Annotated in this window: 40 protein-coding genes, 1 pseudogene and 11 CRISPR repeat arrays (1 of these 52 running past the window's edge); of the genes and pseudogenes, 12 read left to right on the top strand and 29 right to left on the bottom strand. The window is 70.8% G+C overall.

Going from position 1 to position 57,671, the window contains the following annotated elements; genetic code table 11:
* A protein-coding gene (locus AC07D6_RS30795; RefSeq protein ID WP_479049849.1) for a CRISPR-associated endonuclease Cas3'' crosses the window boundary here: on the bottom strand, nucleotides 1-1,186 show its start. It extends 1,694 nt beyond the left edge of the window; only the first 1,186 of its 2,880 coding nucleotides appear in the window; its start codon is at nucleotides 1,184-1,186; its stop codon lies beyond the left edge, outside the window.
* Nucleotides 1,187-1,470: 284 nt separating this feature from the next.
* Nucleotides 1,471-1,804: a CRISPR direct-repeat array (repeat unit 29 nt).
* A 228-nt stretch (nucleotides 1,805-2,032) separates the two neighbouring features.
* Nucleotides 2,033-2,489: direct repeats of the CRISPR family, unit length 29 nt.
* 227 nt (nucleotides 2,490-2,716) lie between these two features.
* A CRISPR array of direct repeats spans nucleotides 2,717-3,234; the repeat unit is 29 nt; unit sequence GTCCTCTCCGCGCAGGCGGAGGTGAACCG.
* Between the two features lie 715 nt (nucleotides 3,235-3,949).
* Nucleotides 3,950-4,425: a CRISPR direct-repeat array (repeat unit 29 nt).
* A gap of 75 nt (nucleotides 4,426-4,500) precedes the next feature.
* Nucleotides 4,501-5,262: direct repeats of the CRISPR family, unit length 29 nt; unit sequence GTCCTCTCCGCGCAGGCGGAGGTGAACCG.
* Nucleotides 5,263-5,598: 336 nt separating this feature from the next.
* On the bottom strand, nucleotides 5,599-5,745 hold the full coding sequence (locus AC07D6_RS30790; RefSeq protein WP_479049847.1) for a hypothetical protein: 147 nt from the start codon (nucleotides 5,743-5,745) through the stop codon (nucleotides 5,599-5,601).
* A 162-nt stretch (nucleotides 5,746-5,907) separates the two neighbouring features.
* Here AC07D6_RS30790 and AC07D6_RS30785 point away from each other — a divergent pair, with 162 nt between their 5' ends.
* On the top strand, nucleotides 5,908-6,321 hold the full coding sequence (locus AC07D6_RS30785; protein ID WP_479049845.1) for a hypothetical protein: 414 nt from the start codon (nucleotides 5,908-5,910) through the stop codon (nucleotides 6,319-6,321).
* 112 nt (nucleotides 6,322-6,433) lie between these two features.
* Here AC07D6_RS30785 and AC07D6_RS30780 read toward each other — a convergent pair whose 3' ends face one another.
* Entirely contained in the window at nucleotides 6,434-6,685 is a 252-nt protein-coding gene (locus tag AC07D6_RS30780) for a hypothetical protein (protein WP_479049843.1), read from the bottom strand.
* A gap of 4 nt (nucleotides 6,686-6,689) precedes the next feature.
* Nucleotides 6,690-7,010, bottom strand: coding sequence for a hypothetical protein (locus tag AC07D6_RS30775; RefSeq protein WP_479049841.1), 321 nt, complete (start codon nucleotides 7,008-7,010; stop codon nucleotides 6,690-6,692).
* A 94-nt stretch (nucleotides 7,011-7,104) separates the two neighbouring features.
* On the opposite strand from AC07D6_RS30775, the gene AC07D6_RS30770 reads away from it, so the two are divergent.
* Nucleotides 7,105-8,082: a hypothetical protein gene (locus tag AC07D6_RS30770; RefSeq protein ID WP_479049839.1), complete on the top strand. Its 978-nt coding sequence runs from the start codon at nucleotides 7,105-7,107 to the stop codon at nucleotides 8,080-8,082.
* Between the two features lie 383 nt (nucleotides 8,083-8,465).
* A CRISPR array of direct repeats spans nucleotides 8,466-9,715; the repeat unit is 29 nt; unit sequence GTCCTCTCCGCGCAGGCGGAGGTGAACCG.
* Between the two features lie 226 nt (nucleotides 9,716-9,941).
* Nucleotides 9,942-10,347: a CRISPR direct-repeat array (repeat unit 29 nt; unit sequence GTCCTCTCCGCGCAGGCGGAGGTGAACCG).
* Between the two features lie 6 nt (nucleotides 10,348-10,353).
* Here AC07D6_RS30770 and AC07D6_RS30765 read toward each other — a convergent pair.
* From AC07D6_RS30765 to AC07D6_RS30730, 8 genes are all read right to left on the bottom strand, one after another.
* Entirely contained in the window at nucleotides 10,354-10,599 is a 246-nt protein-coding gene (locus AC07D6_RS30765; RefSeq protein ID WP_479049837.1) for a hypothetical protein, read from the bottom strand.
* A gap of 117 nt (nucleotides 10,600-10,716) precedes the next feature.
* Nucleotides 10,717-11,016, bottom strand: coding sequence for a hypothetical protein (locus AC07D6_RS30760; RefSeq protein ID WP_479049835.1), 300 nt, complete (start codon nucleotides 11,014-11,016; stop codon nucleotides 10,717-10,719).
* 812 nt (nucleotides 11,017-11,828) lie between these two features.
* On the bottom strand, nucleotides 11,829-12,563 hold the full coding sequence (locus tag AC07D6_RS30755) for an alpha/beta fold hydrolase (protein WP_479049833.1): 735 nt from the start codon (nucleotides 12,561-12,563) through the stop codon (nucleotides 11,829-11,831).
* A gap of 976 nt (nucleotides 12,564-13,539) precedes the next feature.
* Entirely contained in the window at nucleotides 13,540-14,250 is a 711-nt protein-coding gene (locus AC07D6_RS30750) for a type I-E CRISPR-associated protein Cas6/Cse3/CasE (RefSeq protein WP_479049831.1), read from the bottom strand.
* Nucleotides 14,247-15,098, bottom strand: a complete 852-nt coding sequence (gene cas5e, locus AC07D6_RS30745; protein ID WP_479049829.1) for a type I-E CRISPR-associated protein Cas5/CasD — start codon at nucleotides 15,096-15,098, stop codon at nucleotides 14,247-14,249. Before cas5e ends, AC07D6_RS30750 begins: the two co-directional genes overlap by 4 nt.
* Nucleotides 15,095-16,432, bottom strand: a complete 1,338-nt coding sequence (locus AC07D6_RS30740; protein ID WP_479049827.1) for a type I-E CRISPR-associated protein Cas7/Cse4/CasC — start codon at nucleotides 16,430-16,432, stop codon at nucleotides 15,095-15,097. Before AC07D6_RS30740 ends, cas5e begins: the two co-directional genes overlap by 4 nt.
* Nucleotides 16,429-16,956: a type I-E CRISPR-associated protein Cse2/CasB gene (gene casB, locus AC07D6_RS30735; RefSeq protein WP_479049825.1), complete on the bottom strand. Its 528-nt coding sequence runs from the start codon at nucleotides 16,954-16,956 to the stop codon at nucleotides 16,429-16,431. Before casB ends, AC07D6_RS30740 begins: the two co-directional genes overlap by 4 nt.
* The gene (locus AC07D6_RS30730) at nucleotides 16,953-18,437 is read right to left on the bottom strand and encodes a type I-E CRISPR-associated protein Cse1/CasA (protein ID WP_479049823.1); all 1,485 of its coding nucleotides are present in this window, start codon (nucleotides 18,435-18,437) and stop codon (nucleotides 16,953-16,955) included. Before AC07D6_RS30730 ends, casB begins: the two co-directional genes overlap by 4 nt.
* Before the next feature lie 165 nt (nucleotides 18,438-18,602).
* On the opposite strand from AC07D6_RS30730, the gene cas3 reads away from it, so the two are divergent.
* A complete protein-coding gene (cas3, locus tag AC07D6_RS30725) occupies nucleotides 18,603-21,611 on the top strand; it encodes a CRISPR-associated helicase Cas3' (RefSeq protein WP_479049821.1) in 3,009 nt (1,002 codons plus the stop codon).
* A gap of 1,159 nt (nucleotides 21,612-22,770) precedes the next feature.
* Here cas3 and AC07D6_RS30720 read toward each other — a convergent pair.
* The 6 genes and pseudogenes from AC07D6_RS30720 to AC07D6_RS30695 all read right to left on the bottom strand — a co-directional run bounded on the left by AC07D6_RS30720 (nucleotide 22,771) and on the right by AC07D6_RS30695 (nucleotide 26,641).
* Complete coding sequence (locus AC07D6_RS30720; protein WP_479049819.1) at nucleotides 22,771-23,211, bottom strand: NUDIX domain-containing protein; 441 nt, start codon at nucleotides 23,209-23,211, stop codon at nucleotides 22,771-22,773.
* A gap of 28 nt (nucleotides 23,212-23,239) precedes the next feature.
* Entirely contained in the window at nucleotides 23,240-23,791 is a 552-nt protein-coding gene (locus tag AC07D6_RS30715; protein WP_479049817.1) for an asparagine synthase-related protein, read from the bottom strand.
* The gene (locus AC07D6_RS30710; protein WP_479049871.1) at nucleotides 23,757-24,434 is read right to left on the bottom strand and encodes a recombinase family protein; all 678 of its coding nucleotides are present in this window, start codon (nucleotides 24,432-24,434) and stop codon (nucleotides 23,757-23,759) included. Before AC07D6_RS30710 ends, AC07D6_RS30715 begins: the two co-directional genes overlap by 35 nt.
* Entirely contained in the window at nucleotides 24,431-24,829 is a 399-nt protein-coding gene (locus tag AC07D6_RS30705) for a recombinase family protein (protein WP_479049869.1), read from the bottom strand. Before AC07D6_RS30705 ends, AC07D6_RS30710 begins: the two co-directional genes overlap by 4 nt.
* 92 nt (nucleotides 24,830-24,921) lie before the next feature.
* Nucleotides 24,922-25,185: pseudogene (locus AC07D6_RS30700) on the bottom strand (3'-5' exonuclease); the annotation flags it as partial.
* A gap of 340 nt (nucleotides 25,186-25,525) precedes the next feature.
* Entirely contained in the window at nucleotides 25,526-26,641 is a 1,116-nt protein-coding gene (locus tag AC07D6_RS30695; protein WP_479049867.1) for a tetratricopeptide repeat protein, read from the bottom strand.
* A gap of 313 nt (nucleotides 26,642-26,954) precedes the next feature.
* On the opposite strand from AC07D6_RS30695, the gene AC07D6_RS30690 reads away from it, so the two are divergent.
* From AC07D6_RS30690 to AC07D6_RS30660, 7 genes are all read left to right on the top strand, one after another.
* Entirely contained in the window at nucleotides 26,955-27,080 is a 126-nt protein-coding gene (locus AC07D6_RS30690) for a hypothetical protein (protein ID WP_344345829.1), read from the top strand.
* 147 nt (nucleotides 27,081-27,227) lie between these two features.
* On the top strand, nucleotides 27,228-29,066 hold the full coding sequence (locus AC07D6_RS30685) for an albusnodin/ikarugamycin family macrolactam cyclase (RefSeq protein WP_479049815.1): 1,839 nt from the start codon (nucleotides 27,228-27,230) through the stop codon (nucleotides 29,064-29,066).
* Nucleotides 29,050-29,355 carry a PqqD family protein gene (locus AC07D6_RS30680; RefSeq protein ID WP_479049812.1) on the top strand — a complete coding sequence of 102 codons (306 nt, stop codon included), beginning with the start codon at nucleotides 29,050-29,052 and terminating at the stop codon, nucleotides 29,353-29,355. Before AC07D6_RS30685 ends, AC07D6_RS30680 begins: the two co-directional genes overlap by 17 nt.
* A gap of 5 nt (nucleotides 29,356-29,360) precedes the next feature.
* Nucleotides 29,361-29,774 carry a lasso peptide biosynthesis B2 protein gene (locus AC07D6_RS30675; protein WP_479049865.1) on the top strand — a complete coding sequence of 138 codons (414 nt, stop codon included), beginning with the start codon at nucleotides 29,361-29,363 and terminating at the stop codon, nucleotides 29,772-29,774.
* Nucleotides 29,775-29,864: 90 nt separating this feature from the next.
* Nucleotides 29,865-30,875 carry a protein-L-isoaspartate O-methyltransferase family protein gene (locus AC07D6_RS30670; RefSeq protein ID WP_479049810.1) on the top strand — a complete coding sequence of 337 codons (1,011 nt, stop codon included), beginning with the start codon at nucleotides 29,865-29,867 and terminating at the stop codon, nucleotides 30,873-30,875.
* An 804-nt stretch (nucleotides 30,876-31,679) separates the two neighbouring features.
* Nucleotides 31,680-32,257: a CRISPR direct-repeat array (repeat unit 29 nt).
* Nucleotides 32,258-34,916: 2,659 nt separating this feature from the next.
* Nucleotides 34,917-35,165 carry a hypothetical protein gene (locus AC07D6_RS30665; RefSeq protein WP_479049808.1) on the top strand — a complete coding sequence of 83 codons (249 nt, stop codon included), beginning with the start codon at nucleotides 34,917-34,919 and terminating at the stop codon, nucleotides 35,163-35,165.
* Nucleotides 35,162-35,539, top strand: coding sequence for a fic family toxin-antitoxin system, toxin component (locus tag AC07D6_RS30660; protein WP_479049806.1), 378 nt, complete (start codon nucleotides 35,162-35,164; stop codon nucleotides 35,537-35,539). Before AC07D6_RS30665 ends, AC07D6_RS30660 begins: the two co-directional genes overlap by 4 nt.
* 1,236 nt (nucleotides 35,540-36,775) lie before the next feature.
* Nucleotides 36,776-37,352: direct repeats of the CRISPR family, unit length 29 nt; unit sequence GTGCTCCCCGCGCCCGCGGGGATGGCCCC.
* A 265-nt stretch (nucleotides 37,353-37,617) separates the two neighbouring features.
* Nucleotides 37,618-38,440: direct repeats of the CRISPR family, unit length 29 nt.
* A gap of 1,691 nt (nucleotides 38,441-40,131) precedes the next feature.
* Nucleotides 40,132-40,588: a CRISPR direct-repeat array (repeat unit 29 nt).
* A 2,467-nt stretch (nucleotides 40,589-43,055) separates the two neighbouring features.
* Here AC07D6_RS30660 and AC07D6_RS30655 read toward each other — a convergent pair.
* The 8 genes from AC07D6_RS30655 to AC07D6_RS30620 all read right to left on the bottom strand — a co-directional run bounded on the left by AC07D6_RS30655 (nucleotide 43,056) and on the right by AC07D6_RS30620 (nucleotide 51,978).
* Nucleotides 43,056-43,211, bottom strand: coding sequence for a hypothetical protein (locus tag AC07D6_RS30655; protein WP_479049804.1), 156 nt, complete (start codon nucleotides 43,209-43,211; stop codon nucleotides 43,056-43,058).
* Between the two features lie 187 nt (nucleotides 43,212-43,398).
* Entirely contained in the window at nucleotides 43,399-44,322 is a 924-nt protein-coding gene (locus tag AC07D6_RS30650) for a hypothetical protein (protein WP_479049802.1), read from the bottom strand.
* A gap of 152 nt (nucleotides 44,323-44,474) precedes the next feature.
* Entirely contained in the window at nucleotides 44,475-46,250 is a 1,776-nt protein-coding gene (locus AC07D6_RS30645) for a hypothetical protein (RefSeq protein ID WP_479049800.1), read from the bottom strand.
* Between the two features lie 112 nt (nucleotides 46,251-46,362).
* Nucleotides 46,363-47,232: a DciA family protein gene (locus tag AC07D6_RS30640; protein WP_479049798.1), complete on the bottom strand. Its 870-nt coding sequence runs from the start codon at nucleotides 47,230-47,232 to the stop codon at nucleotides 46,363-46,365.
* A gap of 297 nt (nucleotides 47,233-47,529) precedes the next feature.
* Nucleotides 47,530-47,934 (bottom strand): hypothetical protein, encoded by a 405-nt coding sequence (locus AC07D6_RS30635; protein WP_479049796.1) that lies wholly within the window; start codon nucleotides 47,932-47,934, stop codon nucleotides 47,530-47,532.
* Nucleotides 47,935-47,967: 33 nt separating this feature from the next.
* Complete coding sequence (locus tag AC07D6_RS30630; RefSeq protein ID WP_479049794.1) at nucleotides 47,968-48,648, bottom strand: hypothetical protein; 681 nt, start codon at nucleotides 48,646-48,648, stop codon at nucleotides 47,968-47,970.
* A gap of 73 nt (nucleotides 48,649-48,721) precedes the next feature.
* The gene (locus tag AC07D6_RS30625) at nucleotides 48,722-49,378 is read right to left on the bottom strand and encodes a DciA family protein (RefSeq protein WP_479049792.1); all 657 of its coding nucleotides are present in this window, start codon (nucleotides 49,376-49,378) and stop codon (nucleotides 48,722-48,724) included.
* A complete protein-coding gene (locus AC07D6_RS30620) occupies nucleotides 49,375-51,978 on the bottom strand; it encodes a hypothetical protein (protein ID WP_479049790.1) in 2,604 nt (867 codons plus the stop codon). The genes AC07D6_RS30625 and AC07D6_RS30620 overlap by 4 nt, the downstream gene beginning before the upstream one ends.
* A gap of 62 nt (nucleotides 51,979-52,040) precedes the next feature.
* Here AC07D6_RS30620 and AC07D6_RS30615 point away from each other — a divergent pair, with 62 nt between their 5' ends.
* The gene (locus AC07D6_RS30615; protein WP_479049788.1) at nucleotides 52,041-52,583 is read left to right on the top strand and encodes a hypothetical protein; all 543 of its coding nucleotides are present in this window, start codon (nucleotides 52,041-52,043) and stop codon (nucleotides 52,581-52,583) included.
* A gap of 1,345 nt (nucleotides 52,584-53,928) precedes the next feature.
* Here the strand turns inward: AC07D6_RS30615 and AC07D6_RS30610 are convergent.
* The 3 genes from AC07D6_RS30610 to AC07D6_RS30600 form a co-directional block, all read right to left on the bottom strand.
* The gene (locus tag AC07D6_RS30610) at nucleotides 53,929-54,483 is read right to left on the bottom strand and encodes an N-acetyltransferase family protein (protein ID WP_479049786.1); all 555 of its coding nucleotides are present in this window, start codon (nucleotides 54,481-54,483) and stop codon (nucleotides 53,929-53,931) included.
* The gene (locus tag AC07D6_RS30605; protein ID WP_479049784.1) at nucleotides 54,480-55,250 is read right to left on the bottom strand and encodes a GntR family transcriptional regulator; all 771 of its coding nucleotides are present in this window, start codon (nucleotides 55,248-55,250) and stop codon (nucleotides 54,480-54,482) included. The genes AC07D6_RS30610 and AC07D6_RS30605 overlap by 4 nt, the downstream gene beginning before the upstream one ends.
* Nucleotides 55,251-55,413: 163 nt before the next feature.
* Nucleotides 55,414-56,166, bottom strand: a complete 753-nt coding sequence (locus tag AC07D6_RS30600) for a GntR family transcriptional regulator (protein ID WP_479049782.1) — start codon at nucleotides 56,164-56,166, stop codon at nucleotides 55,414-55,416.
* Nucleotides 56,167-56,697: 531 nt separating this feature from the next.
* Between AC07D6_RS30600 and AC07D6_RS30595 the strand changes: the two genes are divergently transcribed.
* A complete protein-coding gene (locus tag AC07D6_RS30595) occupies nucleotides 56,698-57,558 on the top strand; it encodes a hypothetical protein (RefSeq protein WP_479049780.1) in 861 nt (286 codons plus the stop codon).
* Nucleotides 57,559-57,671: the final 113 nt, after the last annotated feature.

Here is a 57,671-nt window from a genome sequence, read left to right as displayed (position 1 = left end):
GCGGGGCCCCGGCAGGCCGCAGCCACGCCATCGAATGCAGCAGCGTCAACGCCCGCTCCCCGTCCAGCGACCGCTCAGCAAACCCCCGCACCCGCGGAAACATCGCATCCGCCGTCGCCATCGTCGGCAACGCCACGAACACCCCCCGGCACCCCGCAGCCCGCCCCAACACCGACGCCGCAAACAACGCCGCCTCCGTCTTCCCATCCCCCGTCGGCGCCGTCACCAGCAGCAAACCCGAACCACCCTGCTCCACCAACCCCGGAAGCCGCTCCACCAGATCCTGCTGCAACGGATTCGGAGAGAAGGGAAACATCTCCTCGAACCGCTCCGACGCGAACGCCGCACGCCCCACACCCGCCGCCGACACCACGCCCGCAGCCACCTTCCGCACCCGCCGCCAGTGCCCATCCACCTCCTCCGGCACAGCCCGCCACCCCAACGGCGGCATCAACGACTCCACCACCCCCCTCTGACTCACCAGCCAGTCCGACACCACCACCAGCCCCGTAACCACCACCGCCAACTCCGCCGGCAACCCCCGCTCCGGCACCGCCACCGCACCCGTCACCCGCCGCACCTCACGCAGGTGCACACGGCGCTGCTCAGCCCACCCCGCACCCCCCAGACCCGGCTGATACGCCTCCGCCCGCACCACCTCCCGCTCCTTCAGCACCTCCCCGAAACACCCGTGATGACCCCCCAGCAACTGCGCCACCTGATGCCCCACCGCACCCCGCAGCAGCTGACGCCCATCCGGCAACCGCCGCCCCTCCGGATACCCCAACTCCGCCAACAACGACGTCAACGCCCAGTGCGTCGCCGCCTCGTGACGAAGCCCCCGCTCCCCCACCACACCGGACCGCACCCGGTAGACAGGCTCGTCACGTACGACCGCGAACGCCTCGGGAACCTGCACCTGGAACACCGGCGTGATCTTCCCCAGGTCATGCAGCCCAGCCCAGAACGACACCACCGCCCGAGCATCCGACACCGACAGCCCGAGAGCATCCGCGATCCGGGCCCGCATCCCCTCACCCAGCAATCGGTCCCACAGCACCTGACACACCGCAGCCGTATCCAGCAGATGACACAGCACCGGATAGCGTCGCGACAGGCCGCGCTCCTTGCCCCATAAACGGCTGTCCGGACAGACGTCACTCATCACGATCTGCTCACGCTTCATCACGCGCACATACCTAGCACCCACCACTGACAACGAGGCCGGACACGGCACCCGGGAGCGGAACACCGCAGCTCAAAAGCCCAGTGAGCGGAGGATGAGCAGGTCGTGGCGGACTCCTCGGCCGTCTTGGATGTGCTCCTTCCGCACGAACACAGGTGGCTCGCCAGCAGCATGGATACGCTGATACCTGCACGATCTGGTGTACCTCAACGTTGGAGGAACCGACCTTGCTCATGCCGGGCAAAGAGGTGGCAAAGAACCCGTAGAGCTGCAGGTCGCGAAGGGTCCTCTCCGCGCGAGCGGAGGTGAACCGGACCGCTTGTAGTCCTGTGACCGGATCGCCGTGTCCTCTCCGCGCGAGCGGAGGTGAACCGTACGAGGTCACCACACCGCACGGCGTGACGACGTCCTCTCCGCGCGAGCGGAGGTGAACCGCGATGAGGAGTGACTGATGCCTCGGATCAAGCGTCCTCTCCGCGCGAGCGGAGGTGAACCGTTTTTCGCGTCCTCAAAGCTCTGGCCGACCGCGTCCTCTCCGCGCGAGCGGAGGTGAACCGAACGCGGCGCCGGGGAACGGCTCGTACTGCGAGTCCTCTCCGCGCGAGCGGAGGTGAACCGCCGAGGGCAGTGAGCCCGAGGGCCATGTCGGTGTCTTCTCCGTGCGAGCGGAGGGGGCGGTCGGCGACGTGCCGGGCCTTGAGGTGTTCCCTTTCCCGTCGTTCCCGTTTGCATCGGGCGGCTACGCTGCTGGCTGGTTGAGGTACAGACCGCGCGCCTGGAGGAGCTGATGGTGTCTCCGCTTAGTAAAGAAGTGGCAAAGCGGCGATAGAACCGCAGGTCGCGAAGGGTCTTCTCCGCGCGAGCAGAGGTGAGCCGCTGCTGTCCCGCTGCCTGGTCGGCGAGGACCTGTCTTCTCCGCGCGAGCAGAGGTGAGCCGTTCTTCCCTCACCCCACCCGGCGCGACACCGAGTCTTCTCCGCGCGAGCGGAGGTGAGCCGCCCGAGCCGATCCCGGGCGACCGGGACCCGGGGTCTTCTCCGCGCGAGCGGAGGTGAGCCGGCCCGGGAGGCGTTCAAGCGGCTGCTGAAGCAGTCTTCTCCGCGCGAGCGGAGGTGAGCCGTTCGCCACCGCCTTGAGCGGGAAGTCCTCCCGGTCTTCTCCGCGCGAGCGGAGGTGAACCGCCTCGGCGCTCGGGCTGGCTGCGGTGGCGGGCGTCCTCTCCGCGCAGGCGGAGGTGAGCCGCAGCTCTACCCGGCTCCGGAGTGGCGCGGCCGGTCCTCTCCGCGCGAGCGGAGGTGAACCGCACGGCCGGTCCGCGGACGGTGCGGGCGCGGGGTCTTCTCCGTGCGAGCGGAGGGGGCGGTCGGCGACGTGCCGGGCCTTGAGGTGTTCCCTTTCCCGTCGTTCCCGTCTGCTCGGGCGGCTACGCTGCTGGCTGGTTGAGGTACAGACCGCGCGCCTGGAGAAGCTGATGCTGTCTCCGCTTAGTAAAGAAGTGGCAAAGCGGCGATAGAACCGCAGGTCGCGAAGGGTCCTCTCCGCGCAGGCGGAGGTGAACCGCTTTTCCCGCGATCGTCACCGGCCCCTCGTCGGTCCTCTCCGCGCAGGCGGAGGTGAACCGGGCTGGATGACGCGGACATCGAGCGCCAGCGGGTCCTCTCCGCGCAGGCGGAGGTGAACCGGACGCCGTCAAGCACGTGACCCGCGTCCAAGGGTCCTCTCCGCGCAGGCGGAGGTGAACCGATCCGCTCGGGCGCCGTCTATCTCAGGCAGGCGTCCTCTCCGCGCAGGCGGAGGTGAACCGGCGGCAGGTCCGGACTACGCGGGCGCCATCATGTCCTCTCCGCGCAGGCGGAGGTGAACCGCCGGAGCACTCCGTGACCGCGGCGGTCCTGTGGTCCTCTCCGCGCAGGCGGAGGTGAACCGGATCGCCGTGTCCAGTGCGGCCGGGAGCTCCTGTCCTCTCCGCGCAGGCGGAGGTGAACCGTGCGACTCCAGCGCGACGGACTTCCAGTACTCGTCCTCTCCGCGCAGGCGGAGGTGAGTCCCGCCCGGGCACAGCGCGCGGCGGGAGGGTGCCGTGGTCTCCGCGCGAGCGGAGGTGAGTCGATGTTCCACCCCACACTTCCCCCAGGACTCGTGTGGTCTCCGCGCGAGCGGAGGTGAACCGCGGCGGCCGGGATCGATGCCGCCCCGCCGGCCGTCCTCTCCGCGCGAGCGGAGGTGAACCGCGGCGGCCGGGATCGATGCCGCCCCGCCGGCCGTCCTCTCCGCGCGAGCGGAGGTAAACCGTCGTCCCCAGCGCGCGGGATGTCGAGCACCAGGTCCTCTCCGCGCAGGCGGAGGTGAGCCGCGCAGGAAGGCGCGGACCATGTCCTTGACGCTGTCTTCTCCGCGCGAGCAGAGGTGAGCCGGTGACCGCGGAGGGCATCCGCGTCGGGCTGATGTCTTCTCCGCGCGAGCGGAGGTGAGCCGTCGTCTACGAGCTGCCGGTCGACGACGTCAGGGTTCTCTCCGCGCAGGCGGAGGTGAGCCGATCACCGACCTCGTGGCCCAGATGGACGTCGGGTCCTCTCCGCGCAGGCGGAGGCGGGTGGTTGGCGGCGGGCCGGACGTCGAGGTGTTCCCTTATCCGTCGTCCCGTTTGCTCGGGTGGTTACGCTGCTGGTTGGTTGAGGTACGTCTCACGGGTTTGGAGGAGCCGCCGTTGTCTGCACTTGGTAAAAAGGCGGCAAAGCGGTGGTAGAACTGCAGGTCATGAAGGGTGCTCTCCGTGCGAGCGGAGGTGAGCCGGCCAACGACGTCCTGGCCTCCCGCGCGGCCGCGTGCTCTCCGTGCGAGCGGAGGTGAGCCGGACCGCGCCATGGTCGGGGACGGCGTCATGGGGTGCTCTCCGTGCGAGCGGAGGTGAGCCGACGGCCGCCGAGGACGACGCCGCGAAGGCCGCGTGCTCTCCGTGCGAGCGGAGGTGAGCCGAAGCGCCTGACCGGCTCCCAGGTGCTGGACGCGTGCTCTCCGTGCGAGCGGAGGTGAGCCGATGGACCTCCTCGGACGGTCGCAGAACTACCGGTGCTCTCCGTGCGAGCGGAGGTGAGCCGTCCCGGCGGGGCGGTCACCGTGGCGTTGCCCTGTGCTCTCCGTGCGAGCGGAGGTGAGCCGGCCGCGGACTCCGCGACCGTAGTCGACCAGCGACGGCAGGGACGCGAGCAGGTGCTCTCCGCGCGAGCGGAGGTGACCCGGGCGCGATGCCTGGCCTGGTCGCTGCGGTCGAGCCCTTTCCGCGCAGGCGGAGGCTGATACTGCTGAGGCCGCCGCGCCCTCTCCGCGCGAGCGGAGGTGAACCGACGGCGGCCATGGGTATCTGCGGCTGGCACCTGTCCTCTCCGCGCGAGCGGAGGTGAACCCCCAGTGCATGCAGGAACGCCTCGCTGAAGTGCGTCCTCTCCGCGCGAGCGGAGGTGAACCGTAGTCGGCGGGCAGGACCCACAGCCCCCTGCCGTCCTCTCCGCGCAGGCGGAGGTGAACCGAGCTTCCCGTAGGCCGGGTGCTCCAGGTCCGCGTCCTCTCCGCGCAGGCGGAGGTGAACCGCGCAGCGACGTGCAGCTGCTGGTGCAGGCCATGTCCTCTCCGCGCAGGCGGAGGTGAACCGCCGCCCGACTCTTCGATGATCCGCGGATTGAAGTCCTCTCCGCGCAGGCGGAGGTGAACCGCCGGTCGGCCACGGATCCGGCCGGCGGCCGTGGTCCTCTCCGCGCAGGCGGAGGTGAACCGACCAAGCCCAACGACGTGCTGGAGGAGCTGCCGTCCTCTCCGCGCAGGCGGAGGTGAACCGCTCTGCGCTCTGCCGGGTGGGCACCTCGGGATGTCCTCTCCGCGCAGGCGGAGGTGAACCGACCCGTTCCGGTCCAGGACGACGACGTACTCCGTCCTCTCCGCGCAGGCGGAGGTGAACCGACCGCGCTGCAGGCCGACATCGCCGACGTCCTGTCCTCTCCGCGCAGGCGGAGGTGAACCGTTCCCGGTCGTCGTGGTCGAGGTCCGTGGGGTGTCCTCTCGGCGCAGGCGGAGGTGTGAAGGTGTCTTGCAGCACCCACCGCATTGCGGCACCGATCCGGCCGTCGCATTGCCCCGCTCGAGGGGTGGGCGTGACGGCGAGAGCCCCGACGCTCAGGTCGGGGCTCTCGCGGTGGGCTCGGGGGATCGTTTCTTCGGGAGCGGGCCGGGGCTGGTCTGGCAGATCCGGCCCCGGCCCGCGCCGGAAGGCCCCGGACACGTGGGGCGTCCGGGGCCCGGGGATGCGGTTTCCGTGTCCAGATGCCTAACGCACGGGTTACGGCCTGCGGATCACGGACCGCGGGCCACGGTCCAGCCTGCCGGTGGGCCCGCGGGGGCAGGGTGGCGCCTAGGGCGGGTCAGGACACCACGACCTTCTCGTCGGGCTCGACGTCGTCAAGGTAGCCGCCCATGGCCGCCATCGACGTGCTCGGCGGTCGGTTCAACTCCCTCCCCTGTGCGGCAGCGGCGTAGGCAATCTCGGAAGGAGCGCGGTCGAGGTCCATGCGGGGCTCCAGGACGGGTGAGGGGCTGCCGTGGCCGGTCTGTCATCGCCGAGTCTGCCAGCGGGCACCGACAGGCGGGGCATGAGCAGACAGGTTGGGAAGGTGCCTCGGAAACCCTCTGAACCTGAGCGCCGGTCCCTGCCGGTGCGGCACCGTATGGGCATGACGAACAAGAACCCGTTCATGCTGACCACCGCTGGCCAGTGGGTCGAGCTCGAGGCAGATCCTCTCGCCCCGTTCGAGCACCTCGACAGCTGGGAGGAGAGCGTCAAGGAGGCCGGGTACTACGAGTGGAACACGATGTCGCGGAAGGACCGAACCCCTCTGTGGCTGGAGATCTACCGCAACGGGGGTGGAAAGGCGGGCTCACCTCCGCTGTTCTTGGTGTCGATCACCACCCTCGACAGCTTCGAGACGGTCTACGCGGAGAGCGCCCCGGCGATGATGGATCTGCAGGCCCGATGGGCGCCAGCGATCCAGACCGCTGCGGTGACCGCTCTTCTGGGTGACCTCGAGGAGGGCAAGCTGGACACCGGCTTCGCGACCTTGCTGCGTAGGGCGCTGCTTCAAGGGTGACGTGGCGATGCCCCCGGCCCAAGCGGGTCCGGGGGCACAGGGGCGGCGGTGCTGACAAGCGATCACCGGACGGTGCCCGCCGCCAGACGGCACCGTACCCGACCAGGCGGGGTCACATGGGGCCGGCGTAGGCGATGGCGAGGACCGTGAGGACGCGGGTGTCCCGGCCGATGAGGATGACTGCGGTGACGTGCCCGCGGGCGACGGTGCGGACGGTGCCGTCATCCTGCCCGTACGGCTCCGAGCAGCCCAGCGGGTCGCCTTGGGCGTCGACGAGGCACAAGGCGAGGTCGCGGCGCGCGGTGTCGGGGAGCTGCTTGTAGGTGTCGAAGACGTCCGGTGGGAAGTTCAGGCGGTAGGTCACGGGGTTACGCCGCTCCCCGGTCGTGCTTGCGGGGGGAGCCGGCGTCGCGGCTGCGGGGGCTGGCGTCGCGGAGGATGTCAGCGGTGCGGTCCTCGGCCGTGAGGTCTTCGGGGAGGCGTCCGGCGAACTTCATGCTGATGCGGGAGGACTCAATGCGGTGGTCGGCGGCGCGCAGCTGCTCGGCGGCCGCCGTCCAGCGGTCGAGGACGGCGGGGAGTTCGGCGAGGGGGGTGAGGTTGACGTCCTGGAGGAGCTGCTGCCGCAGTGCGGAGTGCGGCAGGGCGTGGTGGAGCCGGTCCACCGTCCAGGTCTCGCGTTCGCTCATCTAGCACCTCCTGGGGGTCATCACGGCATACAGTACGCCTGCCCAGGGCCTGGCCGGACGGACCGCGGCAGATCAGACGAAGGTGGGGGCGGGGATGAAGAAGATACCGTCGGGCGGTCGGCCGAGGACCGCGGAAGTACTCCTCGCGGAAGCGGCGCCGAGGGAGCGCACGGTGGACGACCACATGTACGAGACACAGGACGCCGCAGGGCTACACCCCTTCCGGCTGCAGCTGTTCACCGCGCCAGGACGGCGGCCGGTGGCGGTGGCCACGCAGACGTACGACGAGGGCGGCAGCCTGATGAACCGGGTCGAGAAGTACGTCGCGGACGTGTGGCAGACCCACTGCCCTGACGAGGAGCGCCCGCCGATCTGGGCGCAGCGCTTCACCAATGCCGCACAGGACGACGGGGTCGGTGGTGAAGCGGACGGCCTCGAGGCCACCGGTTTCACCCTGGTCACCTTCCACGAGGACTCCTCATCCACGGTCCGCGTCTCCAGCTGGTTATCGATCAGCGACGCCGACCTGGCGCGCCTCGTCGGCCGACCCGTCGACCGCAGCCGTGGCGCCAGCTACGTACCGACGGCACTCCCGGCGCCCGTGGAAAAGCTCGAGTACCGGTTCATCGCCGTCGACGACCTCCCCGAGCCGCACCCGTTTCGGGAGGCGTGCATGCGCCTGCCGCAGAGCACCCACGACCGCGCTGCGCCAGCACGGCGGCACGCCTCGGGCAAGGAATGCTGCTGGTACCACCGGCAGGACTGGAAGACGGCCAGCGAACAGGCGATTCGGATGGTCAAGCGTGCGCGCGCGAACGGGATGACCGACACCGACGTCGCCGCGCACTGGGCGGGTCTCACGACGGTCTGCGGCGTGGACAAGGCGTTGTACGGGGCGGTGTACTCGCTACTTCAGCCAACCACCGCGATCACCGCGGCCCTCGGTCCGACGGGCTGGTACACGAACGGGCAGCACCGGGCACGGGCGATGAAGGACGCGGAGGTGGAGCGGACGGTCGTGGTGGCTTACCTGCCGCCCGAGAATGCCGCGGGAGACGATGGCGAGGGGTAGGCGCCGACTAGAAACTCGGGACGCTGCTGCTCCTTCGCGTGCTGCGCAGCCGCCAGGTAGAAGGGGACGGCGAGACCCGCATGTGCTCTCCGCGCGAGCGGAGGTGAACCGTAGCCGATCTCGTCGCGGTAGACGGTTCGGTCGTCCTCTCCGCGCGAGCGGAGGTGAACCGCTGAGCTTCGAGGTGGAGAAGCTGTTCAAGACGTCCTCTCCGCGTGAGCGGAGGTCGACGGACCGGGCGCTGAGGCGTTCCCTTTGTCGTGCCTGCTTGTTCGGGTGGTTACGCTGCTGGTTGATGTATGGATCGAGCGCCTGGAGGAGCTGACGTTGCCTGCATCCGGTAAAGAAGTGGCAAAGCGGCGATAGAGCCGCAGGTGGCGAAGGGTCCTCTCCGCGCAGGCGGAGGTGAACCGGCCGGCCACGGGCCGCCGCTCGACCTCGGGTTGTCCTCTCCGCGCAGGCGGAGGTGAACCGCCGGTCGGCCACGGATCCGGCCGGCGGCCAGGGTCCTCTCCGCGCAGGCGGAGGTGAACCGACCGCGTCTGGCGCGTCCGCGACGCTCGGACTGTCCTCTCCGCGCAGGCGGAGGTGAACCGTCGGTGACCCTTGGCGCCCTCCTGGCCGATGAGTCCTCTCCGCGCAGGCGGAGGTGAACCGGCCACGGCCGAGCGGATGGTGCGCACCTTCGCGTCCTCTCCGCGCAGGCGGAGGTGAACCGGCACGGAAGCGCGCCGAGGCCGAGGAGGACGGGTCCTCTCCGCGCAGGCGGAGGTGAACCGTTCCAGGGGGCGGCGGACCAGGTGCGAGCGCTGTCCTCTCCGCGCAGGCGGAGGTGAACCGGCGCCATCTACGAGATGTTCGACACCGAACGGGTCCTCTCCGCGCAGGCGGAGGTGAACCGCGTGTAGCGCTGCTCCTGGGGCTCCTCCTGGAGTCCTCTCCGCGCAGGCGGAGGTGAACCGTTGAGCGGGTCGATCGTCCTCATCACGCCAGAGTCCTCTCCGCGCAGGCGGAGGTGAACCGACCGGTCGGACGCTCGCCAAGCGAGGTCACCGGTCCTCTCCGCGCAGGCGGAGGTGAACCGATGGCGGTGATGACGATGATGGCAAGCCAGGTGTCCTCTCCGCGCAGGCGGAGGTGAACCGACGAGGTTCAGGTCCGGGTCGTTGGCTCCCCAGTCCTCTCCGCGCAGGCGGAGGTGAACCCAGCCACTCCCAGGTGTCGCGGTGCGCGGTGAGGTCCTCTCCGCGCAGGCGGAGGTGAACCGAAGACCGGTCGCCCCGCATCCATCCCGATCAAGTCCTCTCCGCGCAGGCGGAGGTGAACCGCGGCTCACGGACTCGGGGTTGGTGGCCCGGACGTCCTCTCCGCGCAGGCGGAGGTGAACCGGCGAAGGGTACCTCGTCGGGCCGGGGGAAGATGTCCTCTCCGCGAGAGCGGAGGTGAACCGTTGCGCCGACTCGAATCCAGGATGTGACATGGGTCCTCTCCGCGCGAGCGGAGGTGAACCGGCCGTACAGCGCCCCGGGGTCGCCCGGGACTCGTCCTCTCCGCGCGAGCGGAGGTGAGCTGGGCGAGGCCCTCGCCAACGGCACGTTCACGATGTCTTCTCCGCGCGAGCGGAGGTGAGCCGTCGTCTACGAGCTGCCGGTCGACGACGTCAGGGTTCTCTCCGCGCAGGCGGAGGCAGGTGGCCGGCGGCGGGCCGGACGTCGAGGTGTTCCCTTGTCCGTCGTCCCGTCTGTTCGGGTGGTTACGCTGCTGGTTGGTTGAGGTACGAACCGCAGGCTTGGAGGAACCGTCGTTGCTCAATGCTGGTAAAGAAGTGGCAAAGGGCTGTAGAACCGCAGGTCTCGAAGGGTCCTCTCCGCGCAGGCGGAGGTGAACCGCCCGACGGGCCGTCTGATGGCCGCCCTGTTCCGTCCTCTCCGCGCAGGCGGAGGTGAACCGACGATCGTCGCGCTCTGGGAGCCGGTCCTCGGGTCCTCTCCGCGCAGGCGGAGGTGAACCGGGGGCGGTCTAGATGGCATGGGTGCTGGACACGTCCTCTCCGCGCAGGCGGAGGTGAACCCGTCACGGACGGCGTCTGGCTGGACACCCTGGCGTCCTCTCCGCGCAGGCGGAGGTGAACCGGCGATGTCGACGGCGAGACCAGGGCACGCCAGGTCCTCTCCGCGCGAGCGGAGGTGAACCGAACGTCGTCCCCGGCCTCCCCCGGCCCCACGGCGACCGGCGCGTCCTCTCCGCGCGAGCGGAGGTGAACCGTCTGGGCTACAGCGCGATCCAGCGCAGCTTCGTGCCGTACGCCAGGGCGCTGGGGGCGACGTCCAGGCGGCCGGTGTCCGCGTCGAACTTCACCGCTTGGCCGTGCCCGGCGAGCTCGGGTGCGGCCGCGGCGAGGATATCGTCGAACTGGGCGAGGACGCTGCCGCCGGCGGCCGGGGCGATCATGCCGCGCTCGGTCATCATCGTGATCGCCGTACCCAGTCCGAGCGGCTCGTGGCCCTCTCGCCGCACAGCTGTGCCGGTGTGCCGCCTTCGGCGTGACCGTACGGGCGCCGTTCTTCTTCGACGCCTTCCGGGCGGCGAGCAGGGCCTGGCGCGTGAGGTCGACGCCGGACATCTCGCCGCCGCTCATGCCTGCCCCCACGGGATGTAACCGAGGTCCAAGTGGCCGAGGCTGGCGAGGCGTTGGACCTGGTCCACGAACCGGCTGGTGAACAGGCGCCGGGCTGACATCTCGCCGTGGCGGTCGATGTGGTCGAAGGCGATCTGGTGGTCGTGGGCGGCGCGGGCGCGCCAGTCGGTGACCTGTTCGCGGGTCAGGTCCTCGAGGACGAGCTCCTGCTCCTGGTCGACGTCGACGAACTCCGACTCCGCAGTGGCATCGACGGCGGCGGCCGGGCGCGGCGCGGACAGCGCGACCGGAGCCACCGTTGTGCGCGCTGCTCAAGCCTGCCGCTCTGTCTGGCTCCTGGTGCTCCGCCGCCACGCTGTCGTGCCGGGCTCCGACCACCACGCCACCTTCCAGGAAAGTGACGCTTTTGGCTTCTTTGTCGGTTTCGGTGAAAGTGATGAGAAACAGGGCTGGTGGCACATAGACTTGCAGGTCAGGAAGTGTGCTCCCCGCACCCGCGGGGATGGTCCCCTCCTCCTCACGGGGACGACCGGAACCGGCAAGTGCTCCCCGCACCCGCGGGGATGGTCCCCGGCATGGATCTTTCCGACGAGCGGACGCAGGGTGCTCCCCGCACCTGCGGGGATGGTCCCCAGTAGGCCGCATCCAGGGTGACGGTCATCAGGTGCTCTCCGCATCCTCGGGGATGGTCCCGCCCCGCTCGGCGTGTCCGTCGACCTTGACGAGTGCTCCCCGCCTGCGCGGGGATGGTCCCGGGGCGCTGGCCTGATGGCCGGGCGTGCGGTAGTGCTCCCCGCCAGGGCTACGGTTTCGGCAGCTGCATCAGCGTCGACTCCGAGTGGGATGCGTACGACTCCTTGGTCTGCGTGGGCGATGCCACCGGCGGCGGCCGGGCGGTCTTGCTGGCCCGCAGGGCTGCTTCGCCCGGCCGGTCCCGCGCCGCTCAGCCGCCGCATGTTGAGGTGTCGCGGTGGCTCGGCGAGATCGAGGGGGTCGACATGCCCCTAACGTTCGTAAGTCGGCCCCGACCGGTCTCCGGGCACACGTCCAGCGTCGGCGTGCCGGCCGGGGTTTTCAGGCATCGGGCTGTGCCTCTCGGCCGACGCGGTCAGGAGACGGCCTTGTCGAGGACGCGGGCGAGTTCGGCGGGCGCGGACAGCATCGGCCAGTGCCCGGTGGGCAGGTCGAAGCGCCGCCACGGCGGCTGGTTCAGGTAGGCCAGCATCGGCACCCCGGCTTCCAGCAACCCCGTGAAGTCACGGCAGGCGATCAGGACACGGTTCACACCGGGACCGGGCTCGGCCGGGCCGGCGAGACGCTGGGTGAAAGTACCGAACGGCTGAGGGGTGGCACGCGTGCGCAGAGCGTTCCGCTGGCCCTCATCGAGCCCGTCGAGGCTGCTGGACAAGCCCAGGACATCAAAGGGCGGCATCGGTAGCCGCCACCCGTCGCCGGAAGCGTCGACCTGCTGGCGCAGCTGGTCCGCTGCCTGCGGTGGCATGAGGTCGAGCATGCACATGCCTGCGGCGAACGGGGCGCTGTCCACGTAGATCACGCGCTCCAGGCGGTCGCCGAGACGTCCGGCTGCCCCGGTCACCGGGGCAGCCGCGTAGCTGTGGGCGACCAGCGTGACGTCGCGCAGATCGTTCCGCTCGACGAATCCCGTGATGTCCGCGATGTGCGTCTCCAGGTCTGTCTGGGGGCCGACCTGGTCGGCGTGTTCGGCCAGGCCGGTCAGGGTCAGCGGCAGCGCCGTGTGGCCGCGCTCCTGCAGAGCGCGGGCGGTGTCTTCCCAGACCCACGCCCCGAGCCAGGCGCCGGGAACGAGTACGAAGGTGGCCATGTGATCTCCCAGAAGTAGGTGCTGCGGGGAGCGTAAAGTCGATACAGGACAGAATCCGCCCTGAAATGCCGTGCTCTCCGCGCGAGCGGAGGTGAACCGATCGCAGCCCTCGCGCTGCGCCTCGAGGGGTGGTCCTCTCCGCGCAAGCGGAGGTGAACCGCCGCGCGTGAGCACCCCGGGCTGTCGCCGGCCGTGCTCTCCGCGCGGGCGGAGGTGACCCGGTGGGGCGGCAGTGACCGGAGCGGCCATGCCGTGCTCGGTCGTCATCATCGTGATTGCCGCACCCAGCCCGAGCGGTTCGCGGTCGTCCCGCCGCGCAGCCGTGCCGGTGCGCCACTTCGGCTTCATCGTGCGGCCGGCGCTGTTCTTCGTCGCCGCCTCCCGGGCTGCGAGCAGGGCTTGGCGCGCGAGATCGCTGCTGGACATTTCGCCGCCGCTCATGCCTATCCCCATGGGATGTAGCCGAGGCTGAGGTGGCCGAGGCCCGCCAGGCGTTGGGCCTGGTCGACGACTTGCTGGTGAACAGGCGCCGGGCCGAGGTCTCGCCGTGGCGGTCGATGTGGTCGAACACGATCTTGTGGTCGTGGGCGGCGCGGGCGCGCCAGTCATGGTCCTGCTCACGGGTCAGGTCTTCGAGGACGAGCTCCTGGTCGGCGTTGGCGCACTCCGGCTCCGGAGGGGAGACGGTGGCTGGGCACGGCGCGGCAGGCCCGCCAGCGTCCCGCGTACGGCACAGCGGGCTACCCCCGCGGGTGCGGGGACGACACGCGAGCATCCGACGTCACCTCCCCCCGCGTCGGGCTACCCCCGCGGGTGCGGGGACGACATCGCCGGTACGTCCCGGCTCACGATCGGCCGCGGGCTACCCCCGCGGGTGCGGGGACGACTCTCCACGACGACGGATTGCTGCTGACCATGTCACCGGCCATCCGTCGTCGCTGCTCGGGCCCCTGTAGACGGGGTAGGGAGGTGCTGTTTAGCGGATAAGGAGTAGTCCGCAGCTGTAGGCACGAGCATGGCCGATGCCTTCGCTGAGGGCCGTCGCCAGGGTTGCGGGGTCGGTGATGGTGAGGCGGCCCTTGATTTCAGCACGGGTGAGGGTAAGGCCTTCTCGGATGCCGCTTCTGAGGGTGCCGGTCATGCGGATGCTGAGCTTGTCGGGGTCGGTGGTTGCTCCGATGCGTGTCACGCCGTCAGGGGCGATGGCTGGTTCGTCGAGGGCTTGGAGGCGACGGGCGAACCAGTGCTTGACGTGGTGAGGCGACCGGTGGGCGGTGCGCTTGCCGCGGGTGAGTGGACTGCTGGGTGTCTTTCGGGGCGCTGATCGGGTGGGGTTGACGACGGTACGGAAGGAGACGGTGTCTCCTGCGGTGAGGGTTCGGTCTACGGTGATGGTGTGCGGTTTGTCCTTTAAGGCATCGCTGGGGATGTTGGACCAGTCCGCCGGGACGCGCGCTTGGACGACGAGGACGAGAACGCCGGCTTGAAGGTCGACAGACCAAGTGGAGAGCACGCCCATCTGGGAGCGGGGGGCGGAGGCGCCGTCTTCGACCCACCCGTAGAAGCCGGACATGACGGTGCGATGCATGTGCTGTGCGTCCACCATGGCTTTGACCACGAAAGGGTGGCGGGCGTCGAGGGTGAGGACGCTGTGGGAGGTGACGAAGCGGGCGGGCTTGGGGGTCACGGGATCACGTCCCATTCGATGGCGTGCGGGTCAGGAGTGATGCGGGTGCGGACTTCCCACCGTCGGGTGTGAGCCCGCTGATCGGGGTGGAAGCTGATGGGCTGGTCGGGCATGGAGGTGGCGCCCGGCGTGCTGGGGGGCACCTCGATCCAGGCCCAGGGCTCGTTCATGGGGCTGTTGGGAAGGAGCGCGGTGTGAGTGAGAGCCTGTTCGGCGGGTCCGTCGTGAATGCGGCCGGCGAGGGTGCCGGATGGCGGGCATGACTTGCGTCCGAGCCAGAGGAGCCGTTGTGGGTGTTCCAGGGCATGGGCGATGTTGGCCAACAGGTCGTGGTCGGGGTGCTCAAGTGCAGCGACAAAGGCGGCGTCGGCGAGATACCAGCGTTCGGTGATCATCGCAGTACGGGACAGTTCGCTGGAAACCAGCGTGCCAGAGGTGGCGTCGGTGGTGATGTACTTGGGTGCGCCATACCAGCTGGGCAGGTCGTGGTGGCCGAAGGTCGGTGCAGGGTTGTCATGGGTATGGGCGGTGGCGTTGGCGCGGCGGTGGTCGGTGATGAGGTCGCGGGGTCGCAAGGGGTAGCGGCCGCCGCCTACGGTGTGGTAGTCGCGGATCGGGGTGCCGGGCTGGTCGGCACGGACACCGAAACGGATCTCAGTGAGGTGGGCGAGGGGGCTGTCCGGGTCCTTGTCGAAGGGGTCGGTGCGGTCGTGGCCCAGTGCTGCAGCGCATAGGCCGAGCACACCGGATTTGGTGGGGTGAGTGTGGGTATCGCGTCGGGCGAAGCGGGACACCGCCCCCCAGGACTGCAGGGGGGCGGCGAGCCGGACGAGCAAGGTGAAGGTCACGCTGTCAGCTCCTCAGGGGTGACGGCTTCTTTCGCCGGGAAGGAGTTGGTGGCGGCCAGCTCGTTGATCAGTGTGTGGATGTCCATGTCGTAGGTCAGCACCTTGCCGGGGGTGATGTCGGGGCGGCGGGCGGTGACGAACGCGTGGTGGTCCAGGAGGCGGCGGGCGGCAGCGTGGGCGGCGGGGCCGTCTTCGGTTTCGTCGATCGGCTTTTGGAAGGCGCCGGCGTAGTTGTAGGGGCGGTCGCCTTCGAAGGCGAGGACGAGGCCGGGCAGGGAGCCGGTGGAGGCGGTGCTGTTTTTCTTGGCCTCGGGGAATGCGTCGACGAAGGCGGTGACGAACTCCTTCTCAGCTGCTTCGGCGGCGGCTTCGGCTTTTTCCTCGGTCATGCCGGCGGCTCGGAGGTTGTTGCGCAGTGCCCGCCGGTCGAGCACGGCGTGACGGTAGAACGTTCCGGAGATGAGTGATTGGTAGCCGGTCATGCCGGCGCCGGAGTCATCGGCCGCGTCGAGGAAGTCCAGCGCGTTCTTCTTCCGCTCCAGCTTGGCGTCGTCTGCCGCGGCATAGAAGTCGTCCACCTGTTCGGCTTCATGGACGGTGAAGGCGTGAGCGGTCTGGATCGCCCCGTCGACGTTGGGCGAGTCGGCGATTTCGGCGAGGAACCGGCCGTACAGAGCGATGTCGATGGCGTCGCGGGGAGCGAGCGCTGTCAGCACCGCGGTGCGGTTTGTCTTGGGGAGGAGGGGAAGCTTCCCTGATTCTGCAGAGGGTTCGGTCTCCTCGGGGGCGGCGTCGGCCGGGCTCTTTTTCTTTCCCTTGGGCTTCTCCGCTGCCTGCTTGGCCGCCAGGTAGTCGGCCACCCATGGGCCCAGGGTGTCCCGTTCGGCGTGGAGGTGTTCTGCGATCTTGTCGCCGGCGTCTGCCGGAGCGAACACCAGGACCTTGGTCAGGTTCGCTGTGGTCTTCTTCGCCGGATCGCCGAACTTCAGGCCAATGGCCTCCAGCACGCAGCGGGCGGTCGTTACCGCCTGCTCCTGGTCCCAGCCGTACTGGGTGTGCAGGGCTCGGGCGGTGGTCAGCGCCCACTCACGGGTGCGTACGCCCATGGTGTGGCCGGCCAGCGCACCGGTGCCGGAGTTCGCGCGGTTGCGGGAGTGGACGCGCTCGGCCCGGCGCCGGGCCTGGCTAGTGATCATGTGTCGCTCGACTCCGCCGTAGATGATCGACTTCGGGGAGCCGTTCTCGTCACGGACCGGCAGGGCGGCGACGACGGTTTCCAGCAGGTGGAGCGACAGGAACTGGCGGCCAGTGAGGGTGGGAGGCGTGCTGGTCACTTCGAGGTCTCCTTTTTGGCATATGTGCTGGTGTGGAAGTCGTGTGCCCAGCCGCGGTGGATGGGCCGGCCGCGCTCGTGCCACCGGCTGAGATCGTCGGTGAGGCTCACCCATGAGGGAGGCGGTACGTCGCAGGCCCGCAGCCGTTCGATGGCGTGTTGCAGATGCCGCCAGGGGATGCGGCGGCTGGAGACGAGCCGGTCCATGAGGCGAGAGGCGCCAGGGTCTTTCGGTCCCCGGGCGACAGGGCTGCCGATTCGGCGGGCGGCGGCGCCCAGGCTGTTGAAGCCGTACGACGGTTGGGAGGCGCCTCGGTGGTAGACGGCGAAAAGGAAAGCGACCTGCTCGTAGATCTCGCGCTGCGCTTCGGTGGGGGCGTGGGAAGCGGCGGTGATGTGGCTGAGGGTGAGGGCCCGGGGGCGGCGGAGTGCGGCGAGCTGGCCGTAGTCGCGGGTGCGGACCAGACCGGCTAGCCACCCGGTCAGTTGCTCGGCCGGGGTCCTGTCGGTGTTGTCGGTGGTCATGCGAGCGGATCCTCCGTCGCGGGGGCCGGATTGTTCTTGGCGAGTTCGGTGACGAGGCGGTTGGCTGCCTCCGCGTGGGCGCGAAAGCCCTGGCTGTTAGGAGGCAGGGAGGCCAGGCGGTGTTCGAGCAGGCGTTTGGCCGTGGTGTGGAGGGTGGCCGCGTAGGTGCGCAGCGCCTCGACGACGGAGTCGCTGTGGGCGGCTGCCTCCAGGAGTGTGTGGAAGGGTTCTGCCGTAGCGGCCCAGTGCTCGCCGCGCGCGTCGAAGCGCGCGATTTGCGCTGCCTTGTCGGCTGGTTTCGGGTTGGGGTAGGCGATCGTCCATGCGGTGTGCGCGGCCTTGCCGAGGCAGGTGGCCACATGGTCGGCGATGCGCGCTCCGGTCTCGGCGGCCTGCCGCAGCGCTGCCTGGCGCCCGGGCACGAAGGGAAATTCGTCGGCGACCCAGGTGACTGCCGTCGTTTGTCGGGCGATCAGGCCGACGGCCCACAGCGTGACGGGGTGGCTGGCGGGTAGGGACGCGATCCGTCCGTACAGGTCGGTGCCCTTGGTGCGCTCGGCGACGGCTGCGTACAGTGCGTGGGCTTCACGCCACAGGGCTCGGGCTGCTGATGGGGCGAGCGGCTTCGTCGTGCCGTTCGCTGTGGTGGTGAAGACGACGTCTTGCAGGTAGGCGGCGGGTAGGGGGGCGAGAAGTTCGCCGGCGCCGATGAGGACCCGGTCCACGCTCACGGTGCCGTCCTTCTGCGTCGTGGGCCGCAGGAGGATTGACCTGCCCAGGACGGAGTGCAGGTCGGCAGGGCCGTCGACTGGGCGTCCTTGAGGCTTGGTGGTGAAGCCGCGGCGTTCTCGCTGTGTCCAGGTGCGGTTGAACGTGCCCGGCTCGCCAGGGTGTGGGGCGAGGTTGAGGCGAAGGGTGTCGCCGAGGGTGGCGCCCTGTGCGATCACGCGGATTCGGGAGCCGAGCCTACCGACGGCGAGGTTGGTGATCGTGGGGCCCAGTGTCTCCTTGCCGGAGATCCTCGCGCGGCCGCCGAGTCCGTAGGTGTGCTGTGTGAGTAGGGCTCGGAATGCTGCCGCGGCGGGGAGCGGGGCGGGGTGCTCGAGATGGTGGTGGTCGAAGAACTGGATGTAGTCGCCGGTGTGCTCGATGACGAGTTGGGCGGGGCCCGCGCCGTGCTGGTCAAGGAAGGGTGCCAGGAGCGCGTTTTGCCCGAACGGGGCTGCGGAGTCGAGCAGGTCCCAGTCGGAAGCGGGCTGGTCACGTAGCCACGCGGCGGCCGGACCGAGGGGTTCTTGTTCCGTCACCCAGTCCTCCCACTCCTCCTCTGTGGCGGGGTAGGTGCCGGAGGCGTAGCAGAGGGCGAGGAGGAATTCGATCAGCGCGACCGTCTCGCCTGGGGTGGAGGCGTTGATACACCGCAGGTCATCGGCGGTTTCCAGGGTCTCGGCGATGCTGAGTGTCAGCGGGCGGCCAGCCATTGTCAGTGCTGGGGTGCATGCTTCGGTGCGGACGTCCCATCGGGGCCGTAAGGCCGTCGGGGGTGGCGGTGCTTGGCTGCCCATCAGATGTCTCTCACTCTCTTACGTTTGCGGTTCCAAGCGGAGAGGATGAGGCGTGACCGTAGCACAGCGGAGAGTGACTGTATGACCGAAAACCGGAAACCGGACAAGCCCTACCGGCTGGTATGGGGTAAGACCGACCGCCGTGGCCATTCCCGCAAGCAAGGCGGCCCCGACTGGAACCCCCTGCCCGCACACCTTCTCGACGCCGCCGCAGCCGCGCTCGAGCTATGGGACCGCTACCTCGCGCCCGCCATGCGAGCCCGGCTCATCGAAGCGTTCGGCGCTGGCGACGAGCGCACTGCCCGCGCAGTGACCGCGTTCTACGTCGCGCTGCACGACCTTGGCAAAGCATCCGCCGCCTTCCAGCGCCAGTTCGGACGTGGCCGATTCTCGACCACCCGGTTACGGGTCGCCCGCCAGGCATGGGAGACAGCGGCGCGCGATGCCGGCCTACCGCTTCCCGAAGACTGGGAAGCCGCCTGGTGGGCCCGCCACGAGCACGTCACCGCCGCCGTACTACCCCACCTGACCGGCTGCGACTGTCCTCCAAGTGAAGGATGCCGCGACCGGGCCCACCGCGGCCTTCACGCCGCCGCCTACGGGCTGGGAGCCCACCACGGCCACTTCCCCGACCACGACACCGTAAGCAAAGCCCACGGTGCCGCCGGACCCGAATGGGCACCCGTCCACCAAGACCTCGTGGCCACCGTCGCCCACCTCACAGGTGTCGACGTGTCCCGCCTTGTCGACACTGTCGCGCCACTGCGCCCCTCCGCGCTAGTGGCCTTCGCCGGGCTCGTCGTCCTCAGCGACTGGCTCGCCTCCGACGAGACCCGCTTCACCTACCGCCACACCGGCATGCACGACACAGCCTGGTGGGCCGCCTCCCAGGACAACGCCAGGCAATCCGTCAACGAACTTCGCCTCGAACGATGGCCCACCGCCCAGGCCACCTGGGAAGAGATCTGGCCCGGCACGCACCCGCGCCCGTTCCAGGCCGACACCATGCGCATCCTGCCCGAAACCGGACCAGCCATGATCATCGTCGAATCCGACACCGGCTCCGGAAAAACCCGCCTCGCCCTGTGGTGCGCCCACCACCTGGCCGTACGTAACGGATACCAGGGCCTCTACATGGCGATGCCCACACGGGCCGCGACCAACCAGGTCGCCACCGAAATCGAAACATTCATGACCAACGCTGTCACATCCGACGCAGCAAACCTCGCCCTCGTCCACGGCACCGCCTTCACCACCGACACCGTCCACCGCCTACTGGACGCCGCCCGCCCCACCCCGCCCCCCGAAGACCCCGGCGGAATCGAAGACCTCATGGGCTTCGTCATGGGCACCCTCGACGACGCCCATCACGAACATCCCGCCCCCTCCGACAAACCCACCAAGAGCCGCGCCATCCTGGACCCCTGGTACCTGCGCCGCTGCCTTGGCCTCGTAGCCACCTTCGGTATCGGAACCATCGACCAGGTCGTCCTCGCCTCCCAAAGATCCCGGCACTGGTTCCTGCGCCTGTTCGGCCTGATGAACAAAACCGTCATCATCGACGAAGCCCACGCCTACGAGCTCTACCAACAAGACCTCCTCACCGCAGCCGTCGAATGGCTCGCCGACGCCGGCGCCTCCCTGGTAGTCCTTTCCGCGACCCTCCCCACATCCGTCCGCGACAACCTCACCCAAGCCTGGTGCACCGGCCTCGGCGTCACCCCCCAAGACACAGGCGAAACAGGCCCCATCACCGTCCTCGACACCGCAGGACGCATTCGCCGAGCCGGCCCCACCCCCACCCAAGCCCCAGCCCTCAACACCACCATCACCCTCGACCCGGACCCAGGCCCCCAGCAACTCGCCGCCGAACTTCTCACCCAAGCAGCTAACGGCGGCTGCGTAGGCGTAGTCCGCACCAGAGTGGCCTCTGCCATCGCCCTCTACGAACAGGCGAAAGCCCAAGCCGAGAAACTCGGCTGGCACAAAGACGAGATCATCCTCCTCCACGGCCGGCTCATGCCACGCGACCGCCAGCCCCTCGAGGAGAACCTCACCCACCTCCTCGGCCCCGGACCTGACGAAACCCGCCACCAGGGACGCCCCAACCCCCACCGCCCCAAGCGGCTCCTCATCATCGCCACCCAGGTCATCGAACAATCACTCGACCTCGACTTCGACCACCTGACCACCGACCTCGCACCCGCCGACCTGCTCCTCCAGCGCCGAGGCCGCCTCCACCGGCACACGGTCAACGACCAATACCGCCCCCAGTGGTGCCGGCAACCCGCACTACGCGTCCTCTACCTCCCCCATCCCCACCACCCTGACTTCCCCCTCGTCGAACCTCCCAAGGGCAAGAAGACCGGCAACCCCGACGGATTCGTCTACGCCCCCTACACACTCGCCGCCACATACCACGAACTCGACCGCCGCCGCTCCCCCGACACGCTCGTGCGAATCTCCACCCCACGCGACTCCTCACCCCTGATCGAAGCCGTATACGGCCCCCGCCAGACCACCACCCACCCCCACTGGGAACCCCTCCTCACACGCACCTGGACCACCTGGCAAGAAGCCCTCGCCAACGAGCGCAACGAAGCCAACGGACGCGTAGTACGCCCTTACACAGGACCCCGGCGGCGACCCGCCGGCCCCAAGACGCTCGCTTCCGGCTCGGCACACGGCGATGGCGACGACGGCGGCATCAAGGGCATCCGTGCCGTGTCCCGACTCGGCGAACCCTCCATCACCGCTGTCTGCCTCTACCAGCAGCATGACGGCACACTCACCTACGACCCGCAAGGACAAAACCCAGCAGATCTAACAGACCACACTAACCCTACGAATCACCAAGAAGTCACCTCATATCGACAACAACAGCGAGACCTCCTACTCAACACCATCACCATCCCCCCAGCATGGTTCCGCGGCACCGCACCCCTGCCAGCCGTAGAAGCCTGGCCCTCCGTCGACCAGCCTGCGGTCAAACGAACCGCCGTCATCATCCTCACACCAGCCGGCACCTGCATCTCAGGCCCCGCCGGACGCATCATCTACAGCCCCGCCACCGGCCTGAGCAAACGCTGACCACAAAAAAGGGGCCCGACCAAAGGTCGGGCCCCACATCCCCGCACACGCGGGGCGCTGGCACTCTGTTTCGTTTGCGAGGGCCATCCCCGAACACGGGGCACAGGGAACCTTACTGCCGAACCACCACACGCCTACCGCCAAGACTTCCCGTACGGCGGTGCCCCCCGCCCGCGCGGGGACGGCCCCCGGTGTACGGTCAGGCTAGGGCTGCCCTCGACTTCCCCCGTCTGTGCGGGGATGGCCCCTGGGGCCACGCCGTCGGTGCCGGAGACGACCGGCACTCTCCGCTCACGCGAGGATGGCCTCAGCACCTCGTCCGCAAGGTTCTTGAAGCCGACGCGCTCCCCGTCCGCGCGGGGATGGTCCCAAGCTCCGCGCCTGGGAGGCGACTGACACCCGATGCTCCCCGCGTCCGCGGGGATGGGTCCGAGTTCGAGTACTCACGCGAGTAGTCGGGGCGTGCTTCTCGCGCTCGCGCGGGGATGGTCCCTAGGTGCCGGCTCCGGCGCTGGTGTTCTGCGCGTGCTCCCCGCCCGCGTGGGGATGGTCCCGCGGTGGGCCAGATGCTCAAGACCGGACTTGCGTGCTCCCCGCGCGTGCGGGGACGGTCCCCACGTCCGTCAGCCTGTCCGTGTCGACGGTGCAGTGATCCCCGCCTGCGCGGGGATGGTCCCCCACCTACAGAAATCTGGGGGTGATCCATGGCGTGCTCCCCGCGCCCGCGGGGATGGCCCCTCGATCCACCAGGCCGCCCCCACCCGCCGGGTGTGCTCCCCGCTGGCGCGGGGATGGCCCTGGGCGCCCGCTGCATCTTGAACGCGGCCGAGGTGCTCCCCGCCCGCGCGGGGATGGTCCCCTCGGCAACGCACCAGCAGGTTTGGAGGGCCTGTGTTCCCCGCGTCCCCGGGGATGGTCCTGCGGCGATCGGCCGGGAGATCGGCCGGAACGAGTGCTCCCCGCGCCTGCGGGGATGGTCCCGAGCTTGGGTGTGCCCAGGACGCCGGTGAGTGGTGCTCCCCACGTCCGCGGGGATGGTCCGACGCGGCCGTCGCCGGTCTCCTCGTTCTCGTAGTGCTCTCCGCGCCCGCGGGGGTAGCTCGCAGCACGACGCGATCGTGACCGCCGCCGGCCGGTCGTCCCCGCACCCGCGGGGTGTTCAGGAGGGCCGGGCGGCCAGGTAGCGGTGGATCCCGTCCTTGATGAACGGCGGGATCGTGAGGGTGTCTAGGTGTTCGGGGGCGAAGAACTGGAGCTTGACGCCTTCAGCGAGCGGCAGCCGCGTCTCGTCGCCGTCCCAGCAGGCGGCGAAGAACGTGATGAGCTGCCCGGAGCCGCAGGCGTCGGGGGCCTCGAACAGTGCGGTGAGGTTCCGGGGTTCGAGGCCGGCTTCCTCGTCGAGCTCGCGGATGATCGTGGCGGCCGGGGCCTCGCCGGGGTCGCAGCCGCCGCCCAGCAGGCTCCAGTGGTTCGGCCAGGCGATGACGCCGGGCAGGTCGTCGCGCAGGTGCATCAGCAGCTCGCCGCGGCGGTTGGTGATGATGGCGACGGCACCGCGGGCGGTGGCCGACCTCTTGGCGTCGGTGGTGTCGGAGTGCATGCCGACACGGTAGTGACGAGCGGGGTCGTCATGCGGCCGCCCTGAGGCTCTGGTCGGAGAACCAGGCGGCGGCCATCAGGGCCTGCATGCGGGTGCGGTCGAACCGGCCGCCGGGGGCGAGTCCCGCCTCCAGCAGCGGCCGCCAGGCGGGCGGGGCACCGGCGAGCGCGGTGGTGATCGTCGTGTCGACCCAGGCGGCGAGCTGTCCGTTGAGCCAGAGCGGGACGGGGCTGGAGAAGCCGACCTTGTCCCGGCTCGCCCAGACCTCCCGGGGCAGACCGAGGACCTTGGCCGCGTCGCGCAGGATCCGCTTGCCCTGCACCGGATCGATGATCTTGTACGAGGTGGGGAGCCGGTAGGACAGCTCGACCAAGTCGCGGGCCAGATACGGGGAGCGGCGCTCGAGGGCGTAGGCGGAGGCGAGCTTGTCGCTGGTCATCACCAGCGGCCGCCAGGCCGTCGCCAGGTCCGCGAGCGTCAGCCCGCGGGCGATGTCCCCGCCGGCCCGGGCGAACGCTTCGGCGACCAGGGCCCGGATCCGGCCCTCAGGGTCGGGCCCGCGCAGCACCAGACGGGTCACCGCCTCCGCGGGGGCGAGCGGCTCGCCGGCCGGGTGCAGAAGCTTTCCGACCAGCGGCCGGTACGCCTCCAGGGGCGCGGGGACGACCGTGTCCCTGTGCCAGCCGAACGTCATGGCTGGGGGCTGCCCCCGCAGGCGCGGGGACGCCCCCTCCCACCGGCGCCCGACCTCGTACCCCTGCGGGCGCGGGGACGACGTCGGCGTGCGCGGCCTCGACGGCTTCGGGGTACGCCTCGCGCTTGGCGTGCTCGGCGAGCGCCCGACAGATGATGGCCACGGAGGGGTTCTGTCCCTTGCGCTTGCCAGTAGGGATGATCAGGCCGGGCTGAATCCGCTCGACGGACTCGCCGCCCGCGCGGCGCCGCAGCACGGTGTGGAGCATGTCGTCGGTGATGACCGGCGGCCGGCCGCCGCGCCTGCTCTTGCGGGTTGCGATGTCGAGCCCTTCCAGGGGCGACTCGCGGATGTTCTCCCGCTCGGTCTCCGCCATCGCCGCGAAGAACGCGAACAGCAGTTTGCCGGGACCAGTGGGGTCGTAGATGCCGGGCAGGGGCCCGGCGAGCATCTCCAGCACCAGACCGTGGGCGGTGAGATGGTCGGCGAGCGCGGTGAGCTCGGCGGCGTCGCGGCCGAGCCGCTTCATCTCGTACACGTGAAGATGACCCGGCAGTGCGGGGCATGCGCCTTGACTTCCCGCGCCGTCCTCAGCGCCTCCTCGAACTTCAAGCGGACCCGCACCCGGGTGCTGATCCTCTCGCTGAAGATCTTGTCCCTCGGGGTGCCGTGCCCCGCGAGCGCGTCGAGCTGGGAGCCGAGTTCCTGCCCGAAGGTCGAGCAGCGGGCGTAACCGATGCGGATATCCGCGCTCGGCAGGTCCGGCTCAATGGGCGCCGGCGGCGGGGTGCCCGGCCGCCACGGGCGGCCCGGTCCGCGGCTGGCCGGGGTGGGACCCTCAGCGCTTTCTTCAACCGGGGCATCAGGGTGAAGCGGCGGGTGTGGTAGACGGAGGCGACCGCGCCGCCACGCTTGACCGACCACAGTCCGCGCCAGACTGCGTACGGCACCATCGTGTCCTCCCACCGGACCCGGGCCAGCCACGCGTCCGCCGCGGGGTCGCCGTGGTAGCGGTGGAGCTCGCGCTCGATGACGCCGCGGTCGAAGTCCATCTTGTACGCGACCGCGACCCTGCCGTAAAGGGCGTCGGTGAGGCGGGGCAGCAGCTCAGCGAAGGCCGGGAGCTGGGCGAGGCGGTCCGGGGTGATGCCGTGCACGGCGACGGCGGCCGGCTCCCGAGGGGCGTTCGGCTGCACGTACTCATTGAAGACCACGGTGCCCTGGCGGTCGACGGCGGCGATCTGCACCACGTACGCGTTCTCCAGCCCGGTCGTCTCCACGTCGATAGCCAGGAGCGAGTCGTCGGCGAGGAGGCGGCGGGCCCAGGCGGCGACCTGCTCGCGCTCGCGGATCCGCGACGGCGGGCGCCGCAGGGCATGGATCGCGTCGTCCAGATCGCGGTGCGCCTCAGGGCTGCCCTGCACCCGCCACAGCGGCCGGCCGCCGTCCGACTCGGCCGTCACGGTGCCCCGATAGACCGCGGCCTCGTACAGCGGCCAGGGCGGGCGGTCGGTGTTGGCGGGCCGTACGAACTGCACCGGTTGCTCGTCGACGTCGCGGACGAACAGGTCGTCCCAGGTGGCCGGGTTCTCGGTCTGCCGGGCGGTGGTCACGGGCGCCTCACGCGCGGGTTGCGATGCGCTCGCCGAGCTCGGCGGCGGCGGCCGGGCTGTCGGGGATCGAGGGCAGGCGGGCGGCGATGTTGGTCAGGCCGTCGTTGATCCGTACGGACTGCACGCCGTCGGCGCAGTCGAGGAACTCGCTCCAGGTGGCCAGGGCCGTCTCGGTGTTGCCGCGCTTGAGCTGGACGTGTCCGAGGTCGGCGAGCACGATCGCCCGGGTGCGCTTGCGGTCGAGGCCGTGGATGTCGAGAGCGAGGTGGAGGTGTTCCTCGGCGGCGGCGAGGTCCCCGAGCTTGGCGTGGATCATGCCCGACTCGTGGGCCCATCGGCCGTGGCTGTAGTGGCTCGCCCAGGACTGCCCCGGCAGGGCTGGCGCGTGCTCGATCGCGGCCTGGGCGGAGGTGAGGAGCTTCGCGGCGGTGGTGTGGTCGCCATCGGCTGCTGCCGCCCGGGCGTAGGTGTTGCGGTAGTAGGCGAGCGCCTTGGGGTTGGTCAGCCTCCTGCCGCGCTGCTCGCACGCCTCGGCGAGCCGTACGGCGGTGGGGATGTGGCCGAGGTCGATGGCCTGGTCAGCGAGCCCGCGCAGGGCGGTAGCAGCAAGTTCGTTCTCGCCGGCTTCGGCGGCGAGCCGGTAGCTGTGCAGGTGGTACTTCTGGCTCAGGCCCTGGTTGCCCTCGTCGCGGGCCATCCAGCCGATCAGGTGCACCAGCTCGCTGGTCGCGGCGAACAGCTCCCGGCCGGTCTTGTCGGTGTAGCGGCCGTCCAGCCACCGCTTCACGTCCACGGTCAGGTACCGGACCGCGAGGTGGCGGGCGTGGCCGCCGCCGAGCTCGGCGGCGGCGTCGCCGAGGGTGGTGGTCATCGTGCGGACCGCGGCGACCTCGCCCGTGCCGACCGCGACGGGGCCGGGCCGGTTCGCGCGGCGGGTGACCGCTTCGGCGTCTGGGAGGTCGAGCGCGGCCAGGCCGACGGCGGCGGATGCCGCGAGGAACTGTCGTCGGTCCACGTCGGTGCCTCCCAGGAGCATGACCGAGGTCACGGTATCGGCGAACTGGCCCCCATTGTCCTCGGACAGATCGATGTTGAGGACCTGTTCGATGAACGGCAGCCACACCCGGGGGACCCGTAAGCCCTTTTCCCACCGGTAGACCTGCTGCCGGTCGAGGAATCCCGTCTTCCCCCAGCGCGCCACCGACAGCTCGTCCGCGAGCTTCTCCTGGCTGCATCTGGGCCGCCGTGCTTCGCGCGCGGCGCGGATGCGTTCCCCGATGGTCATGTCCGGCCCGATCGTCCGTCGTGCTGGTTCACAACTGGTTTACAGCTGGCAGACATTCTGGCAGCTCCCCACGGGCCGCGTCTGCGCGTTGACTGATGGTCACCAGCCCGGCGACACAGACAGCCGGGCAACGAGCGGAAGGAAGTCCACCATGGGCGAGAACACCACCCCGGTCTACCAGGCCCCCGTCGTCCTCGACGCTGGCGCCGTCGTCGTGGTGACGCTGGGCACCAACAACTTCGACACCGCCGACGACACCCAGTACAAGAACGCCTGACCCGCGAACGGCCGGGGCCCGGTGGGGAATCGAGTGCCACGCCCTGACCCCGGCAAGGAGGCGCCGGGCCTGCTTCGCCCTCGTACTGGGGCGGGCGGGCTCGGCGCCTTCGCCTTTCGACACGTATGGAGAAGGGAGAGGGCACCGATGAGGTGGAGCGCGGGGCGGTACGGGGCCGCCGGGAGTAACCGGCGGCCCGCCGGAGGCCGGGCGATCCCCGGCCTGGACAGCACGTGGACGTGCGGGTGGCCGGCCGCCCGGGTCCGCACGGTGGGCGACGAGCGGGCGGCGCTGGCGGTGATCGGCGAGTGCGGCACCGACGACGCCCAGCTCCAGGGCGCGCTGCCGGCTGTACGGGCGAAAGGCTGGCGGGCGCTGACGCGCTGGCCCGGCTCGTACCTCGTCGTCGCCCGCAGCGGCGAGACGCTGGTGATCATCGGGGACCTGGCCGGGCAGCACCCGGTGTACTACCGCACCGACGCGGCCGGCATTTGGTGGTCGACGGCCGCCTCCGCGCTCGCCGCGCTGGACGGCGCCTCCATCGACGTGACCGCGCTCGCCGCGCATCTCGCCTTCGGACAGCCCGACGTGCTCGCCGACCGGAGCCTGTTCCGCGACGTGAAGCGGGTGCCCGGCGGGCACCTGCTGCTACTCGGCCCCGACGGGGCGGCAGTCGAGAGGTACGAGCCGGTGTCCTACCCGCGAGTGGATCTGCGTGAGCAGGCCCCGGTGGTGCGGGCCGCGCTCGCCGAGGCGGTCGCCGCCCGGATCGGCGACCGGCCGGTCAGCGCGGACCTGGCGGGGCTGGACTCCACCACGCTCGCGTGCCTGGCCGCCCAGCGGGGGCCGGTGGCCGCGGTGACGTTCGCCGACGAACGCCTGCGTGACGACGACCTGGCGTTCGCGGTCCGCACCGCGGCCACCGTGCCGGGACTCACCCACCATACGGTCCCCGGTGCCGCGGGCACGGTGTACTACGCGGGCCTTGACGACCTGTCCGCCCTGCCTGTCACCGACGCCCCGAACGCGTACGTGGTGACCGCCTCGATCAAGCGGGCCGTCCTCGACACGGTCGCCGAGAACACCCCTGGCCCTGGGGTGCACTTCACCGGCGCGGCCGGCGACGCCGTCCTGTCCGCCCCCTCCTCCTACCTCGCGGATCTGCTGCGCGAGCGCAGGAACCGCCGGGCGTTGCAGCACGCCCTGGCCCACGCCCGCCTGCGGCACACCTCCGCCTTCCACGTCCTTGGCCGCGTCCGCCCGGCCTCCAAGGTCGACCTAGCCGGGGCCTGGTGGCAGACGGCCGCCGAACTGCGCGGGCCCGCGCGGGACTGGATTCCCCAGGCTCAGCGCCCGCTCGCCTGGACGCCGCTGCTGGCCTCGGCGGACTGGATGACCCACGGCGCCCGCCTGATGCTCGCCTCCGCCGTGGACGAGGCCGCGGGTGAGCTCACCGACGCGCCGACCCGGCTGGCCGAGTGGTCCGACCGGCAGGACCTCGCGCGGGTCGGAGCGGACACCGCCGGGTGGCGCGCGCTCGCACTCGCCGGACACGGCATCGAGCTGGCCGCCCCGTTCCTGGACAACGAGGTGATCCGGGCCTGCCTGGCCGTGCCCGCCGACGAGCGCGGCGCCCCCGGCACCTACAAGCCGCTGCTGGACGCGGCGTTCACCGACAGCCGGGTGCTGCCCGGCTTCGTGCTGGCCCGTACGACGAAGGGCGGGTTCAACGCCCTCGCGTACGCGGGCCTGCGCGACAACGCGCCCATCCTGCTGGACCTGCTGGGGCCGTCGTCGCAGCTGGCTGCGCTCGGCCTGGTCACCGAACAGCCGGTCGCAGACGCGCTCGCCCGGGCCGCAGCCGGGCAGCCCACCGCCCAGGGAGCCCTGCACCTGGTGGTGGCCGCCGAGGTGTGGCTGCGGCAGCACGCCACCGCCCCGACGACGTGGTGGGAAGAGGTGAACGGCCGTGTGGTGGCTGCGTGAGAGCACCCACCCCGTGCTCACCGACGAGGGCGGCGCGATCCTCAGCGAGCAGACCGGCCGCTGGGTCTACCTGACGTCGACCGCGTCGGCCGCCGTGATGCTCCTGCTCTCCTCCACCAGCCAGGAGGAAGCCACTGATCGGTACGCCGAGCGGTACGGCATCGGCGCCGAGCAGGCCGCCGCCGACGTCCGTACGGTCGCCGAGGCCCTGGCCACGCAGGGCCTCGCACACGAGGGGGAAGCGCCGTCCTGGCCGCGCCGCCGATGGTGGAAGGGGTGGCGGTCGTGACCAGCATGGAGGCATACTCCACCGTCCGCACCGGCACCTTCGGTGAGCGGCTGGCCGCCGCGGCCGGGTTCGCGCTCGCCCTGGTCCTGCTACGGCTGCCGTTCCGGCACACCGTCCGGGCCGTCCGTCTCGTCCGCTGCCTGGGCCGGCGAGAGTTGGACGCGGCCCGGGCCGAGGTTCTCGTCGGCGCGGTCCGACACACCGCCCGCTGGTGGCCGGGCCGGGCCGCCTGCATGGAGACCTCCCTCGGAGCCGTGCTCACCGCCGCCCTGCTCGGCCGCCGTCTCAACTGGTGCCTCGGGGCCCGGTTCGCGCCGCCGCCGGTCGAGTACCACGCCTGGGCCGACCTGCCCGGCCACGGCCCCGTCGGCGAGTATGCGGACGCCGGATGGCACCACCACACCGCCCTGACGATCTGACCCCGCCGACCAGTCGCCGGTCGCGTGTCCTTCACCCGCCCGGAGCAGTTGTCGCATACGAGTGCCCGTAGCCCCTCGAAGGAGTGAGCAGTGACCACCGTCGCCGACGCCGCCGAGTCCGTCACCGAACGCCACTACACCCACCACGACGGCCGCGGCGCCACCCCACACCGCTCCAACCCGGCCGTGATCCACCGTGAGCTCACCACCCTAGACGTCCACGACGGCATGAACGTCGTCGAGTTCGGCACCGGCTCCGGCTACTCCGGTGCCCTGCTCGCCGAGCTCGTCGGCCCCACCGGCCATGTCACCAGCCTCGACATCGACGCCTACCTCGCGCGCTGGGCGAACCTCATTCACCACGAGCGCGGCCTCGACCACATCTGCTGCCACGTCGCCGACGGCACCACCGGGTTCGCGGACAAGGCCCCATACGACCGGATGGTGGCCTGGTGCACCCCGCCGCTGCTGCCGAAAGCGTGGGTGGACCAGGTCACCGACGGCGGCCTGATCGTCGCCCCGCTACCGATCGCGACCGTCCCCAACATGACCGTGGTCACCAAGATCCGCGTGAACGGCGGCGAGCCGGTCGTGGAAGCGGTGTTCACCGGCGGGTACATCGAGGCGACCGGCTCCCCGAAGGACAACCTCGACCTGCCAGGCCGGTGGGTGGACTGGGAGAACCGGACGCCAGCCCCGTCGTGGATCTCCATCGCCTGGCGCGAGCGCGACGACCACCTCCACACCGGCGCCCGCACCGCGCTCGCCCGCCTCCTCAAGGACGCCTACACCGAGCCGTACGACGGGGGCGAGCTCGACTGGCCGTCCTGGCGGACCTTCACCGCCACCCAGACCGACCCGCAGCTCACCATGGCCGGCCTCACCCCGGACCTGTGGGCCATCGGCCACTCCACTGCGACGACGGCCGCCGTCCTCCAGCAGGACGGAACGATCCTCGCCGACCGCCCCGACTCCCCGTCCCTCGCCATCCTGCGCGACTGGCTGACCGCCTGGGAGGCCGCCGGACGCCCCGCACCCGAGACCTACACCCCCGCCCTCGCCCGCGGCGCCGACGGCTGGCACCTGCGCCTGACCCGATAGGCGGCGCCGAGCCCTCGAAGCTCAGGGGGCCCGGGCAGGGCCCCTGGCCATCTCCGGCCCGCCCCAAGACCCGAGCACACGATGGAGACATAGCCGGGCGGATACACCGCTGCGCGTACATCGGACTACCCCCGCGGGTGCGAGGACGACCCGGAGAGGGACAGGGCGAGGAGGGTCGTCGTCGAACTACCCCCGCCTGCGCGGGGATGGTCCCGAGGGGTTGATCGAGAGCCGGGGGCGCGGCCGGTGCTCCCCGCCCGTGCGGGGATGGCCCCTCGGCCCGCCCGTACTGCTACATCAGGGGGCGGTGCTCTCCACGTCCGCGGGGATGGTCCTGGGGCGCCGGCCTGATAGCCGGGCGTGCGGCAGTCCCCCCGCCAGGGCTATGGCTTCGGCAGCTGCATCAGCGTCGACTCCGAGTGGGGTGCGTACAACTCCCTGGTCAGCGCGTGCGACGCCACCGGCGGCGGCCGGGTGGTCTTGCTGGCCCGCGCGGCTGCTTCGCCCGGCCGGTCCCGCGCCGCTCAGTCGCCCGCCGTCGCACCGGCACTGAGCCGCTGCGAAGCCATCTGCCTACTGCCGAGCCGTCGTGGCGCCTTGCCCCCCGCTGCGCCGCCGCTGCGCGCGTCGCTTCGGCCGGCCACCCTATCCGGGCCCTGATGTCCCACCGCCGTACTGTCGTGCCGGGCCACGGCCGCCACGCTCGCCCCCTTCGGAAAAGTGAGGCATTTGACCCCTTTATCGGTTTCAGTGAAAGTGATGAGAAACAAGGTACGCGGCGCATAGAATCGCAGGTCAGGAAGTCTGTTCCCCGCCTGCGCGGGGATGGTCCCTCCAGCAGTTCAACGAGCGCGGTGCCGACGCGCTGTTCCCCGCCTGCGCGGGGATGGTCCCGCGGCCTTGCGCGGCTGGGGGTGGGTCTGCTCCTGTTCCCCGCCTGCGCGGGGATGGTCCCGCACCGCCCGACGTGTCCGACGAGCCGGTGACCTGTTCCCCGCCTGCGCGGGGATGGTCCCGCGGGTGACCGCATCGGCGGTGGTGTGTCCGCCTGTTCCCCGCCTGCGCGGGGATGGTCCCATCCCGTAGCTCATGTCTTCCGACAAGGCGTTCTGTTCCCCGCCTGCGCGGGGATGGTCCCGGCTGCCCGGACGCCATGCGCCACAGCCACTCCTGTTCCCCGCCTGCGCGGGGATGGTCCCGGGGCGGCCCCCAGCCAGTGCTCCAACACCGGCTGTTCCCCGCCTGCGCGGGGATGGTCCCGTGGCTCCGGCCATGAGCTGGGTGGGCCACTGGTGCTCCCCGCCCGCGCGGGGATGGTCCCTGGAACGCTGCCAGGATGGGGGTCTTACCCGAGTGCTCCCCGCCCGCGCGGGGATGGTCCCGTGACGAGGGGATGTCCTCGCCGTCCGGGTCGCGCTCCCCGCACCCGCGGGATGGCGCTGTGAGATCGCCGGCCCCTCTACCTACGGAAGACGCGGTCGGGCCAAGTTCCTTCTCGCCGCGCCCCCGGCGTGCCGCCGGTGCTCGGCTGGGTCGACGCGCTCCCGCCGCCGCACACCCGTTTTAACATATATGGGCCTTCTGTCGGTTTCGGTGAAAGTGATGAGAAACCGGGGTGGCGGCGCATAGACTCGCAGGTCAAGAAGTGTGCTCCCCGCCCGCGCGGGGATGGCCCACGCGGCCTCCCAGGTCCGCCCGTGGCTGCGGAAGTGCTCCCCGCCCGCGCGGGGATGGCCCCCGGCAGCGGCCGACCACGAAGCTCACCATCTGGTGCTCCCCGCCCGCGCGGGGATGGCCCCATCGCGCGGCTCTGAGCGGGCTTGACGAGACGGTGCTCCCCGCGCCCGCGGGGATGGCCCCGCGCCGGCCGCGATCTCCTCGTAGAACCCCCAGCGTTCCCCGCCCGCGCGGGGAGGCCCCCAGGCCCGGCGCGCCGCCTCTATCCGCGTCGGGTGCTCCCCGCGCCCGCGGGGGTGGTCCCCGTCGATGACCTTGCTCGGGTCACCGCCCTTGGCGCTCCCCGCGCCTGCCGGGATGGTCCTTCGCGGAAGGCGGGATTGTCGCTGGACGCGATGTGCTCTCCGCCCGCGCGGGGGGCCCTACCAGTTGCAGCAGGGCACGGGCGCGGCCAGGTGCTCCCCGTGTCCGCGGGGGTAGCGCTGCGGGACCGTCGGTCCCCACTTCCAGAAGATGCAGTCAGCCAGATTCCTTCTCGCCGCTCCCTCGGCGTGCCGCCGGTGCTCGTCCGGATCGACACACTCCCGCTGCCGTGCCACTGCTGCCCACCCGCCCCTCAACCACCCACTTTGGTCTATATAGGCGCTCTGCCGGTTTCGGTGAAAGTGATGAGAAACCGGGGTGGCGGCGCATAGACTCGCAGGTCAGGAAGTGTGCTCCCCGCTCGCGCGGGGATGGTCCCGGCGCCGGCCGGCAAGGACTCCGGAGCTTCCGGTGCTCCCCGCTCGCGCGGGGATGGTCCCGTGACGGCGCCGCCGACGGTGGAGTAGATGCCGTGCTCCCCGCTCGCGCGGGGATGGTCCCGTCGCCTGGTCCGCGTCCCCGATCGAGGGCGGGTGCTCCCCGCTCGCGCGGGGATGGTCCCCCCCTCGCAGCCCCAGGCGGCAGAACCCCCGGGTGCTCCCCGCTCGCGCGGGGATGGTCCCTCGCGAGAAGTGAGGAGAACGATCATGGGCAGGTGCTCCCCGCTCGCGCGGGGATGGTCCCCGATGCGCTGCGCGACCTCGCCGCCGCCATCCGGTGCTCCCCGCCCGCGCGGGGATGGTCCCTGGCCCGCGCTGCGGCCGTGGCCTTGGGGCGGGTGCTCCCCGCCCGCGCGGGGATGGTCCCGACGGGGAACCGGCGACCGCCCAGACTCAGGAGTGCTCCCCGCCCGCGCGGGGATGGTCCCTCAGCGGCCTGGCGGCGCTGCTCCGCCGCGCGGTGCTCCCCGCTCGCGCGGGGATGGTCCCCAGCTCCCGTCCGTCACCGACATCCGCATGGCGTGTTCCCCGCTCGCGCGGGAATGGTCCCGTGGCCGGGGCTGTTGCTGCCGTGGTCGCGTCGTGCTCTCCGCGTCCGCGGGGATGATCCCATAGGAACGTTCCTATGTCAGAGCGGCGAACGGTGCTCCCCGCGTCCGCGGGGATGGCGCCGCGACCGATCTGCGCGGCAACGCCAACGCGACGTGCTCCCCGCACCCGCGGGGATGGCCCCCGGGCGACTTCCGTGAGCCGCGCCATGGTGAGATGCTTCCCGCACCTGCGGGGATGGCCCCGCCTCCGGCGGCATGCCGGCCACCAAGCGGCGGTGCTCCCCGCACCCGCGGAGATGGTCCCGTCGTCGCCGACCCGGAGTTGCGCTTCACCCCGTACTCCCCGCCCGCGCGGGGATGGTCCCGCGGTGGTGGACGACGACCTGTCGTGCCGGGCGTGCTCCCCGCCCGCGCGGGGATGGTCCCCGACAGTCGTAGGACCGACAGTCGGGAACCCGGTGCTCCCCGCCCGCGCGGGGATGGCCCCCAGATGATCCAGCAGGAGAAGGAACGCATCGCGTGCTCCCCGCGTCCGCGGGGATGGTCCCAGTTCCCAGGGCTCCTCGGGATGCGACCAGCCGTGCTCCCCGCCTGCGCGGGGATGATCCACCGGCGTCTACATCGCCGATGACCTCGCCTTCGTGCTCTCATAAAGCCGGGGGCCATGGCAGGAGGAGCCGGAGCATGTTCCGGCTGGTGTTCTCCTGCGTTTGTGGGGATGGCTGCATGGGCCCCACCCCTTGACGTTTAGGGGACCTCGCCTCAGCAGAGTGGTATCGCCTGGCTTGTCCTACTTATGTCTTTGGGGTCTTCGCTCCTGGGTAGCGGTGCGGCAGGCGGCTTTCGCGGGGTAATCCAACCCGGGTGGGATTTTCGCTACGGTGGAAACGTGCAGTGGGCAGACAGCCGGGACCATCGTCTCGGTTGTCTGGCCCCCCAAGCCCTGTCCGGCCCCGTAGGTCGTTGTCGGCTCGTCCCGGTGCCGTTCCCCCAGCCGCCAGGAGACTGTCATGAGTGGTCAGGAATCGAACACTACTGGTCGTGAACTTCGCATCAGCGTGACGGAAGAGGTCTACGAGCAGTTGGAACTGCTCGCTGCCGACCACCAGGTGCCGGCCGAAGAGTACGCTGCGCGCATGATCGCCGATGATGTGGCTCGCGCTCGCTTCCTGACCGGGGCCCGCGAGTTCATCACAGAGAACGCCGACTACTTCGCCGAACGATTTGGCCCCCGCTCGGCCGGAGGCCAAGCCGCGTGATCCTCACCGTCGACCTCGGCTGGCTCCTCGAAGTCGCCCAGCAGCAGATCCCCGGCGACCCGGACGTCATCGACTACGGCGCGCTGGAAGCGGCCCGCGCCCGGCACTGCGCCGTCGTCATGGGCACCACCGTCTACCCTGAACCGCACCACCGGGCAGCCGCCCTGCTCCAAGCGTTAGTCCGGCTGCCTGCCCTGGAGCACTCCAACGAGCTGTACGCCGCCGCCGTAGCCGTCGCGTTCCTGCGCGCCAGCGGCCAGACCGTCAAGGTCACCGCCATCCAGGCCGCCGATCTCGTCGAACAAGCCGCCACCGGCCAGCTCGACGTCCGCGTCATCGCCCACACCCTGCACTCCTGGACAGAACAGGGCTGACTTCCTCCCACACTCGGACCGTCGAAGACGGCCGCACGGCGGACACCGACGTGGACGACACCGCTCCCCGCACCTGCAGGGATAGTCCCAGGGCGACCGCCTCGAACAGCGGGCCGGTCCAGTGCTCCCCGCCCGCGCGGGAACGATCCTTGCCAACGTGCCACCAGGTCCGACGTCGTGCGGCCCCGCCCACGCGGCGGTCAGAGCTACGGCTTCAACAGCCGCACCAGCGCCAACTCTGGGATAAGCACCACTTCTTGGCCGGTAAACAGTGGCATCACCGGTAGCCGGGCCGTCCTGCTGGTCCGCACGGCGGCCACTTCACCTGGCCGCTGCCGAGCCACTCGGCCGCCCGCCGCCGCACCGGCGTCGAGCCCGCTACGAAGCCACCTGTCCGCTGCCGCGCCCTCGCGGCGCCTCGCCACTGCGTGCACTGCTCCGGCTCGCCGCCCTGACTTGGCCCCCGTCCCCCGCCACCACGTTGTCGTGCCAGCCTCCGGCCGGCATGCTGCCCTTCCAGGAAAGTGGCGTTTTAGCACCTATGCCGGTTTCAGTGAAAGTGATGAGAAACCGGAGTGGCGGCGCATAGACTCGCAGGTCAGGAAGTGTGCTCCCCGCGTCCGAGGGGATGGTCCCCGACCTCGCGTTCGTGATCGCGCTGCGGGCGGGTGCTCCCCGCGTCCGAGGGGATGGTCCCGATCTCCCAGAGCGAGCTGCGCGAGCGACTGTATGCTCCCCGCCCGCGCGGGGATGGTCCCAACCGGCTGATAGCCGAGATATCACCCGACATGTGCTCCCCGCCCGCGCGGGGATGGTCCCGCGGACAGGTGCAGGTGCGCCGCGTTGATCCGGTGCTCCCCGCACCCGCGGGGATGGTCCCCCCCTGCCGCGTCCTCGACCACCCGCAGCGCCTCGTGCTCCCCCGCCCGCGCGGGGATGGCCCCTGGAACGCAGCCAGGTTCGGCGCGGTGTCGGACGTGCTCCCTGCACCCGCGGGATGGCGCTGCGAGATCGCCGGCCCCTCTACCTACGGAAGACGCGGTCGGGTCGAGTTCCTTCTCGCCGCTCCCTCGGCGTGCCGCCGGTGCTCGTCCGGGTCGACGCGCTCCCGCTGCCGTGCCACTGCTGCCCACCCGCCCCTCGATCACCCGCTTTGGTCTATATGAGTGCTCTGTCGGTTTCGGTGAAAGTGATGAGAAACCGGGGTAGTGGCGCATAGACTCGCAGGTCAGGAAGTGTGCTCCCCGCGCCCGCGGGGATGGCCCCGCGACCCCGTACGTAGCCGACCACCTGGACCCGTGCTCCCCGCGCCCGCGGGGATGGCCCCCTCGTCAGCGGATTCGGGGCCGCCACCTTTTTGGTGCTCCCCGCGCCCGCGGGGATGGCCCCACCCCGCCGGCCGCCGGCCCAGCATCCACGCCGTGCTCCCCGCGCCCGCGGGGATGGCCCCGGGGGCGGGACGTCTTCATCACGGTGGCGGGGGTGCTCCCCGCGCCCGCGGGGATGGCCCCCCGGAAGTCGGATTCGAGAAGGAGCAGACGATGTGCTCCCCGCGCCCGCGGGGATGGCCCCCCTTCGGCGATGATTCCGCGCATCTGCTGGTCGTGCTCCCCGCGCCCGCGGGGATGGCCCCACACCCGTCTGATTCCCGTGAAGACCCGCTGAGTGCTCCCCGCGCCCGCGGGGATGGTCCCCACGTGCGATCTGGACGACATAACCCTCCCCTGTGCTCCCCGCACCCGCGGGGATGGCCCGCCGTACGGGACCTGCGAGAAGTCCTCACTGTGCTCCCCGCACCCGCGGGATGGTCCCCCCGCGACGAGATCAGCGCGACAGTTTCCGACGGTGCTCCCCGCGCCCGCGGGATGGTGCTGCGAGATCGCCGGTCCCTCTACCTACGGAAGACGCGGTCGGGCCGAGTTCTTTCTCGCCGCGCTCCCGGCGTGCCGCCGGTGCTCGGCTGGGTCGACGCGCTCCCGCCGCCGCACGCCCGTTTTAACATATATGGGCCTTCTGTCGGTTTCGGTGAAAGTGATGAGAAACCGGGGTAGTGGCGCATAGACTTGCAGGTCACGAAGTGTGCTCCCCGCTTGCGCGGGGATGGTCCCCTCGTCAGCGGATTCGGGGCCGCCACCTTTTTGTGCTCCCCGCTCGCGCGGGGATGGTCCCACCTCCGCGCCGTGCTCCACCGCGGTCTTGCAGTGCTCCCCGCTCGCGCGGGGATGGTCCCGTGGGCTGGCGGGCGCACGGTCAAGGTCAAGAGTGCTCCCCGCTCGCGCGGGGATGGTCCCCGCTCCAACCGCCGCTGCGGCAACGCCTGTGAGTGCTCCCCGCTCGCGCGGGGATGGTCCGTGTTGCGGGGGGTTCCGACTCCCAGCCATCCGGTGCTCCCCGCTCGCGCGGGGATGGTCCCTGCTCCGGGGTGCCGGTGGTGCTCAGTCCGAGGTGCTCCCCGCTCGCGCGGGGATGGTCCCTTCGCCCAATGGCGGTCGCCGTAGAGCTGGTAGTGCTCCCCGCTCGCGCGGGGATGGTCCCGGAACACACGTGTGTCCGCAGACCAACGAGCCGTGCTCCCCGCTCGCGCGGGGATGGTCCCGCTGTGGCCTGCGCGAACTCGAAGAGAAGACCGTGCTCCCCGCTCGCGCGGGGATGGTCCACCGGCGGCCGGACCGGCGGATGGCGCCGGGCGGTGCTCCCCGCTCGCGCGGGGATGGTCCCGGACCGGCGCACCCGGGCGGTCCTGGAGGTGCGTGCTCCCCGCCTGCGCGGGGATGGTCCCCTGTCGACGGTGGCCCGGATGGCGCGGGCGGCGTGCTCCCCGCCCGCGCGGGAATGGTCCCCGGCGCCGGTCGGGCGGCCCATGAACGGGGCCGCGCTCCCCGCACCTGCGGGGATGGTCCCGGGGCGCGTACGCGGCGCGTGGGGGACACGTGGTGCTTCCCGCTTGTGCGGGGATGGTCCCGACGTGGCGCCCGCCGGGCCCATTTTCATGGAGTGCTCCCCGCGCCCGCAGGGATGGCCCCTCGGCCGGGTCCAGCTTCTCCAGCTCGGCGCGGTGCTCCTCGCGCCCGCGGGGATGGTTCTCGGGACGAGGCCCGGAAGCTCGCGAACCAGATGTGCTCCCCACCCGCGCGGGGATGGTCCCGCGGGCCGCGCCACGGTGTCCAGTCCATCAGCCGCAGCGCCTCGGCGCCCGTGCTCCCCGCCTGCGCAGGGATGGTCCCTCGTGCAGGACATCGGCGGCCTGGTCGAGGTCGTGCTCCCCGCGTCCGCGGGGATGGTCCCGTCACGCACCACCTGCGGGCGGCGCTGAAGGTGTGCTCCCCGCCCGCGCCCACGAACGCCTCGCGGGCCTGGGCGACGTGCTCCTCGCTCGCGCGGGATGGGCTTCTGTCCGACGTGCCGCCGGGGGCTGACATCTTGTCGGCCAGGGCTACGGTTTCGGCAGCTGCATCAGCGTCGACTCCGAGTGGGATGCGTACAACTCCCTGGTCAGCGCGGGCGAAGCCACCGGCGGCAGCCGGGCGGTCTTGCTGGCCCGCACGGCTGCTTCGCCCGGCCGGTCCCGCGCCGCTCAGCCGCCCGCCGTCGCACCGGCATCGAGCCGCTGCGAAGCCACCTGCCTGCTACCGAGCCGTCGCGGCGCCTCGCCGCCCGCTGCGCGCGCCGCTTCGGCCGGCCACCCTGTCTGGGCCCTGGTGTCCCACCGCCGTACTGTCGTGCCGGGCCACGGCTGCCGTGTCGCCCCCCTTCGGGGAAGTGAGGCATTTAGCCCTTTTGCCGGTTTCGGTGAAAGTGATGAGAAACAAGGTAGGCGGCGCATAGACTCGCAGGTCAGGAAGTGTGCTCCCCGCACCCGCGGGATGATCCCCGGCCCCACCCCTCCGCAGCAGAAGGGACGATGTGCTCCCCGCACCCGCGGGGATGATCCCTACACGGCCTACGTCGCCAAGTACGGCAAGCGGTGCTCCCCGCACCCGCGGGGATGATCCCGCCGCGCAATTCTGAATTCTGCGGGGAGTTTTGTGCTCCCCGCACCCGCGGGGATGATCCCGCGTGATCGGAGCCGACCGGTACCAGTGCTCCCCGCCCGCGCGGGGATGGTCCCAGGATCCCGCGATCGACGTTCCCCTTCGAAGGGTGCTCCCCGCCTGCGCGGGGATGGCCCCCTGACGGGCATCGGTGCCTAACGGTGCCTGGCGTGCTCCCCGCATCCGCGGGGATGGCCCCTCGGGTGATCCCGGGTCCGCCGTCGACCCCTCGTGCTTCCCGCACCCGCAGGGATGGTCCCAGCAACGTGATCAGGCCGCCCCACGCCAGGACGTGCTCCCCGCACCCGCGGGGATGGTCCCGTGACGAGGGGGATGTCCTCGTCGTCAGGGTCGTGCTCCCCGCGCCTGCGGGATGGCGCTGTGAGATCGCCGGTCCCTCTACCTACGGAAGACGCGGTCGGGCCGAGTTCCTTCTCGCCGCGCCCCCGGCGGCCCGCCCGCCCCTCGATCACCCGCTTTGGTCTATATGAGTGCTCTGCCGGTTTCGGTGAAAGTGATGAGAAACCGGGGTAGTGGCGCATAGACTCGCAGGTCACGAAGTGTGCTCCCCGCTCGCGCGGGGATGGACCCGGCTCCCGTGGCCGTACGGCAGCGTTCCCCAGGTGCTCCCCGCTCGCGCGGGGATGGACCCGCCCAGGCGCCCACGCGCCCAGGCGCCCACACGTGCTCCCCGCTCGCGCGGGGATGGACCCATGGCGCCCTTCCAGCTCCTCGGTCGGATCGGGTGCTCCCCGCTCGCGCGGGGATGGACCCTAGCCGTCAGCTCATTCCCTATGGCCATCGCTGTGCTCCCCGCCCGCGCGGGGATGGACCCCCGGCCGGGGTGACCTCCGGCGGGGCGGTGAGGTGCTCCCCGCCCGCGCGGGGATGGTCCCCACGACATGACCGCGCTGGCCCGTACCGTCGGGTGCTCCCCGCCCGCGCGGGGATGGTCCCGTGGCTCCGGCCATGAGCTGGGTGGGCCACTGGTGCTCCCCGCCCGCGCGGGGATGGTCCCGTGACGAGGGGATGTCCTCGCCGTCCGGGTCGCGCTCCCCGCACCCGCGGGATGGCGCTGTGAGATCGCCGGTCCCTCTACCTACAGAAGACGCGGTCGGGCCGAGTTCTTCCTCGCCGCGCTCCCGGCGTGCCGCCGGTGCTCGGTTGGGTCGGCGCGCTCCCGCCGCCGCACGCCCGTCCACCCGTTTTGATGGGTATGGGCGTTCTGTCGGTTTCGGTGAAAGTGATGAGAAACCGGGGTGGCGGCGCATAGACTCGCAGGTCAGAAAGTGTGCTCCCCGCGCCCGCGGGGATGGTCCACCGGCTCCGCAGCCCCGCCTTGTCCGGCGCCTTGTGCTCCCCGCGCCCGCGGGGATGGTCCCAGGGCCGGCTACCGCCCGCGCGGGCCGAGCGGGTGCTCCCCGCGCCCGCGGGGATGGTCCCCGGCTCCCGCGCCATCACAGGGCCGCCCCGCTGTGCTCCCCGCGCCCGCGGGGATGGTCCCCGCCAGCGGGACCGCGAGATCCGGGCCGCGATGTGCTCCCCGCGCCCGCGGGGATGGTCCACGGTCGGGCCGCCCCGCTGATCGCGGCGGCCTCGTGCTCCCCGCGCCCGCGGGGATGGTCCCCGCGATGGACCTAGCGTCGCCGTACATTCAGGCGTGCTCCCCGCGCCCGCGGGGATGGTCCCCTGTATCTCGACGTTGGGGAGGGCCCGGAGATGTGCTCCCCGCGCCCGCGGGGATGGTCCCCCGGCCCACCTCCGCGCCGTGAGCCACCGCGAGTGCTCCCCGCGCCCGCGGGGATGGTCCCAGCGCCCGCGCGGGGCGGGCGCACGAAAGGAGGTGCTCCCCGCCCGCGCGGGGATGGTCCGCCCGCCAAGATGAGCGAGGAGGACGCCCGGGCGTGCTCCCCTCACCCGCGGGGATGGCCCCCCAGCGGACTCCCAGCGGAGTGCTCCCTGCGTCCGCGGGGATGATCCCCCGCGCTCTTTCCTCGGACCGCGCTCGATGTTGTGCTCCCCGCGTCCGCGGGGATGATCCCGACCAGCGCTGAACGCGGTTCTCGATGGTCTTGTGCTCCCCGCACCCGCGGGGATGGCCCCGGCAAAGGCGCCGAGCCCCAGCAGGACCAGCAGTGCTCCCCGCACCCGCGGGGATGGTCCTCCCCGTGAGGGTGACCGCGTCGCCGTGTACTGGGTGCTCCCCGCACCTGCGGGGATGGGCCCTTCCCAGAGTGACCTTCGCCGTGGCCGCAGACGTGCTCCCTGCCCGCGCGGGGGTGGTCCCACCGCGGCCGGGCACCGCGACGACGGCAGCACGTGCTCCCCGCGTCCGCGGGGATGGTCCCTCGTCCACAACGGTCACGTCGAGGTCGTCGGTGTGCTCCCCGCGCCTGCGGGGATGGCCCCCCCCCGCCAAGGCCCCCGCCGAGGTCGAGGAGGCGCTCCCCGCACCCGCGGGGATGGTCCCCACCTGATGAGCACCGACATCACCCGGTACCAGCGCTCCCCGCACCCGCGGGGATGGTCCCAAGGGAGACGGGCTCCCGGCGGACTACGTGCAGCGCTCCCCGCACCCGCGGGGATGGTCCCTTGTGGATCAGGGGCTCGCGGGATCCGCAGCCGCGCTCCCCGCACGCGCGGGGATGGTCCCGCTTCCTTGCCGTCCTTCACCAGGCCCTGGTTGTGCTCCCCGTGTCCGCGGGGGTAGCGCTGCGGGACCGCCGGTCTCTACCTCCAGAAGAGGTGGCCGGCCGGGTTCCTTCTCGCCGCTCCCTCGGCGTGCCGCCGGTGCTCGTCCGGGTCGACGCGCTCCCGCTGCCGTGCCACTGCTGCCCACCCGCCCCTCGATCACCCATTTTGGTCTATATGAGCGCTCTGCCGGTTTCGGTGAAAGTGATGAGAAACCGGGTCGGCGGCGCATAGACTCGCAGGTCAGGAAGTGTGCTCCCCGCGCCCGCGGGGATGGTCCCACGGCCCCGCAGGGGCGAGCAGAGGCGATCGGGTGCTCCCCGCGCCCGCGGGGATGGTCCCCCCGGCGTGGACATAGCGCCACCGGCCAGGGTGTGCTCCCCGCTCGCGCGGGGATGGTCCCTACATTGAGGGCATCATGTCGGTGTTCCACATGTGCTCCCCGTGTCCGCGGGGATGGTCCCCCTGGGTCACCCGGCCTGCCACTGCTCGTCGCGGCCCGTGCCCTGCCTCCGGGCTGTGGTGTTCACGCGGTGCGCTCCAGTCGTACTGCACCCGCCGCGTCGTGCTGCACTACGGCCTGGTCCTGCGGGCGGCTCGTTGGGCGCGGGCGCGGCGCAGGGCGGCGGCTTCGGTAGCCGCGGCCTGACGGCGGCGCCGGGCAGCCTGCCCTTGCCCAGTGCCTCCTGTGCGCGCTGGCCCGTCGGGCCGGAAGCCGCTTGGGGCCCCAGGTGCCGCCGCCTCGTCCAGTCCCGCCGAGCCCGCCTTCGTGCCGGGGTGGTCCGGCCCCGGGGTCAGGGTGTGAGGTCGAGGACGCGGATCGGCTGGCCGGTCCACCGGTCGGGGGCGGTGGCCTCAGAACCGTCCTCGCCGTTCAGGAGGATGCCCAGGGCCAGGAGTAGGCCCGCGCTCTTCGGCCTCGGCCGCGATCCGCCGGACGACGACGTCATGGCGATCGAGCCAAGGGATGTCCCGCCGGTCCTGGCGGCGGGCGTCCTCGGCGGTGCGGCGGCGGTGCCGGATCTCATCGATGATCGTGTCTACGGCGCCGCAGGGAGCGGTGAAGCCGCCGGTCGAAGTACTCATGCCCAGCTCAACGGGCCTGCGGGGCGTACAGAAACCGGTGGTCCGACTGGCTCAGCGGGTGTGCTGTTCACAGCGGGAGAAGACCGGCGGATCCTCGAACATCTCGCGCTGGTTCTCGTAGACCTCCTGCCACAGCTCCGGGGTGTACGAGTGGACGATGACCGGCTCCGCCGCCGCCATCCCGCCCTCCGCCGGCATGATGTACGGGAAGCGGTACCGGGCCGCCGCCGTCCTCGGGTCCGTCCCCGGGGCGAACGCCAGCGCCGGGTTCACCCACAGCCTGGCCACCCCGTCCACGTCCCCGTCCAGAGCGAGGAACTCCCGCTCGACGAGCCACGCCACCCCGGCCCGCAGCTCCTCCACGGACATGTTCAGCTCCTCGGCCTGGACAGCGAAGTCGAACCGCACCGGCGCATCACCCGTGAGCAGACTCACGATCTTCATCACCAGCAGTTGTGGGTCGGAAGCCTTGTACTGCTTGCCGCGCTCGCGCCGATGCAGAAAACCGGCCGCCAACATGGCGGGACCGGTGTTGATCCCGTAGTCGCATCCGCAAGAGCCCATGAGCGTCGTCCGTCCGTCGTGATGGTCTTGTCCCGCTTCAACCAGCAGGCCGGTCAAGGATGCCCTGGAATCCCGGGCCGAGACCACGCCGCCGGGGCCGACGCCCGGTGCGTGGTGCGGGCACCGTCGTCGCGGTTGTGGACGGGTCCGTCTCCGGCTCGGTGTCGACCGGCAGGCCCAGGCGCGACGGGCCGTGGCCGTCGCGGCCGTTACTACGGCCAGGGCTTCGCAGGCTTCCGGGTCGATCTGGGCGAGCGCGGCGGCCAGGATGTCGATCGCGGCCAGGACGTCGTCGGCGGCCACCGCGCTCCAGCCGCACCCGTGCGCGGCGTCCGCGAGTTCGCACGCCGCCTCCGCCGCCCGGTCCGCGCGCTCCTTGATACCGGGCCCTGCCCGGTCCACCAACCCCATACCGACCACAACACCACGCGCGGCCGCAGGGACACTCACGGCCGGACGATGCCCGCCAGCGATGTCCACGTGGCTGGACCCGGTATCGAGTAGGGCCCCACAGGTTCAAGGCCGACGCCCCGAGGGGGCGCCGGCCTGGGCGTATTGCAGGGTCACTCGTCCGTCGAGGCTTCCGGCATCGTCTGGAGGATGGTCTCCACTAGGTGCTGGCGCACAACGGCTCCGATAGATCGCATCGTCTCCGGGCCACTGTCGGTGACCGGGTGCTGGAGAAGATCGGTAGCTGCAATTACTGCGAGGGCGGTCTGGTGCGGGTCGAGAACGATGGTCAGACGCTTGTGCAGCAGTTTGAGGTGTGCGACCGCCCGCCTGGCGACCCGCTGTTCAACGTCGTACTCCATCCCGGCAGCGGTCTGCTCCAGGTCATCGAGGCATCGAAAGACGGTCTCCGGGTCCCAGCTGCCAGGGTAGGTGTGGAGCCATCGGATGATGAACGCCAGATCGTCTTCATCCTCCGGGGCGTCTACTTCAGGCTGGGCTCCGGTCTCAGCAACTGAAGGAGCTGGCTCGGGGGCCGGCTGGGGAAGCCCCTGCTCGATGTCGCAGAAGGACGTCTCCAGTGGCTGAAGGTTGAGCACGGTGTAGAAGAGGGTTCGGGTCATGGCGCTCAGCCCGCAGCCCGTTACCTCGCCGAAAGCCTTGATCGGCCATGTGGGTTCGGTGGCAGCGCGCAGTGAGTGAGTCTCGAACTGGTTGACCGCGTGTGTACTGATGTTGGTGCGCGGGGCGCGGGGGTTCTTCTGCGCGGATTCCGCGGCAGCCCGGGTGGAGCGCCAGACCAGGTTGTAGATCTCTCCTAGCGGCCGGTGCCGTGCGACCTTGTAGGCGGCTTCACGCAGTCTTTCGATGTGGTTTTCCGTCACGGCCGGAAGGTTGAGGTCTTCCAGTCGGTAGGTGAAGTAGCGCAGGGCTTCTTCGGCGATGAGTTCCTGGGCCAGGGTGAGGATGTCGTCGTGCTGGCCTGCGGTGAGGTGCTCCAGTGCCAGACGTTCGCCCAGCACGGTGTCCAGGCGCTGGGCTCCGGTTCCCGCGCTCGTGGCAAAAGGTGCGTAGAAGCAGCTGTCCAGCGGGAAGAACTGCGACGTCAGCCGGGGAGCCACGTGTACGGACTCGGGATCACCATCCGCCGCGGCGAGGGCGGCCTGGAACGAGGCCGGTTCCCACTCCATAGCGGTGACCGGGGTGGTGGGGTGGATCCTGATCAGACCGGCCCGGACCAGTGCCCCCAAGAGCTGGACGGTTTCGCGCTGTGCGGGGTGGAAAGGATCGAGCCAGGACCCGATCGCGGAGATCGGCGTGGTCGACGGCGCGTAGCGCAGCAACGCCAAGGCTGCCACCATCTCACGCACCGAGGCCGTGGGCACCGTCTCGGAGAACGCCAGCCGGTAGCGGTCTTCCATAACTTCGCGTTGTGCGTTTCGCCAGGCAGCAAGAGCCGTGTCGAGCGCCTGTTGCTCTGCAGCGCGGGCACGAGCCGCTTCACGCTTGGCCTTGCGCGTCGGATCGTTGAGCATCTGCAGGGCGGCCATCAGGGATTCCGTGCACGCCACGCACACAGGTGTCTCGCCCTTGGCTAGATCGGCCAGCGCGGTGCGGGAGGTCAGGCTGAGCTGGCCGTGACACTCAGGGCACGCGTGATCGACGACGGCGCGTACACCACCTGCCGCAACTACGTAGAGAGGGCCGCCCCAGCCGAGTGTGTCGATGTCTGCGGTCTTCTCGCACCAGACAGGCGTGCCCAGCTCAGGATGGAAGCCAGCCATGGCCCAGTAGCGTTCGCCGATCGCGATCAGCTCGGGGTCGGCGCCGTCAACCGGAACAACGGTGGGAGTCAGCCCGGCCAGCACCGCGCTCATCTCATCAGTCACAGTTGCACACCTTATGCAACTTGGGCTGCGGCGTTTCCAGAGTGCCCAAGCTCGGCCTGCAGAGGCGAGTACGGCCGTCTCGTCGCCTTCTCAGGAATGTGGTGGTCTGGCGTCACTGTGTATGAGCCCGGAAGACGGTCGCGCCGTGTTCGCGGGCGAGTTCGGCGAGCGGAAGCTTTTCGTCTTCCCGGACTACGAAAGCGACGCAGAGATCGCGTTCTGTGCCCACCAGCCACTCGTTGCGTCGCCGGACGGTCTCCGCATCATCCTGACTGACTGCGCCCGGATACATGAAGGTGTCGACGCGTGGTGGGGTTGAGAGGTCAGTCGCCCGAACGGACGTTGCCCATTCCTCGATCATCTGATCGGCAGGTGTTTCATCGGCGTGCAGAAGACACAGCTGGTGTTCGGGGCCAGCCGTCTGTGTCACGTCGTGCCATACGTCCATGAGGACGTTCTCCAGGAACTGCCGGTCGGAAAATTCGGAGGAGGTGGCGACCAGCACCCACACGGGGCGAAGGCTGCTTTCGCGCAGCCGGACGATGGAGGTCTCGGGTAGGACGGCGCGCAGGCGGGCGAGGACAACGGGAGCGCGCTGGGCCAGCAGGTCGCGTGCCTGAACGGTGTCCGCCTCGGTGAGGAGTTCCCGGCCCCAGTCGGCCAGGCTGCGTGGGCGGATATATTCGGCAAGGTCCGCGCCGACCAGGTATGCCCACCGTTGGGACAGTTCCTCGGGAGGGGAAGGCTTCAGCACGACGAGCCCCGACACCTCCGGTACGCCGGGTGGACGCTGGGCGTTGAGGCGGCTGACGATATGCGGCGCGAGAAGACGCAGGTTGACGGACCAGGGCATGTCGGAGCACAGCACGCCGAGCCTGCCGTCAGAAGAGACACCCATCGGTTGGGCGTGGCGGGCCACATCGGCACCCGCGGCAGCGCGCCACCAGTCGTCGGCCTGGCCGAACCAGTCCGGGCGTTCCATGTCCATCGCCTTGGCCTTTCAGTCCTGGCATGAGGCCGGCGCGTCGTACAGCTCCGGCTGGAGCGCGTCGTTCAAGAGGGGCTCTCGGCCATGCCCAGCGACGGCCGCCTCCACCCGGCAGCGCCGCCGTCAGGCCAGCGGGCATCGTACGGTTGTTCCGGAACGAGCTCAGTGCTTCGAGGCCCTCCGTCTTCGCAGCGGCACGACGGTGCACGCCGCGGTCCGTGGTGCAGCCGGCTGCGCGGTGGCGGCCGCGCAGCGCGCCACATGGGCCTGGCGAACGGTGGGGAAAGAGGTCTACGAGGGCGATTCTGCCGCACCGTTGAGTGCCGTGCGGGTTGTCTCAGGCGCTGTGCCGTCCTCGCTCAAGGTGTGGGTGGCGCGGCGCATGGAGGCCGGGTAGCACTTGGGGCAGCGGGCCATGCGTGGTCTGTTCTCGCCGGGGAGGGTGACAGTGATCCACCTGAGGGAGAGGTCGGGTCCGTCGCAGGTTCCGCACCATTCCGGCAGCGGTTCCCGGCGCGCTTCGGGAACCGGCGCGGGCTCCAGGATGACCTTCTGCCGTGCGAAGGCCGCTGAGAGGTACGCGGTGGCGAGGTTCGTGTGGCTGTCGGCTGCCCGGTGGCGGCCGGCGGCAAGGAGAAGCCGTGCCTCCTCGAGGAGGTCTTCGGCCGCGGTCAGGTGGTCGTACGGGGAGGGCACTGGTGTCACCTTCCATGTGGTCGCAGCGTTGCGTCAGGGTCGTCGACGGGGGCGGGGCGGGCGGTGGCGGTCACGGATCTGCGGTGGCGGGGCGGTAGGTGTCCGGCGGATGTCGTTGGCGACGCAGAACAGGCAGCGGGGTCCGTCCGGCGCCGCCGGGTCGATCGGCGCGCCGGGGTGCTGGCGGCAGCGGGAGTCGGAGCGGGGCCGGGACAGCTCGCGGGCGATGATGAACGCCCCGTGGACCAGGTCCGCGGTGAGGGCGAAGTCCTCCTCCGGGGAGCGGTAGTGCAGTTCGAAGACGACGTCGTTGATCCGTCGCATCCGTTCGAGAAGGGCCTCGTGGGTGTAGGGCGGCGGCGGAACCTCGTACCGGCTTCCTGATGCCGGTGCGCCCTGCCGGGCCCGGGGGTCTCCTACGCGCCGGTTGCTGTTGCAGAACAGGCACTGCCCCCAGCCTTCGGGCGGCTCCGGGTCGATCGGGCCGTTGGGATGGATAGAGCAGTTCGTGGAGTTGCGGGACGGGGCCAGGTTCCGGGCGGTGACGAACACGCGGTACAGCGCGTCGGCGAGCGCGTCGTACTCCGTCGGGTCCCCGCCATCGACCATGGCGCGCACGCGATCGTCCGCGCTGGGAAGCCGGGAGCGCAGCTCCCGCAGGAGGGCGGGGAGCTTCGTCGGGACGCGGTAGCTGGAGTGCTGCGGAAGATCCACGGCGGCACCACACCGCACGGAAAGCACATCCGCGGACGAGTCGCGACACGCTCACCCCTTCGAGGCAGCTACGTCACCCCTTCGGTTGATTTGCCTCGTCGTGATGTTGACCTTGCGTGTCCCCCGCTTCCGCGATGGCCGGGTCCACCCGAGGCTGCTGGGCGGTCTGGCGGTGCGCTTCGATCGCGCGGCGGTAGCCGTCCGACGGAGCAGGGCGCGGCGCCGGCGCGGCGGGAACGGCCGGCGGCGAGGCCGAGTCGGCGGCCGCCGTGGCGAGGCCAACCTTCACAGGCGCGGGCGCCAGGATGTGCAGGACGCGGACGTTCGCCTTCGATACCGTCTCGTTGGCCGCCGCGATCAGCTTCGGCGCGCTCCAGCGCAGCTTCGTGCCGACGGCCGGAGCGTCGGGGACGACGTCCAGACGGCCGGTGTTCGCGTCGAACTTCACGGCCCTCACCCGCCCGGCGAGTTCAGGTGCGGCCGCGGCGAGGATGGCCTCCCACTGGGCCAAGACGCTGCCGCCGGCGGCTGGGGCGACCAGGCCGCGCTCGGTCATCATCATGCTGATCGCCGCGCCCAGCCCGAGCGGCTCGCGCCCGTCCCGCCGCAGAGTCGTGCCGGTGCGCCGCTTCGTCTTCGTCGCGCGGCCGGCGCCGTTCTTCTTCGCCGCCTCCCGGGCCGCGATGAGGGCCTGGCGGGCGAGGTCGACGCCGCTCAGCTCGCCGGTCATGCGGTCACCGCCCCGGTGGCGTCGTCGTCCAGCGGGCGCGCGGCGAGGCCGGGCAGCCGCTCCGTCCACGACGCGGGCCTCTCGGCCGGGGCGGCGGACCGCTCGCGCAGCTGCTCCAGCCGCGCCGCCAACAGGTACTCGGCCACGCGCTCTCTCGCCGTGTCGGCGGCCTTCGTCGCGGCGGCGACGGCGTCCGCGCCGGCCGGGTTGTGCTGGAACCACGGGCGGCCCTGCTCCAACCGGTACGCCCGGCGGGCCTCGGCTTCGGCCTCCTGGGTGCGGCTCAGCAGCGCCAGGGCGTCGTCCCGGTACTCGCCGACGGCCTGCTGCGCGGCCTGGAACGCGGTGAACGCGTACGCGTCCGCGGCGGCCTGCGGATCGGCCTCCAGGGCGGCCACGTCGGTGATCTGAAGGAACTCCTGCCACGCGGCGGCGGTGCGGTCCTCGATGGCCGCGCGGGCCCCGGCGACGGCGGCCTCGATGCTGCCCGCCTCGCTCAGGTCGGCGGACCCGGCCGCCGCGAGAAGGCCGGCCTCACCGATCAGGACCTCGGTCTGACGGCGGTGGTCGCACGCCTCGCACAGCCCGGCCGACCGCGCCCGCCCGCAGTCCTCGCACGCCAGCGCCTGGCGGACCGCGTCGACGGCGGCCGCGGCCTGCCGCTCGCGTTCCGCCTGCTCAGCGGCTGCCGCACGGGCCGCATCGCGCCGAGCCCGCTCCGCGCGGGCCTGCTCCTGGCGCCAGGCGAGGTCCTCCGCCTCGATGGCCGCCTGCTCGCGCAGCCGCTCCTCAAGGGCGCGCCGACGCTCGTCGTCGGACAGGCCGGGCAGCTCTCGGTCGATGTCCGCGCCGATTCGGGCCCGGTGGGCGCGGCGGATGTGGATCACGTTGGCGCAGTTCTCGCACCCGGTCCCGGTGTCCAGCCGGATCCCGTCGTCGCAGCGCCGGTCCGTGCACGACGGCCGCTGGGGCAGCCCCCGGCGGATCAGCCACCCGTACGGGCCGGTGACCATCGCCTCGCCGCCGGTCTCCGCCAGGCGGTCGGTCAGCCGGTCGGCCAGCAGCCGCGGCGCACCCTCCGGCGCCACGCCCAGGCCCACCATCTGCGCCAGCTCCGTCTTCGCGGCGGCCTCCACCTGGTCCTGCTGCCACCCCGACAGCCGCTCCCACAGCCAGGAGACCGGCCCCAGCGCTACCCGCAGACGAAGATCAGCCGGGAGGGTCACTCGCCTCTGTCGCTGCGCCTTTTCCCACCCCGCGGCCTTCGCCCGGCCACCGGCACCAGCCCCGGCAGCACGCTGCCCCATCCGCTCATCGACCAAGGACTCCTTCGGCTTTTCCCCGCGCAGCGGGCCGCCCTTGGCCACCGGTGACCCGCTCCCGGCAACGGCGGTGGCGTCGTCGACGGCCTGGTCCTCGCCCGCGCACGCGCGCTCCGGCCGAGGGCCTTCACCCCCACGGCCTTCGCCGGAAAAACGACCAGAGAGCGAGAGAGACCCACCGGGAGTAACCACAGACGCGTGGTCTGCGTGGAGCTCTGCACTATCGGGACGCTCCTGAACCACCGCATCCCCGGCCCCCTCAGTACCGCCGAGCCCAGACGTACCAAGGGCAGCAGCCTCATCGGCCTGACCATGATCTCCGACTGCACCATCGGGACGCACCAAAAATGAGGGCTTGGGCTCCTGAACGGCCTCCAGGCGGGGGCGGCGGCCGTACGCGCGGGCGACCGGCAGCAGCATCACCCGGCCCCGGCCGAGCATCCGCGTCGACGTCTCCCGGTGCTGCCGCGCCACGACACCGGCCTCCGTCAACCTTGCCAGGACCTTCCGAGCCCCGGCCGGCGAGCAGCCCAACAGCCGGGCCAGCGTCGCCGCCCCGCGCCCCTCCCGCGCCTTCACCGACCCGCCGCACAGCTGCAGCCAGCCCGACGCCCGCGTGTTCAGCACCATCAGCAGCAGCCCGAGCCGGTCGGTCGCAGCCCCCTTGCCCCGGCGGCCGGCCAGCAGCCCCGGCGGCGTCGGCTCCTTGCCCTCCGGCGCCCAGCCCGGCCCGAACAACGCCTCGATCAGGCGCAGCAGCGTCGCCAGCTCACCCTTCGTCAGAGCCAGCGGATGCGCGGCCCCGCCGCTCTTACGGGCCCGCCACAGCGGCATGACCAGGCACTCAAGACCGGTCGGGTGACCCTGCGCGTCCCTCACCACCTGCGTGTGCAGCCCCTCGGACGCCCGCAACGGGGCCAGCACACGGCGGTTGACCGTGGACTCCCCCACACCCATCCACCGGCCCAGCTCCGCGACCCAGATCGACGTCTGGTGGTCGTTCTTCTCACCCTTCGGCGCCCGCGACTTCGCATACAGCACCACGGCCGCCAACTTCGCCACGTCCGACTGCCCCGCGATCGACGGGTCCGCCAGCAACGCCTGGACCGCGGCGCGCAGCCGCAGCCGCATCGCACGACCAAGACGCAGCGGATCGTCCAGGCCGCCGTCACCCGGCCGCCCGAAGGTCGGCACCGGCCCCAGCGGCGTCCGCCTCTTGCCGAAGCGAGGTCCGGGGAAGGCTCCGGCAGCGGTCTTCGCCACCGCGGCCGCGTTCATCGGCCCACCTGCGCACACGGCGTGGAGAAGAACCCGCCGCGGAGGCCATCGTTGCCCAGGGCATGGCCTCCAAGAAGAAGGACTCCGCAGCCCGCCGGGCGCAGAAGAACGCCCGCCGCGCCGCCAGGAAGCGAAGCGGTACGCGCGCCGAGCGGATCCCTCGCCCCAGGTACCTGTACGACATGAAGCCGCCCGGCGTCTTTTACGAGGACTGGGAACGCCCGGTCGGCTCCGACAACGAGGTGATGAGCACAATCGCCACAGCATTCGGGCCTGAGTCGGGAGAAGCCCGCACCATGCAGCTCCTCTTGGACTACCGCCGCATCTACGGGCCGTACATCCCGCTCGGCGCCGCAGGCCATCTCGACCTGATCCTCGAGGACACCAGCCTGGTCACTGACCTGGCCGAGTCCATGGGCTCCGCACAGACCGAGACCCGCGACACTCTGCACTCCCTCCACGCGCAGGGACTGCTCCTGATCGCTGACGACGGCTCTCTGTGGCTGACCGTTCCGCCCGGCACCCCCTACTCCGCACCAAACGGCCAGTGGGCCTTCATCGACAAGAAGGTGGACGCGCCGCCGAAGTCCGTCGCCACCGGCTGACGCTCGGGTGCTCACCGAGTACCCCCCGGCGACCGGAAGGTAGGAAGCGTCGCGCGGATCAGCGCTTGGGGTGGGCAGAGCAGTGCAGATGGTCGTGGCCGTGGTGTAACGGCCAAAGCGGACAGACCTGCCGAAGGCGGGGTGGACGAGAGGCGCAGCGGCGCGAGCGGTGATCACCCGGGCACGATGACCCGGCCAGCCTGTGGACAGAGGCCGAGGAGTCGCGAGGACCCCGGTCGCTCCCGCACGGTCAGATCGTGTCCCGCGGGGCGGGGCGCAGCCCCGGAGCATCGAGGCGGCCGGCGCCGCCAGGAGAACAGGGGTTCCCCCCTCGGTAGAGGTGTGCCAGACCGGGGTCGGTGTGACACTCCGATCCCAAGAATCTTCGTGATCAATACCGCGAACAGGGCAAACGGGGGCAGTCGATCCCGTCACGCGGAACGCGACAGGCGGGCGAAAATGGGCAAAAGGGGCGACCTTCAGCTTTTCAGGGACCGCCGGATCGGGCACTATGGGGGACACCAACTTTCATATGCGAGCCGGACCACCCCGCAACGCGGGACGGGCCGACGAGTGGATGGAAGGGACCAAGCCCCCTCCGGGAGGAGCGGGCGACCGGACGAAGAACCAGGGGCGAGCCTTTCTCTCCTTGCGTGATTCGAACGGGTGTTCCGGAACCCCTGGCAGGGCTACGGAACGGTGGCTGCGGAGCCCCCTGGCAGGGGCCCTGCGAAACGGATTGCAGAACCCCCTGGCAGGGGTCCTGCTTGTGTTGCTGGCCCGTGAGGGCCGACTGGTATCAGCTCGATGAGCTGCAGTTCAGAACCGGCTGGCACCGGGATCTGAACACCCGCCTGGAGGGATCTCCAGGCGGTGGACGGGCCGCGCGAGGCCGAGTGGACTGTCGGTCCGCTCTCTTGGCGCGCGCGGCCATGGCGACTACGTCACGCCGACCCCCTCGAAATCAGAGGCGGAGTCGGTGTGCCCGCACACCTGAATGACGAAAGTGATCACGCCTGTCAACGGCGCGGATACGCGGCGGAGTTCCCGTCCGCGGGTACGCTGCATCCCGCGATCACCTCCCATCAGGTGCATCGTGTGGACGGGACTCCCGTCCAAGAGCCCTCCAAGGCCCGGCATGGCCATGGAGGGCTCTTTGCTGTCGCCGGTTACATCTGCGATCACCCTAACCCCCCGTGACGACATGGAAAGTAAGGGGAAACGCGGTACGTCCGAATTGCCGCGTCCGTCAGTAGGGGGGCGCGAAGCGAATTGCCCGTCAGACGAGACGGTCATCGGTCACCCCTTCGTGGAACATCGTCAACTCGGTATCGGATTTGTTGGATCAGCCTGCGAGTTCCGGTGGTCCGGAGGCGGTCAGGAGTGCGTGTGGGTGGCGTACGACCGAGGCCGGCCGCTGGCCCATCCACCCTGACAGGCGATGGGCGGGGGCCTCGGTACGGACGTGCGTGAAGCCTTCGTTCAGGTAGAACCGCTGCAACGCCAGGTTGTCGCGCCAGCAGTCCAGCCGCACCCACGGCTTGCCCTGCGCGCGTGCCTGGCTGCCGACCCAGTCGAGGAGGCGGCCGCCGAGGTTGCTCCCCTTCGCGGACCGAGCGGTGATGAGTTTCGCTACGTAGACGGCACTTTCGGGGTCGTCGCTCGGTCGCCAGAAATCCATGTCGGCCGGAGCAAGCGTCACTGTCCCGAGCATGGCCTGGTCCTCAACGACCCAAGTACGACCGGCCTCGATGTCCGCCAGCCATTTCTTCAAGGCCGGCTCGCGCGTCTGAGGGTTCCGCCACTGGTCAATTCCGGCGGCAGCGAGCCACCCTTCCGCCTCGATGCGTAGCGACATCAGGGCGTCGACATCCGTCGTGGTCGCGGGACGCAGGATCATCGAGCGAGCTCCAATTCGTAGATGATCCGATTTCTGTCGCCGGGGGCGATCGTGACCATCACGCGGACCGGAACATCGTTGGCTCCGTAGCCGATTCGGGCGTGCTGGCATACGGGAGTGCCTGGCAGGTTCTGCAGGCCGAGACGCTCGATCTCGGGACCCGTGGGCATCCTGATGTCGAGTTCGTCGCGGATGCGGTGCTGCGGGTTACCCGTGGCGGCGAGGATGCCGCCCTTCATGGTGACGTCGCGTTCTTCCATGAGCGGAGTACCCTGGGCGATCTCGATGGGGAACCAGCTGTCCGCGAGTTGGCAGGGTTCGCCATCGACGAGACGCAGCCGTCGACGAGCGACGACCCGCGTACCCGGTTCCAGCCCGAGCCAGTGCGCGATGTCCTTCGGCGCTGGCTCGATCGAGACCTGCGGGATGCCCTGCTCGGGCTCCCGACCCTGGGCCCGCACCTGAGCCTTCCAGTCATCCGTGTTGCTCGTTGGATCGTCGCGGCGCTCCCCGCGCTCGTACTCGCCGGGGTTCCACAACAGCGGGTTGTAGATGCGCACATAGGCGCCCGCGCCCTGACGTGCCACGACGTGACCGGACTCCTTGAGCTGCGTGATGGTCCGGTACACGAGGAGCTCGCTGACGCCGAATTCCTCCGCGATCTGCTTCGTGCTGGGCAGCTTGTCGCCCGGCTGCAGCATGCCGGAGGCGATCCGGGCGCGGAAGACGTCCGCGATCGATCTGGCCGTAGCCGGCTTCTTAGTCATGGCGGGAACCATAGCGCAACTTCCAATAGGAAGTAACGGGCGGGGTGCTCGGCCGTTCGGGTCCTAGCCCGTAGGCCCGGGTGGGCAACGCCGTCATCGCCGGCGTTTCCACAGGTCAGTGCCCATAACCGCTTGACCGTTTGGGTGCCAGAAAATCGAGCGATCAGGCGTCACCGTCTTCCTCCGGGTCGGGCCCTCGGAGAGACGTAGTCCACCGAAGGATGGTCGATCCTTCGGCCACCTTCACCGCTACTTCAACGACGCGCCCGTCCGTAAGCGTCACGGTGCGGACGACCTGGGTGACGACCACCTCAGAAGCGGTCAGGCCCAGCACCTCCTTCTCGGCCTCGGTGGCCTGTCGGCTGGTCACCTCTTCAAGGACCTGGTCCTGAGGGACACCCAGCCGCTCGGCCGCCAGCTCTCGCGAAGCGCCGGTGGAGACCGGCTGCTGAAGCTCGGGAGTCACGGCGATTACGTAGGCGGGGTAGTAGCTGCTGCTCAGATGGACGGGTACGCCTGCCCTGCTGACGACTCGGCGCCGGACTTGCACCGGCGTGCCAGGTGCGACATCCAGCCGGGGGGCTACCAGTGCGTCAGCACCTACGGTTCCCACCTCGAGAATCTGTGACGACTCGCCGCCGTCCAAGGCGCTGCCTGTAGCTGCGTGTAGGGCAACCCGGGTTCCGATGTTGTTGCTGGCCGGCGAAGCCACGACCGTCTTCGCGCCCGGGCTGGTGAGAACCAGTCCCTCCATCTTGAGGATCCGGTACGCGCGATTCGCGGTGGTGTGAGCTACTCCGAACTGCTCCTTGAGCTCCGCGTAACTAGGCATTTCATCGCCAGGGCGAAGCGTCCCCTCCTGGATCTGACGCCGGAAGTGATCGGCGATCTCTGCATATCCGGACTTCTTGGGCATGCTGACCTGCCCCCTTTCCTTGACGTGCACTGCCCACTCGGCCATGTGCAGTGGTGTGCCCTCCGAGACTAGTTCACTGCGAGTTTTTCGGGTACTACTCGCGGTCCCCTGGCGCTTCATGGGTGAGTAGTCTACTTTGAGCGTGCCCAGAGTTGCGTCTTGCTCACGCAGGGCTACATGGGGCGGAAAACTTCCTATCGGAAGCTGTTGACGGTGGCGCCCGAGCGGGTCTAACGTCTCCATCAGCTTCCGATAGGAAGTCGCAACAACCGGTGTAACCGCGCCGGTTGATGCTGGGTCATATGACCCTGCACCTGCAGTTTTGCGGCCCGTCTCTTCGGAGTCGGGCAGGTGGCCGGAGGCGGTAGCCAAGACCAAACCCCCCGGCCGGCGGAACTGCTTGCACAGCGCTGATGCGCTGTCTGTCCGCCGGGACGCGGGCCGCTGGCCCGTGAGCCTGGTGGGCGGAGAGAGCATCCGCCCCCGCATACACCTCTCCCCCTCTTCTGCCTCTTCTGCCGAGGAGTCGCCATGCCCGAGCTCGCCATGCCCAAGGCCGTCAAGCGCCGGGGCCGCACCCGTACCTCCCGCGTCAGCCCCCTCGACGCGATCGTCCTCTCGACCCTGTCGCCCGGACACATCGACATGCGGACCGTGGAAACTACGCAGACCCGCCGCATCTCGCTGGTCTGCCCGGCCTGCAGCACCTGGGTGCCCGTGACCCCCCACCGCGGCACCCGCCTGCTCAAGCTCGTCCCGCACCACACCGGCAAGGCCGGCCGGGACGCCGCGATCCGCTGCAGCTCCAGCAACCGCCTCGTCGACGTCGACATCACCCAGGACACCTGGAACCACCAGTACGACGAGTGGGCGCGCGAGGAGCGCCTCGCGGTCGACCTGACCCGTCACCGCCGCGCCACCGTCCAGACCCTCAAGGTCGCCCGGCCCCAGGAGCGCCCCGCCGACCGGCGAGCCCAGTGGGAGCGCGCGATCCCCGCCGCCCGCCGAGCCGACGCCGCCCGAATGGTCCCCGCCGACGCGATCCCCACCACGCGCGGTCGGGCCGTCGACGGCCCCGCCGGCGCCCCGCTGGCCATGACCCGGCAGACCGCCGGGGACCGCCGCTCCGTCCGCGCCCTGGCCACCGGCACCCTCCGCGCCCTGGCCGACGCCGCCCCGGACCGCTCCGCGAGCGACGTCCTCGACGAGCACCTCGCCCGCGCCGCCTACACGCACCTGGCCACCATCTGGCGCCGCCCCCTGACCCCGGCGGACCAGCCCGAGCACACCAAGCTGGTGGCCAAGGTCAGGGCCGCGCTGCCCGCCCCGGCCCCGGGCGAGACCGCCGCCGCGTACACCGCCCGCTGCCGCAGGTCCGCACTCGCCGCCTGATCCGCACACCGCGACGATCACCCACGGCCGTGGGCCCCCCCCCCCCGGGGGGGGGCGGCCGGGGGGGGGGGGGCCGCCCCCCCCCCCCCCCCCCCCCCCCCCCCCCGCCCCCC

Source organism: Streptomyces sp. NPDC045287, from assembly GCF_056432325.1.
This window is presented reverse-complemented; position numbering and strand designations above follow the sequence as displayed.

Coding starts and splice junctions, on each gene's coding strand:
- AC07D6_RS30775 (WP_479049841.1), bottom strand. CDS start 7,010: ATGAGCGAACGCGAGACCTGGACGGTGGACCGGCTCCACCACGCCCTG.
- cas3 (WP_479049821.1), top strand. CDS start 18,603: ATGACCGAAAACCGGAAACCGGACAAGCCCTACCGGCTGGTATGGGGT.
- AC07D6_RS30675 (WP_479049865.1), top strand. CDS start 29,361: ATGGAGGCATACTCCACCGTCCGCACCGGCACCTTCGGTGAGCGGCTG.
- AC07D6_RS30600 (WP_479049782.1), bottom strand. CDS start 56,166: ATGCCCAAGAAGTCCGGATATGCAGAGATCGCCGATCACTTCCGGCGT.
- AC07D6_RS30595 (WP_479049780.1), top strand. CDS start 56,698: ATGCCCGAGCTCGCCATGCCCAAGGCCGTCAAGCGCCGGGGCCGCACC.
- AC07D6_RS30720 (WP_479049819.1), bottom strand. CDS start 23,211: ATGCACTCCGACACCACCGACGCCAAGAGGTCGGCCACCGCCCGCGGT.
- AC07D6_RS30785 (WP_479049845.1), top strand. CDS start 5,908: ATGACGAACAAGAACCCGTTCATGCTGACCACCGCTGGCCAGTGGGTC.
- AC07D6_RS30790 (WP_479049847.1), bottom strand. CDS start 5,745: ATGGACCTCGACCGCGCTCCTTCCGAGATTGCCTACGCCGCTGCCGCA.
- AC07D6_RS30770 (WP_479049839.1), top strand. CDS start 7,105: ATGAAGAAGATACCGTCGGGCGGTCGGCCGAGGACCGCGGAAGTACTC.
- AC07D6_RS30665 (WP_479049808.1), top strand. CDS start 34,917: ATGAGTGGTCAGGAATCGAACACTACTGGTCGTGAACTTCGCATCAGC.
- AC07D6_RS30690 (WP_344345829.1), top strand. CDS start 26,955: ATGGGCGAGAACACCACCCCGGTCTACCAGGCCCCCGTCGTCCTCGAC.
- AC07D6_RS30655 (WP_479049804.1), bottom strand. CDS start 43,211: ATGACGTCGTCGTCCGGCGGATCGCGGCCGAGGCCGAAGAGCGCGGGC.
- AC07D6_RS30640 (WP_479049798.1), bottom strand. CDS start 47,232: ATGGAACGCCCGGACTGGTTCGGCCAGGCCGACGACTGGTGGCGCGCT.
- AC07D6_RS30615 (WP_479049788.1), top strand. CDS start 52,041: ATGGCCTCCAAGAAGAAGGACTCCGCAGCCCGCCGGGCGCAGAAGAAC.
- AC07D6_RS30730 (WP_479049823.1), bottom strand. CDS start 18,437: ATGGCTGGCCGCCCGCTGACACTCAGCATCGCCGAGACCCTGGAAACC.
- casB (WP_479049825.1), bottom strand. CDS start 16,956: ATGACCACCGACAACACCGACAGGACCCCGGCCGAGCAACTGACCGGG.
- AC07D6_RS30685 (WP_479049815.1), top strand. CDS start 27,228: ATGAGGTGGAGCGCGGGGCGGTACGGGGCCGCCGGGAGTAACCGGCGG.
- AC07D6_RS30710 (WP_479049871.1), bottom strand. CDS start 24,434: ATGAAGCGGCTCGGCCGCGACGCCGCCGAGCTCACCGCGCTCGCCGAC.
- AC07D6_RS30605 (WP_479049784.1), bottom strand. CDS start 55,250: ATGACTAAGAAGCCGGCTACGGCCAGATCGATCGCGGACGTCTTCCGC.
- AC07D6_RS30650 (WP_479049802.1), bottom strand. CDS start 44,322: ATGGGGTTGGTGGACCGGGCAGGGCCCGGTATCAAGGAGCGCGCGGAC.
- AC07D6_RS30625 (WP_479049792.1), bottom strand. CDS start 49,378: ATGACCGGCGAGCTGAGCGGCGTCGACCTCGCCCGCCAGGCCCTCATC.
- AC07D6_RS30620 (WP_479049790.1), bottom strand. CDS start 51,978: ATGAACGCGGCCGCGGTGGCGAAGACCGCTGCCGGAGCCTTCCCCGGA.
- AC07D6_RS30610 (WP_479049786.1), bottom strand. CDS start 54,483: ATGATCCTGCGTCCCGCGACCACGACGGATGTCGACGCCCTGATGTCG.
- AC07D6_RS30755 (WP_479049833.1), bottom strand. CDS start 12,563: ATGGCCACCTTCGTACTCGTTCCCGGCGCCTGGCTCGGGGCGTGGGTC.